General features: G+C 66.7%; 54 protein-coding genes and 1 tRNA gene (2 of these 55 cut by a window edge). 41 read left to right on the top strand and 14 right to left on the bottom strand.

The window, feature by feature from the left end; translation table 11 throughout:
• Window positions 1-38 carry the final stretch of a preprotein translocase subunit SecA gene (gene secA / locus ACILRJ_RS16460; RefSeq protein WP_395684294.1) on the top strand. Its footprint begins 2,710 nt before the window's first position, so only the last 38 of its 2,748 coding nucleotides appear in the window; its start codon lies off the left edge, out of view; its stop codon occupies window positions 36-38.
• A gap of 16 nt (window positions 39-54) precedes the next feature.
• Window positions 55-999 (top strand): Nudix family hydrolase, encoded by a 945-nt coding sequence (locus tag ACILRJ_RS16465; RefSeq protein ID WP_395684295.1) that lies wholly within the window; start codon window positions 55-57, stop codon window positions 997-999.
• Window positions 1,000-1,017: 18 nt separating this feature from the next.
• On the opposite strand, the gene coaE is transcribed toward ACILRJ_RS16465, so the two are convergent.
• The 4 genes from coaE to pilB all read right to left on the bottom strand — a co-directional run bounded on the left by coaE (window position 1,018) and on the right by pilB (window position 5,796).
• Window positions 1,018-1,641 carry a dephospho-CoA kinase gene (gene coaE / locus ACILRJ_RS16470; protein WP_395684296.1) on the bottom strand — a complete coding sequence of 208 codons (624 nt, stop codon included), beginning with the start codon at window positions 1,639-1,641 and terminating at the stop codon, window positions 1,018-1,020.
• Window positions 1,642-1,656: 15 nt separating this feature from the next.
• Entirely contained in the window at window positions 1,657-2,550 is an 894-nt protein-coding gene (locus ACILRJ_RS16475; protein ID WP_395684297.1) for a prepilin peptidase, read from the bottom strand.
• 96 nt (window positions 2,551-2,646) lie between these two features.
• Window positions 2,647-3,930 carry a type II secretion system F family protein gene (locus ACILRJ_RS16480; RefSeq protein WP_395684298.1) on the bottom strand — a complete coding sequence of 428 codons (1,284 nt, stop codon included), beginning with the start codon at window positions 3,928-3,930 and terminating at the stop codon, window positions 2,647-2,649.
• A 3-nt stretch (window positions 3,931-3,933) separates the two neighbouring features.
• Entirely contained in the window at window positions 3,934-5,796 is a 1,863-nt protein-coding gene (pilB, locus tag ACILRJ_RS16485; protein ID WP_407065743.1) for a type IV-A pilus assembly ATPase PilB, read from the bottom strand.
• On the opposite strand from pilB, the gene ACILRJ_RS16490 reads away from it, so the two are divergent.
• From ACILRJ_RS16490 to ACILRJ_RS16505, 4 genes are read left to right on the top strand one after another with little or no spacing between them, the layout of a single operon-like run.
• Window positions 5,783-6,637 carry a glycosyltransferase family 2 protein gene (locus ACILRJ_RS16490; protein ID WP_395684300.1) on the top strand — a complete coding sequence of 285 codons (855 nt, stop codon included), beginning with the start codon at window positions 5,783-5,785 and terminating at the stop codon, window positions 6,635-6,637. The two genes, pilB and ACILRJ_RS16490, sit on opposite strands and share 14 nt — an antisense overlap.
• A 33-nt stretch (window positions 6,638-6,670) precedes the next feature.
• Window positions 6,671-7,384, top strand: a complete 714-nt coding sequence (locus ACILRJ_RS16495) for a class I SAM-dependent methyltransferase (protein ID WP_395684301.1) — start codon at window positions 6,671-6,673, stop codon at window positions 7,382-7,384.
• A gap of 60 nt (window positions 7,385-7,444) precedes the next feature.
• Window positions 7,445-8,161, top strand: coding sequence for a class I SAM-dependent methyltransferase (locus ACILRJ_RS16500; protein ID WP_395684302.1), 717 nt, complete (start codon window positions 7,445-7,447; stop codon window positions 8,159-8,161).
• The gene (locus ACILRJ_RS16505; RefSeq protein WP_395684303.1) at window positions 8,158-9,132 is read left to right on the top strand and encodes a hypothetical protein; all 975 of its coding nucleotides are present in this window, start codon (window positions 8,158-8,160) and stop codon (window positions 9,130-9,132) included. Before ACILRJ_RS16500 ends, ACILRJ_RS16505 begins: the two co-directional genes overlap by 4 nt.
• Here ACILRJ_RS16505 and ACILRJ_RS16510 read toward each other — a convergent pair.
• The 9 genes from ACILRJ_RS16510 to ACILRJ_RS16550 all read right to left on the bottom strand — a co-directional run bounded on the left by ACILRJ_RS16510 (window position 9,127) and on the right by ACILRJ_RS16550 (window position 22,184).
• Window positions 9,127-10,077 carry a class I SAM-dependent methyltransferase gene (locus tag ACILRJ_RS16510; protein WP_395684304.1) on the bottom strand — a complete coding sequence of 317 codons (951 nt, stop codon included), beginning with the start codon at window positions 10,075-10,077 and terminating at the stop codon, window positions 9,127-9,129. The genes ACILRJ_RS16505 and ACILRJ_RS16510 overlap by 6 nt on opposite strands.
• Window positions 10,059-10,985, bottom strand: coding sequence for an NAD-dependent epimerase/dehydratase family protein (locus ACILRJ_RS16515; RefSeq protein WP_395684305.1), 927 nt, complete (start codon window positions 10,983-10,985; stop codon window positions 10,059-10,061). The genes ACILRJ_RS16510 and ACILRJ_RS16515 overlap by 19 nt, the downstream gene beginning before the upstream one ends.
• A complete protein-coding gene (locus tag ACILRJ_RS16520; RefSeq protein WP_395684306.1) occupies window positions 10,982-11,863 on the bottom strand; it encodes a glycosyltransferase family 4 protein in 882 nt (293 codons plus the stop codon). Before ACILRJ_RS16520 ends, ACILRJ_RS16515 begins: the two co-directional genes overlap by 4 nt.
• A 280-nt stretch (window positions 11,864-12,143) precedes the next feature.
• A complete protein-coding gene (locus ACILRJ_RS16525) occupies window positions 12,144-14,210 on the bottom strand; it encodes a hypothetical protein (protein WP_395684307.1) in 2,067 nt (688 codons plus the stop codon).
• Window positions 14,155-14,604, bottom strand: coding sequence for a pilin (locus tag ACILRJ_RS16530; protein ID WP_395684308.1), 450 nt, complete (start codon window positions 14,602-14,604; stop codon window positions 14,155-14,157). The genes ACILRJ_RS16525 and ACILRJ_RS16530 overlap by 56 nt, the downstream gene beginning before the upstream one ends.
• 232 nt (window positions 14,605-14,836) lie before the next feature.
• Window positions 14,837-17,869, bottom strand: a complete 3,033-nt coding sequence (locus tag ACILRJ_RS16535; RefSeq protein WP_395684309.1) for a spermine synthase — start codon at window positions 17,867-17,869, stop codon at window positions 14,837-14,839.
• 78 nt (window positions 17,870-17,947) lie between these two features.
• Window positions 17,948-18,691, bottom strand: coding sequence for a TfpX/TfpZ family type IV pilin accessory protein (gene tfpZ / locus ACILRJ_RS16540; protein WP_395684310.1), 744 nt, complete (start codon window positions 18,689-18,691; stop codon window positions 17,948-17,950).
• Window positions 18,692-19,013: 322 nt separating this feature from the next.
• Window positions 19,014-20,453 (bottom strand): sigma-54-dependent transcriptional regulator, encoded by a 1,440-nt coding sequence (locus ACILRJ_RS16545; RefSeq protein ID WP_395684311.1) that lies wholly within the window; start codon window positions 20,451-20,453, stop codon window positions 19,014-19,016.
• A gap of 96 nt (window positions 20,454-20,549) precedes the next feature.
• Window positions 20,550-22,184: a sensor histidine kinase gene (locus ACILRJ_RS16550; RefSeq protein ID WP_395684312.1), complete on the bottom strand. Its 1,635-nt coding sequence runs from the start codon at window positions 22,182-22,184 to the stop codon at window positions 20,550-20,552.
• 265 nt (window positions 22,185-22,449) lie between these two features.
• On the opposite strand from ACILRJ_RS16550, the gene sucC reads away from it, so the two are divergent.
• The 4 genes from sucC to ACILRJ_RS16570 all read left to right on the top strand — a co-directional run bounded on the left by sucC (window position 22,450) and on the right by ACILRJ_RS16570 (window position 29,324).
• Window positions 22,450-23,619, top strand: coding sequence for an ADP-forming succinate--CoA ligase subunit beta (gene sucC / locus ACILRJ_RS16555; protein WP_395684313.1), 1,170 nt, complete (start codon window positions 22,450-22,452; stop codon window positions 23,617-23,619).
• Between the two features lie 73 nt (window positions 23,620-23,692).
• Window positions 23,693-24,565 (top strand): succinate--CoA ligase subunit alpha, encoded by an 873-nt coding sequence (sucD, locus tag ACILRJ_RS16560; protein ID WP_395684314.1) that lies wholly within the window; start codon window positions 23,693-23,695, stop codon window positions 24,563-24,565.
• A gap of 349 nt (window positions 24,566-24,914) precedes the next feature.
• Complete coding sequence (locus ACILRJ_RS16565) at window positions 24,915-27,590, top strand: cadherin-like domain-containing protein (protein WP_395684315.1); 2,676 nt, start codon at window positions 24,915-24,917, stop codon at window positions 27,588-27,590.
• A 66-nt stretch (window positions 27,591-27,656) separates the two neighbouring features.
• Entirely contained in the window at window positions 27,657-29,324 is a 1,668-nt protein-coding gene (locus tag ACILRJ_RS16570; RefSeq protein WP_395684316.1) for an NAD+ synthase, read from the top strand.
• 49 nt (window positions 29,325-29,373) lie between these two features.
• Here ACILRJ_RS16570 and ACILRJ_RS16575 read toward each other — a convergent pair whose 3' ends face one another.
• Entirely contained in the window at window positions 29,374-30,216 is an 843-nt protein-coding gene (locus ACILRJ_RS16575; protein ID WP_395684317.1) for an outer membrane protein assembly factor BamD, read from the bottom strand.
• Between the two features lie 172 nt (window positions 30,217-30,388).
• Between ACILRJ_RS16575 and rluD the strand changes: the two genes are divergently transcribed.
• The 31 genes from rluD to ACILRJ_RS16730 all read left to right on the top strand — a co-directional run.
• Window positions 30,389-31,372 (top strand): 23S rRNA pseudouridine(1911/1915/1917) synthase RluD, encoded by a 984-nt coding sequence (gene rluD / locus ACILRJ_RS16580; RefSeq protein ID WP_395684318.1) that lies wholly within the window; start codon window positions 30,389-30,391, stop codon window positions 31,370-31,372.
• The gene (gene pgeF / locus ACILRJ_RS16585; protein WP_395684319.1) at window positions 31,362-32,123 is read left to right on the top strand and encodes a peptidoglycan editing factor PgeF; all 762 of its coding nucleotides are present in this window, start codon (window positions 31,362-31,364) and stop codon (window positions 32,121-32,123) included. The genes rluD and pgeF overlap by 11 nt, the downstream gene beginning before the upstream one ends.
• Complete coding sequence (locus ACILRJ_RS16590; RefSeq protein WP_395684320.1) at window positions 32,120-32,641, top strand: DUF4166 domain-containing protein; 522 nt, start codon at window positions 32,120-32,122, stop codon at window positions 32,639-32,641. Before pgeF ends, ACILRJ_RS16590 begins: the two co-directional genes overlap by 4 nt.
• The gene (locus ACILRJ_RS16595) at window positions 32,631-33,041 is read left to right on the top strand and encodes a thiol-disulfide oxidoreductase DCC family protein (protein WP_395684321.1); all 411 of its coding nucleotides are present in this window, start codon (window positions 32,631-32,633) and stop codon (window positions 33,039-33,041) included. The genes ACILRJ_RS16590 and ACILRJ_RS16595 overlap by 11 nt, the downstream gene beginning before the upstream one ends.
• Before the next feature lie 141 nt (window positions 33,042-33,182).
• Entirely contained in the window at window positions 33,183-35,768 is a 2,586-nt protein-coding gene (clpB, locus tag ACILRJ_RS16600) for an ATP-dependent chaperone ClpB (protein ID WP_395684322.1), read from the top strand.
• Between the two features lie 119 nt (window positions 35,769-35,887).
• Complete coding sequence (locus ACILRJ_RS16605) at window positions 35,888-36,523, top strand: CDGSH iron-sulfur domain-containing protein (RefSeq protein WP_395684323.1); 636 nt, start codon at window positions 35,888-35,890, stop codon at window positions 36,521-36,523.
• Window positions 36,524-36,595: 72 nt separating this feature from the next.
• Complete coding sequence (locus ACILRJ_RS16610) at window positions 36,596-36,913, top strand: FmdB family zinc ribbon protein (protein ID WP_395684324.1); 318 nt, start codon at window positions 36,596-36,598, stop codon at window positions 36,911-36,913.
• 78 nt (window positions 36,914-36,991) lie between these two features.
• Window positions 36,992-37,651, top strand: coding sequence for a DUF3011 domain-containing protein (locus ACILRJ_RS16615; RefSeq protein ID WP_395684325.1), 660 nt, complete (start codon window positions 36,992-36,994; stop codon window positions 37,649-37,651).
• A 263-nt stretch (window positions 37,652-37,914) separates the two neighbouring features.
• Window positions 37,915-39,681: an aspartate--tRNA ligase gene (gene aspS / locus ACILRJ_RS16620; protein ID WP_395684326.1), complete on the top strand. Its 1,767-nt coding sequence runs from the start codon at window positions 37,915-37,917 to the stop codon at window positions 39,679-39,681.
• Window positions 39,678-40,388: an esterase/lipase family protein gene (locus ACILRJ_RS16625; protein WP_395684327.1), complete on the top strand. Its 711-nt coding sequence runs from the start codon at window positions 39,678-39,680 to the stop codon at window positions 40,386-40,388. The genes aspS and ACILRJ_RS16625 overlap by 4 nt, the downstream gene beginning before the upstream one ends.
• A 123-nt stretch (window positions 40,389-40,511) precedes the next feature.
• Entirely contained in the window at window positions 40,512-41,030 is a 519-nt protein-coding gene (gene ruvC / locus ACILRJ_RS16630; protein WP_395684390.1) for a crossover junction endodeoxyribonuclease RuvC, read from the top strand.
• Window positions 41,027-41,620: a Holliday junction branch migration protein RuvA gene (ruvA, locus tag ACILRJ_RS16635; protein WP_395684328.1), complete on the top strand. Its 594-nt coding sequence runs from the start codon at window positions 41,027-41,029 to the stop codon at window positions 41,618-41,620. Before ruvC ends, ruvA begins: the two co-directional genes overlap by 4 nt.
• A 15-nt stretch (window positions 41,621-41,635) precedes the next feature.
• Complete coding sequence (locus ACILRJ_RS16640) at window positions 41,636-43,519, top strand: potassium transporter Kup (protein ID WP_395684329.1); 1,884 nt, start codon at window positions 41,636-41,638, stop codon at window positions 43,517-43,519.
• Between the two features lie 213 nt (window positions 43,520-43,732).
• Window positions 43,733-44,779 carry a Holliday junction branch migration DNA helicase RuvB gene (gene ruvB, locus ACILRJ_RS16645; RefSeq protein ID WP_395684330.1) on the top strand — a complete coding sequence of 349 codons (1,047 nt, stop codon included), beginning with the start codon at window positions 43,733-43,735 and terminating at the stop codon, window positions 44,777-44,779.
• A 4-nt stretch (window positions 44,780-44,783) separates the two neighbouring features.
• Window positions 44,784-45,224: a tol-pal system-associated acyl-CoA thioesterase gene (gene ybgC, locus ACILRJ_RS16650; RefSeq protein ID WP_395684331.1), complete on the top strand. Its 441-nt coding sequence runs from the start codon at window positions 44,784-44,786 to the stop codon at window positions 45,222-45,224.
• A complete protein-coding gene (tolQ, locus tag ACILRJ_RS16655; protein WP_395684332.1) occupies window positions 45,221-45,904 on the top strand; it encodes a protein TolQ in 684 nt (227 codons plus the stop codon). Before ybgC ends, tolQ begins: the two co-directional genes overlap by 4 nt.
• Before the next feature lie 37 nt (window positions 45,905-45,941).
• Entirely contained in the window at window positions 45,942-46,382 is a 441-nt protein-coding gene (gene tolR / locus ACILRJ_RS16660) for a protein TolR (protein WP_395684333.1), read from the top strand.
• A gap of 4 nt (window positions 46,383-46,386) precedes the next feature.
• Complete coding sequence (tolA, locus tag ACILRJ_RS16665) at window positions 46,387-47,292, top strand: cell envelope integrity protein TolA (RefSeq protein WP_395684334.1); 906 nt, start codon at window positions 46,387-46,389, stop codon at window positions 47,290-47,292.
• A 44-nt stretch (window positions 47,293-47,336) separates the two neighbouring features.
• Window positions 47,337-47,672, top strand: coding sequence for a cell envelope integrity protein TolA (locus ACILRJ_RS16670; protein WP_395684335.1), 336 nt, complete (start codon window positions 47,337-47,339; stop codon window positions 47,670-47,672).
• Between the two features lie 17 nt (window positions 47,673-47,689).
• Complete coding sequence (tolB, locus tag ACILRJ_RS16675; protein WP_395684391.1) at window positions 47,690-48,988, top strand: Tol-Pal system beta propeller repeat protein TolB; 1,299 nt, start codon at window positions 47,690-47,692, stop codon at window positions 48,986-48,988.
• A 99-nt stretch (window positions 48,989-49,087) separates the two neighbouring features.
• Window positions 49,088-49,594 (top strand): peptidoglycan-associated lipoprotein Pal, encoded by a 507-nt coding sequence (pal, locus tag ACILRJ_RS16680; RefSeq protein ID WP_395684336.1) that lies wholly within the window; start codon window positions 49,088-49,090, stop codon window positions 49,592-49,594.
• A gap of 5 nt (window positions 49,595-49,599) precedes the next feature.
• Window positions 49,600-50,511 (top strand): tol-pal system protein YbgF, encoded by a 912-nt coding sequence (gene ybgF / locus ACILRJ_RS16685; protein WP_395684337.1) that lies wholly within the window; start codon window positions 49,600-49,602, stop codon window positions 50,509-50,511.
• Between the two features lie 7 nt (window positions 50,512-50,518).
• A complete protein-coding gene (gene queE / locus ACILRJ_RS16690) occupies window positions 50,519-51,223 on the top strand; it encodes a 7-carboxy-7-deazaguanine synthase QueE (RefSeq protein WP_395684338.1) in 705 nt (234 codons plus the stop codon).
• Window positions 51,224-52,232: 1,009 nt separating this feature from the next.
• Window positions 52,233-52,913, top strand: a complete 681-nt coding sequence (queC, locus tag ACILRJ_RS16695) for a 7-cyano-7-deazaguanine synthase QueC (RefSeq protein WP_395684339.1) — start codon at window positions 52,233-52,235, stop codon at window positions 52,911-52,913.
• A 66-nt stretch (window positions 52,914-52,979) separates the two neighbouring features.
• A tRNA-Lys gene (locus ACILRJ_RS16700) sits at window positions 52,980-53,054 on the top strand.
• Between the two features lie 102 nt (window positions 53,055-53,156).
• Window positions 53,157-54,218, top strand: coding sequence for a tyrosine-type recombinase/integrase (locus ACILRJ_RS16705; protein ID WP_395684340.1), 1,062 nt, complete (start codon window positions 53,157-53,159; stop codon window positions 54,216-54,218).
• On the top strand, window positions 54,215-54,595 hold the full coding sequence (locus ACILRJ_RS16710; protein ID WP_395684341.1) for a hypothetical protein: 381 nt from the start codon (window positions 54,215-54,217) through the stop codon (window positions 54,593-54,595). The genes ACILRJ_RS16705 and ACILRJ_RS16710 overlap by 4 nt, the downstream gene beginning before the upstream one ends.
• 168 nt (window positions 54,596-54,763) lie before the next feature.
• Entirely contained in the window at window positions 54,764-54,895 is a 132-nt protein-coding gene (locus ACILRJ_RS16715; RefSeq protein ID WP_395684342.1) for a hypothetical protein, read from the top strand.
• Complete coding sequence (locus tag ACILRJ_RS16720; RefSeq protein WP_395684343.1) at window positions 54,892-55,251, top strand: hypothetical protein; 360 nt, start codon at window positions 54,892-54,894, stop codon at window positions 55,249-55,251. Before ACILRJ_RS16715 ends, ACILRJ_RS16720 begins: the two co-directional genes overlap by 4 nt.
• Window positions 55,248-55,685, top strand: a complete 438-nt coding sequence (locus tag ACILRJ_RS16725; protein ID WP_395684344.1) for a hypothetical protein — start codon at window positions 55,248-55,250, stop codon at window positions 55,683-55,685. Before ACILRJ_RS16720 ends, ACILRJ_RS16725 begins: the two co-directional genes overlap by 4 nt.
• Window positions 55,682-56,575, top strand: the 5' portion of a protein-coding gene (locus ACILRJ_RS16730) for an AAA family ATPase (RefSeq protein WP_395684345.1). It continues 462 nt past the right edge of the window; the window shows 894 of its 1,356 coding nt (coding positions 1-894); it begins with the start codon at window positions 55,682-55,684; the stop codon falls past the right edge of the window. The genes ACILRJ_RS16725 and ACILRJ_RS16730 overlap by 4 nt, the downstream gene beginning before the upstream one ends.

Here is a 56,575-nt window from a genome sequence, read left to right on the forward strand (position 1 = left end):
GCAAGAAATTCAAGCAATGCCACGGCAAGCTCGCCTGAACTGAGGGCCGCCAGCATGCCGGCATCGATCCACGTCGTCGCCGGCGTGCTGCATGACGCAGCGGGTCGCGTGCTCGTCGCGCAGCGCCCGCCCGGCAAGCACCTTGCCGGCCTGTGGGAATTCCCCGGCGGCAAGTGCGAGGCCGGCGAGGCGGCGGTCGACGCGCTCGCGCGCGAGCTGCGCGAGGAACTCGGGATCGTGGTCGAGTCGGCGCGTCCCCTGATCGCTATTCCGCATCGTTATCCCGACCAGGACATCCTGCTCGACGTCTGGCAGGTCTCGACATGGTCCGGCACCCTGCATCCACACGAAGGGCAGGCGTTCGCCTGGGTTGACCTCGCCGCACTCGACCAGGTGCCGATGCCGCCCGCGGATCGCCCGGTGATCGCTGCATTGCGCCTGCCGGAGCGTTTTCTGATCACCCCGGACCTGCCCCAGGGCAGCTCCGCAGAACTGCTCGCCGGCATCGAGCGCGCCTGCCGGCGTGGCGTGCGCATGGTCCAGTTGCGCTTGCCGCACTGGCCACGCGCGGCATTGGCCGCGTTCGCACGCGAGGCCCGCACCCTCTGCACGGCGCATGCGACCCGCCTGCTGCTGAACGGCGATACCCAGCTCGCGATGGTGCTCGGCCTCGATGGCGTGCATCTGCCGGCGCGCATCGCCGCGACGCTGTCGCAGCGGCCGCTGCCCGCCGACCGCTGGCTCGGCGTCTCCTGCCACGACGCCGCCGAACTGCTCCACGCGGTGCGCATCGGTGCCGACTTCGCGACCCTGTCCCCGGTTTTCCCGACCCCGGGCCACGCCGATTCGACCGCGCTCGGCTGGGACCGCTTCGCCGACCTGGTGGCGCACGTGCCGATCCCGGTCTACGCCCTCGGCGGCCTCGAACGCGAGGACATCGACGCCGCCTGGATGGCCGGCGCGCAAGGCATCGCGGCGATCCGCGGGTTTTGGGGCTGACCCGGCCGGAGCCGGACTTCAGCCCTCGAGAGCATCGCCGGCCAGCGCGAGGTATTTTGCATGCAGTGCTGCAACGCGCTGGTCGAGGTCGGCCAGCGTGCCGTCGTTCACGATGACGTCGTCAGCGATCGCGAGTCGTTGTTTACGACTGGCCTGTGCGTCAAGCATTGAATCGGCAAGTGCGTCGGTGATGCCATCGCGCGCAATCAGGCGTGCATGCTGCACCTCGCGCGGCACATCGACGACCAGCACGCGATCGACCCAGCGGTAGTCACCGCCGCTCTCGACCAGTAGCGGGATCGCCAGCATCACGTAGAGTCCTCGCGCCGCCGAGGCGCGCTCACGCAGCACCGCGCGTACTCGCGGATGCAGGATCGCTTCGAGCCTGCGGCGAGCGTTCGTATCCGCGAATACCCGCTCGCGCATCGCGGCGCGATCGAGTCCGCCGCGCGAATCGAGGATGGCGGCGCCGAACGTCGAGACGACCTCGCGCAACGCTGGCATCCCCGGGGCAACCAGATCGCGCGCGACGACGTCGGCGTCGATCACCTCGACGCCGTGGGTTGCGAAGCGGACGCAAACCGCCGACTTGCCGCTTGCGATGCCGCCGGTCAGGGCCACGCAGAACGGAGTGTCACGCATCGGGCGTGACCACGCTCAGGCCAGTCCGAACAGGCGCGAATACAGCCCGCCGAGCTCCGGGCCGAACACGAACCATGACCAGCCGGCCGCAGCGATGAACGGACCAAACGGGATCGGCGTGCTGCGGTCGCGCCCCTGCAGCGCGAGCGCCGACCCGCCGACGATCGCGCCGATCAACGACGACAACAGGATGATAGGCAGCAGGCTCATCGCCCCCATCCACGCACCGAGCGCGGCGAGCAACTTGAAATCGCCGTAGCCCATGCCTTCCTTGCCGGTGGAAAGCTTGAACAGCCAGAACACCGACCACAGGCTGAGATAGCCGAGCGCGGCGCCGATGATCGCCGCAGGTGGCGCCACGAACAGTGGCACGAGCGAAACCAGCAAGCCGAGCCAGAGCAGGGGAAGCGTGAGCTGGTCGGGCAAGAGCTGCGTGCGCACGTCGATGCCGGAAGCGGCAATCAGCGTCCATGTGAACGGCAACGCCGCGGCCAGTTGCCAGCCGTACCCGAATCGCCAGGCGACCAGGGCGGATGCGAGCGCCGTCAGCAGTTCGACCAGCGGGTACTGCCACGAAATCGGCGTCCTGCAATAGCGGCAGCGCCCGCGCAGCGCGAGCCAGCTCAGCAGCGGGATGTTGTCGAGCGGTGACAGCGGATGCTTGCAGTGCGGGCAATGCGACCCGGTGAACACGAGATCCGGCGGTGCGGCCTCCGATTCCGACGCCTCGTGCGGCGGTTCGTTGATGGCGACATCCTGCAGCAGCTCGCGCGCCTGCTGGCGCCAGTCATGCTCGAGCCGGCGCGGCAGGCGCAGGATCACGACGTTGAGAAAACTGCCGACGAGCAGGCCAAGCACGCTGACGAGCGGAATCAGCAACGAGCCTTGCAACCACTCGAACTCGGTCATCGGCAATCCATGGATATCCGGGTCTGGAAAACAAGCAGGCCGGGACGCGTCCGATGCGCTCCCGGCCCGAGATGGTACGAGCAACGGCGGATTGCGTCAGCCGACGACCGAACCAAGCTTGAAGATCGGCAGGTACATGCCGATGACCATGCCGCCCACGACAGTACCGATGACGACCATGATCATCGGCTCGAGCAGGCTCGACAGTGCGTCGACCGCATTGTTCACCTCGGTCTCGTAGAACTCGGCGATCTTGAACAGCATCGCGTCGAGCGCACCGGCTTCTTCGCCGATCGCGACCATCTGCGTGACCATGTTCGGGAACAGGTTGGTCTGCTTCATCGCGAGCTGCAACTGGTGGCCGACCGCGACGTCTTCGCGGATTCGCTTTACCGCATCGTTGTAGACCACGCTGCCGGTGGCGTTGCCGACCGAGTCGAGTGCCTCGACCAGCGGCACGCCGGCGCGGAAGGTCACACCGAGCGTGCGCGCGAAGCGCGCGATCGCCGACTGGCGCAGGATCTGGCCGACGACGGGAATCTTCAGCAGCATGCGCCCGACGAAATGCGCGAAACGCTCGGACCGCTTGTACAACGTAATGATGCCGAAAATGCTGCCGACGAAGATCAGCAACATGAGCCACCAGTACGACGTCATGAAGCGCGACATGTTGATGAGCATCTGCGTAAATGCAGGCAGATCCGCGCCCATGCCCTTGAACACGGTCTCGAACTGGGGGATAACGAAGATCAACAGGATGCACGAGACAATCACCGCAACAGACAACACTGCGGCTGGATAGAACATCGCCTTCTTGATCTTGCCCTTGATGTTCTCGATGTTTTCCTTGTAGGTTGCAATCGTATCGAGCACGGTGTCGAGCACGCCGGCCGACTCGCCCGCCTTGACCAGGTTGACGAACAGTTCGTCGAAGTGCACCGGGTACTTGTTGAGCGCTTCGTGCAGGGCCGAGCCGCCCTCGATCTCCGTCTTCACGTCGACCAGCATGTCCTTCATGCGCGGATTGCTCTGGCCGCCCGCGACGATGTCGAAGCCTTGCACCATCGGCACGCCGGCGGCCATCATCGTCGCCAATTGGCGGCTGAATACCGCGATGTCGCGTCCCTTGATGGCCTTGCCGGTCTTGCCGAACAGCGGCTTGGCCTTGGCCTTTACCACCTGCGGATTGATGCCCTGCTTGCGCAGGTCGGCCTTGACCAGGTTCGCATTCTTGCTGACTGACTCGCCCTTGATCTTGATGCCGCGCTTGTCCAGACCGACCCAGGTGTAGGTCTGCATCTCGCTGACTTGCGCGCGGGACTTGCCGCGCTGAGTGGCGGCGGCTTTCGCCTTGAGTGCTGCGGCGGTTGCGGTAGCCATGGCTTAGTCCTTGGTGACGCGGTTGATTTCGGCGAGGCTGACGACGCCTTGCTTGCACTTCATGAGCGCCGATTGGCGCAGGTCGCGGATACCGACGCGGCGCGCCTCCTCGGCAATCTGCAGCGCGCTGCCGCCGGCGAGGATGATCTTCTGGATCTCCTCGCTCATCGGCATGACCTGATAGATGCCGGTACGGCCCTTGTAGCCTTCGTTGCAGCCGGAACAGCCGCCGGCATCGAACAACTGCATGCCGGAATCGATGTCGGCCTGGCTGAAGCCTTCGGCCAGCAATGCCGCCGGTGGAAGCACGAGCGGCTTCTTGCAGTCGTGCAGTCGGCGCGCGAGGCGTTGCGCGATGACCAGCGATACCGACGAGGTGATGTTGTACGGCGCGATGCCCATGTTCATCAGGCGCGAGATCGTCTGCGCCGCGTCATTCGTGTGCAGGGTGGACAGCACCATGTGGCCGGTCTGCGCGGCCTTGATCGCGATCTCGGCGGTCTCGAGGTCGCGGATTTCGCCGACCATGATCACGTCCGGATCCTGGCGCAGGAACGAACGCAGCGCAGCGGCGAACGTCATGCCGCGCTTGGTGTTCTGCTGCACCTGGTTCACGCCGGGCAGGCGGATTTCGACCGGATCCTCGACCGTCGAGATGTTGCGGCCTTCGGTGTTGAGGATGTTCAGCGCGGTATAGAGCGACACGGTCTTGCCGGAGCCGGTCGGGCCGGTCACCAGCACCATGCCGTAGGGTTTTTCGATCGCATCGAGGAACAGCTTCTTCTGGTCTTCCTCATAGCCGAGCTTCTCGATGCCCATCTTCGCCGCCGAGGCGTCGAGGATGCGCAGCACGATCTTCTCGCCGAACAGGGTCGGGCAGGTGCTGACGCGAAAGTCGATCGCCTTGGTCTTGGAAAGGTTGAGCTTGATGCGACCGTCCTGCGGCACGCGTTTCTCGGCGATGTCGAGCCCGCTCATGACCTTGAGGCGCGAGGAGATGCGCGGGCTGAGCTTGATCGGTGGGGAGGCGACCGCGCGCAGCATGCCATCCATGCGATATCGCACGCGATAGGCGGATTCATACGGCTCGAAATGGATGTCGGAGGCGCCGCGCTTGATCGCGTCTACCAGTACCTTGTTGACGAACTTCACGACCGGCGCGTCTTCGCCGCCCGTGGCGTCGACGCCGGTCTGTTCCTCGTCGTCGACCGCGCCGAGTTCGAGGTTCTCCAGTCCTTCGGAGTCGCCCATGTCGGTGATGTTCTGGCTCGATGCCGACTGCGCGAGCTCGATCGCGCGTTCGAGCTTGCCTTCCTCGACCAGGATCGGTTCGATCAGGTGGTTCGACTGGAACTTGATCTCGTCCAGCGCGCGAAGGTTGGTCGGGTCGGACACGCCCACGAAGAGGCGGTTGCCGCGTTTGAACAGCGGCAGGACCTTGTGCTTGGCTATCAGATCCTCGCGCACGATGCTGATCGGCAGCTGTGCGTAGTCAAGGGACTCGACATCCAGCAGGGGCATGCCGAACTCGGCCGAAGACGCCATCGCCACTTGGCGGCCCTGCGCCAGGCTGTTGTCGATCAGCCACGTCGCGAGCGGAATCTTCGCCTTGGACGCGTCGTCGACGGCCTTGCGCGCGTCCGCTTCAGCCAACACGCCGTCGGAGACAAGGCGCCTGGCGATGCCGGAAAGGCCCGCCAACGGCGGCGTATTCATCTGGGTTGCCATAGGAATGCCGTGCAAGTCCCCGTATCTATAGCTGAATCTACCCCAAATACATTGCCGAATGTACTCCCTGCGGGCAGTATAGGGAGACAGCTCACAGAATACATGCCTTGCGGCCGGGGAACCCATGCTGAGCATCATCCTGCCGGCGAAGAACGAGGCGGCCGCCCTGGTCGACCTGCTGCCGAAACTGCGCCGCAGCAGGCCGGACGCCGAGATCCTTGTGGTCGACGACGGTTCGACCGACGAAACCGCGAGAATCTGCCGGGAGGCCGGGGTGCGCTCGGTGCGCCAGCCGTATTCGATGGGCAACGGCGCGGCGATAAAGCGTGGCGCGCGCGAGGCCGGCGGAGACATTCTCGTGTTCATGGATGCCGATGGCCAGCACGACCCGGTCCTGATCGAACGCCTGCTGCTGCGACTGGATGAGGGTTTCGACATGGTCGTCGGTGCGCGCGACTGGTCCGGCCAGGCCGGCGTCAGCCGCGGCCTCGCCAACACGCTGTACAACTGGCTCGCCACGCGCATGACCGGCTTCGCCGTGAAGGACCTCACCTCGGGATTCCGCGCGGTGCGCGCCGGCAAGTTCCGCGAATTCCTGCACCTGCTGCCGAACGGGTTCTCCTACCCCACCACCTGCACAATGGCGTTCTTCCGCAGCGCCTATGCGGTCGCCTACGAGCCGATTCCGGTCGCGAAGCGCATCGGCAAGAGCCATATCCGACCGCTGCGCGACGGCGTGCGCTTCCTGCTGATCATCTTCAAGATCGCGACGCTGTATTCGCCCTTGAAGCTGTTCGCGCCAGCGAGCGCGCTGTTCTTCCTGCTCGGCCTTGGCCATTACGCGTACACGTTCGTGACCGCGCACCGGCTGACGAACATGAGCGTGCTGCTGTTCAGTGCATCAGTGATCGTGTTCTTGATTGGCCTGATTTCGGAGCAGATCACCGCATTGACCTACCGGCGGGACGATCGTGGCTGATGCTGGCGTGCCAACCGCCGCAGGGCCGCGTCGATGAACGTGCGCAAGCTGGCTGCGAAGGTTCGCCGCACGCCCTTGCATCCGCAGTGGCTGCTCGGCGGTGAGGCGATCGCGGGAGGCTGGGTGCGCGATCAGGCGCACGGTCGCGTACTCGACGTCGGCTGCGCGAGCCGCTGGATCGAGCGTTGGCTGGAACCGGGCTGCAGTTATGTTGGACTGGATTACCCGGCGACGGGACGCGACTTGTACAGGGCGCGCCCCGACCTGTTCGCCGACGCCAGCGAGCTGCCGCTGCAGGACGCGACGTTCGACACGGTCGTGCTGCTCGAGGTGCTGGAGCACCTGCGGCGGCCGTGCGAAGCCCTGCGCGAGGCCGCGCGCGTGGTGCGCCCGCAAGGCACGGTTTTGCTTAGCCTCCCGTTTCTCTATCCGGTGCACGACGCGCCGCACGACTACCAGCGTCTGACGATCCATGGTTTGATCCGCGACGTCGAGGCGGCGGGCCTCCGGGTCGAGCGCGTGACGCCTACGCTCGGCTCGGCGGATACCGCGGGTTTGATGACAAGCCTGGCACTGGGCGGCGCCGTTGCGAAGATCATCGAGCAGGGTGATCTGCGCCTCGTGCTGTTGCCCTTGTTGGCGCTCGCCATACCGCTCGTCAACTGTACGGCGTGGATCGCTGCTCGCGTGCTGCCGTCGTGGGACGCCATGACCGCCGGCTATCGCCTGTCGGCCACACGCCCCTGATCGCACGAGCGCACGACGACGGCAGCCATGAACCGCGGATATCAACCCGATTTCTCCACGATGTACGAGTCGATGCACTCGCTGGACGAGCGCCGCCGCAAGGCCGCGACCATGGTCGCGGTCCTCCGAGAAGCCCTTGGCCCGGCCCTCGCTCAGGCGCACGCGCTCAACCTTGGATGCTCCACCGGGATCATCGACGAGTACATCGCCGGCCACGTCCGCACGATGACCGGCGTGGACATCGACGAGCCCGCGATCGCGCTGGCGACGTCGCGGATTACCGCTCAAAACCTGCGATTCCAGCTTGGCGACGCAATGAATCTCGCGTTCGACGACGGGACGTTCGACATCGTCGTCTGCTCCCAGGTCTACGAACACGTGCCCGACGCGCGGCGAATGATGATGGAGATCCGTCGCGTGCTCCGTCCCGGCGGCGTGTGCTACTTCGCGGCGACGAATCGCTGGGCCCTGATCGAGAAGCACCACCGTCTGCCCTTTCTTTCCTGGCTGCCTGCGCGCGTGGCGGACCGCTACATGCGATGGGCAGGCAAGGGCGAGGCCTATTACGAACGCCACCTCGGGTATGGGGCGTTGCGTGATCTCGCCTCCGCATTTCGGATCGAGGACTACACCGGCAAGGTGCTGTCCGATCCCGAGCGCTACGAGGCCGCGTATCTGTTCCGCACGCGTTTCGCGCGCGTTGCCGCCCGGTCCATGTACGGCCTCCTGCGCAGGATGTTCCCTGGATACATCTGGCTGTTGTGGAAAGAGACTTGAGCCGTGGCGCTTCCGGCGACGGCGGCGCGCCCGTTGCGCCGCCGATGACCGGCCGTTCGCGCTGGTGGCGCGTCGTCGCAGCGATGCTCACCCTGCTGGCCGTCGCATGGGTGGTGCGCCTCCTCATGCAGGCGATGCCCGACATCGCCGCGCATTATCGCGAAATCGATCCGCAGCTCCTGCTCCTGGCGCTGTTGCTCGCGGGCGTGGCGTCCTGGTTCACGTTCCTCGCCTTCGCGAGACTGTTGCCGGCATTCCGCGTCGAGGGATATCGCCTGCGCGAACTCGCCCACCTGTATTTCACCGCGCAGCTGTTCAAGCATCTCCCGGGCCGCGTCTGGGGAATCGGTTACCAATGGATGGCGGGAGGACGAACCGCGTCCCTGGGCAGTTGGGTCCAGGCGAACCTGCTGCACACGTTGCTCGCCACCTACTTCGCACTCTGGAGTTCGGCGATAACGATCGCCTTCTTCGTTCGTCCCCCGGTCGGCGGCTTGGTGATTGTTGCTGGAATACTCGGCTGCGTACCGCTGTGGAGCGCCCCGAGCCTGCTCACGGCGCTGCCATGGATCGGTCCGAAGGTGAGGCGTCGCTTTGGAGACGACTCGCTGCGTGCATCCACGCTCGTCGCGCCGGCTGACAAGCTGCGCATCCTGCTTCTGTTCGCTGCGAGCTGGCTCGTCTGCTATGCGAGCTGGTACGTCATCGGCATGGCGTACGCTCCGCTTGGCGGCGCAGGCGGCATGCGCATGTGCGCCTACTACATGATTGCCTGGTTCGTCGGCTATGTTTCGCTGCTGACGCCTTCTGGTCTCGGGGTCCGTGAACTGGTCTTCGCGTGGTTCGCGCAGGACTTCCCGAGCGATGCGATCGTGCTGATGGCGATCGTCGGTCGCGTCAGTCTGTTGTTCGTCGACCTGCTGCTGGGATTGCTGTTCGCTCCGTTCGCTCCGCGAAAACCAGCTTCATGATGGTTTGGTGGCGGGTGCCGTGCATCGGAAGAACAGGTGCGAGGGCGCGAGGCGCATTCCGATCCACGGCACGACCGCAAGGGCGGGTGCAAGTACCTTGCATGGCAGGACGAGCCAGCGCAGCGACGCCACGCGGCGCAGTCTTCGTTCGAACAGCGCAGCGAGCTTGGCCACGATCTGCCGATAGGGCAGGGCGCCGGTCGTCGTGACGTCCACGTTCGTAAAGCCGGCACGCTCGAACAGGCGGACCAGCGCCGCGCGCGAAAACCACAGGAAGTGATGTGGTGGAAGGTCACCGTCGCCGAGTCTGCGATCGAATCGGGCGAGGAATCGATCCCGGTTCGGCACGCTGCCCGCAACGATTCCGCCGGGGCGGCACAACCGCTGCACCTGGGCGAGAAAGGCAAGCGGCGCGTCCTGGTGTTCGAGTACCTCGAAGAACGTCACCAGGTCGAATTGCTCGCCGCGCAGTCCGGACGCGTGCTCGAACGCATCCAGGGTCGATACGCTGACGTTCGCCAGGTGAAACTTTTCCCGGGCGACGGCGATGCTCTTTTCATCGAGGTCGATGCCGTGCGGTTCGTATCCGATTTGCGCAAGGCGATGCAGTACGGCGCCATCGCCGCAACCGATGTCCAGTGCGCGACCGCGATGTGGCGGCAACGCCGCGAACAATGGTTCCGCCCAACGCGGGAACGGTCGTTTTCCGGTGTGGTAATCGACGTAGGCTTCGAAGCCTTCGCCTTCGTACACGCTTGGATCCGCCTGCAAGGGCCACCAGAACTGCAGTTCGCAGTTCGGACATCGCTGCAGCGTGTAGGTGCGCTGGTTGTGCGGCGCCCGATGCACGTGCGCGGGAACATCGGCGCGGGCCTTGGCCGCGCAGCCCGCGCACGTCACTGAATCGTCGCTTTCCCGAATCTCGTTCATTGTCCGCTCAACCATTGCCAGGTGTGGACCACGCCGGCTTCCAACGGCGTGGCGGCCGTCCAGCCACAGCGTTCCCGGATCGCCCGCGTGTCGAGCACGATACGCTGGACGTCGATGCCGCGCGCGGCTTCATGACGTACGCACAGCCGCCGGCCGCTGGCGCGTTCGACGACGGAGACGAGATCGTTGAGGCTGTGGCCGACTCCGGCGCCGATATTGAACGTGCCGGTCGGCGCGCCGTCCGCAACGAAGCATTCCATGGCCGACACGACATCGTCGATGTAGACGAAATCCCGCACGGTCGACCCGTCACCCCAGATGCTCATGGTCGAGCCATCAAGCGCATGTTGCAGCATCGTGCGGATGACACCGAAGCCCTGGTAGCGCGGCTGCCCGGGTCCGTAGACGTTCGATGGGCGCAGGATCACGAGCGGATTGCCCTGTCGCTGCTGGAAGCAGCGCAGGAACGTTTCCACCGCGACCTTGCCGGCGCCGTAGAACGAAAGCGGCTTGAGCTCCGAGGATTCATCGGCCGTACCGCTGCCCGGATCGCCGTAGACGGTTCCGCCGGAGGAAACGTAGACGAGCCGAATGTGCGGATGTGCGATCAACTCGCCAAGCAGACCAAGTGTCGGGGCGATGTTCAGATCCGCCTCGAGCGAAGGCGTGACGGCGGACAGGCCCGGGGTCGTTGCCGAGGCGAGATGGACGATCGTCCCCATGCGTGGCAGCAATCGCCGCAGCAGTTCGGTGTTTTCCATCCCGCCACCATGGACCGTGCAGCCTTCGGCGATATCGAGCGTGGTGCCTCGCGCAAGCACATGCACTTCGTAGCCACGCGCGCCCAGGCGTGCGCACAGCGCCCGACCCATGAAGCCGGCGCCTCCGAGCAGCAGGACGTTCTTGTTGCCTGGTTCGGTCACGACGCGGCGAGCTCCCGGTGGATGTGGGCATAGCGTGCCGCGCAATCATCCCATGTGCCAACCCGGGACCTGACGAATTCACGCGCGCGCAAACCAGTCTCGTGGTTGCGCACGTCGTCTTCCAACTCGCCGAGCGCCGCTGCAAACCCGTCGCGGCTGTCGCACAGCCAGCCGGTTGATCCATGCTGGAGCAGGTCGACGTGCGCCGGGATGCGCGAGGCGACGATCGGCAATGTCGCTGCCATGGCTTCGAGCATGACCTGTGGCAATCCCTCCGCATGCGCGCTGAGCGTCACCAGGCCACGTGCCGTCGGAAACCATTCGCTGCAAAGGGCTTCCGGGGTCGCTGGGCCGTGGTAGTGCACCCACTCGGGGACTGCCAATGGTTCCTGCATCGGGCCGAACAGATGCAGTTCGCGATCGGTCCCGGAAAATGCCGCTTCTCCCCAAGAGAACAGCATGCCGATCTTTGCCTTGGTGAGTCGCGACACGCACAGCCATCGCGACGGGTTCGCGGGCGTGCGTTCGACCGCATACCAGCGCGGATCGATTCCGAAAGGAACGTGCCGCACGCGAGCGAGATCACCGAAGCGGCGTTCGAGTTCGGGCACCATCCACGCCGCATTCGGGCAGATGAAGACGCCTCGCCCGCGAAATACGCGGCGGAGCGCCGCCGCCATGCCGGGCAGGCGCAGCATGGCCATGTCGGTGCCGAGCACGGTGACCAGCAGCGGCGTCGCGCTGCGCGGCAGCGCGAGTGCGTTCTGCAACCAGTTGACATGCAGGACATCGATGTCGCGCTCGCGCCGGTACAGCGAACGCAGCATGCGCAAGAGTTGCAGCGGCGTACCCAGGCCGCGAATTCCGCGGGTCCGCATGAGATGGGCGATTCCGCCCGCTTGCATCAACTGCGCGAGCCACCTTTGTTCGTCGGGTGTTGCCGTATATGCGGCGTTGCCTGGCATCTCTCCCGGAGGACACCAGGCCCGCAGTCGGGTGTCATCGCGGCGCGCGAGCGCATCGGTGATGTGGCGGATGAACAAGCCCCTCCAGTCCCCGAGGTCGGCCGGATAGGAGGTGCTGACCATCAGGACCTGGAGCGCGCGGCTCGACAACTCCGCCGTCGTCTGCGGACAAGGTGTCGGCTGCGGTTGCAGATCAGTTCCCGATCTGCCGCTTGAGCTCGTCGATGTCCTTGTCATGCAGACCTATCTTGTCGAGGCGTTGCGCGGCCTTCAGGTGATCGGTGGCAGTCATCCGGTCGCCAGTGGCAAGGGCGATCTTGGCCAGATTGAGCTCGAAGTACGCGTTGGTGGGATCGGTGGCGGCCGCCTTCGTCGTGAGGCGGACTGCCTCCTGGTGATCGTGCACGACATTGAAAATGTACGCGCCATAGTCATTGAACATCATCGCCCGCACCTGCGGTCGCCAGCGCGGGTTGGCCAGCGCCGCGTCGAACAAGGTTGCCACGTCCGATGGGGTCAGTGCGAGTTGGCTGTCGGATGCGGCGACGAGCAGTTGAAGGAACGGATTGGCCTGCTCGTTCGAGGCTGCGTTTCGCAGGCGAACGGCGAGGTCGGCGACCTCCTCTGGTGGCACCGGGCCGGCGGTGCCACGCAACAGGATCATCGACACGCCCGGAAACACCTGGCGTGGATCCAGCTCCGCAGCGCGTTTCAGATAGGCGATGGCCGCGGGAGTGGCTGTCTTGAGTGTTCCGTCACGCGCAGCGGCCGCCGCTATTGCCCTTCCGGCTTCATATTGCGAGCGCGAGGACAGTGGGTGGTGCGCCACGTCGGCGAGCGCCAGCGAAAGAGCGCTCCCCCAACTGTCCGCGCGAACGGCCGTGATGCCGCCAAGCAGGACGATGGCGAATGCGGCAAATGCAGCGAGGCCCTTGCGCGAGGGCCAGAAGGGCGCGCGCGCCGACGCAAGCAGGCAAACCGCCGTCAGCAACGGGCCCGCCATGGGCAGGTAGTTGCGGTGCTCGAACACGAGCTCGAGCGGGAAGATCGTCGATTCGAGCGAATGGCCGATAAAGAACCAGGCGACGCCGAAGGCGAACACGGGAAGGCGCGTGCGCAGCAGCCACGCGCTTGCGCACAGTGCGGCGAGGAACGCGATCGACAGCGCGGTGGTGATGGGGGAGAACAGGCTCGCCGACACCGCAATGTCATCGTGATACATGCCCATGAACGACGGCATTGGCACGAAGATCCAGACGAGGTAGTCGCACAGCACGCGCGCTTCCGACAGCAGGCGCGTGTAAAGCGTGAAGCCGTTGCGTGCGTATGCGAGGGATTCCGGATGCATGGCGACGTAGGCCGCATACAGCACGAGTGGCAGCGCGACGCTCAGGCCGAAGAATGCGAGCAAGATCCTGCGCTTGCCGGCAGAAGCCGCGAAACGGAAGGCCAGGCATTCGATTGCGAACGCATACATCGCGATCAGGGCCCCGTTCTCCTTGCTGAAGACTGCGAGCAGGCCGAATACGCACAGGCCCGCGATCCCGACCAGCAGGCCCGGCTCGCCACGCAGCATGCGCAACCTGCCTTCGGCATAGCACAGCAGGCCCATCAGCGTGAACATCGTCGCGAGCAGGTTCATGCGCTGCACGATGTAGAGCACGCTGCTGACCTGTAGCGGATGCAACAGCCATGCACCAATCGCAATTGTTGCGAGCACTTCAGGACGAAAGGCGCCATCCTGCGGGAGTACCCGGTTTGCGATACGGTGGAATATCGCGTACAGCAGCACGCCGTTGAGCAGATGGATCGCGAGATTCACCAGCTTGAACGCGAACGGGTCCATGCCGAACCCATACACGTTGAGGCCGAACGACAGCATGCTGATCGGGCGGCGCAGCAAGCCGGAGCCGGTCAGGAGCATGACCGCGAACCAGTCCGGCTTGTCGCCATTCTGGATCGACTGCAGTGCAGGATTGGTGACGATGTTCGGGAAATCATCGAACAGGAAGTCGCCGCCAAGTCCGCGCACGTAGATGCACGCACAGGCGGCGCACAGGGCGGCGAGCCAGAAACGGGTATCGGAGAGCACCCGGTACACGTGTCTATCCATCGGGCCTCCGAGGATTACAGATTGGCGATGATAGCGGGCACAAAAAAACGCCGCCCGAAGGCGGCGTCGTTTCGAAGCAATTACTTGCGAATCAACGGCAAAGCGACGGCACGTACTTGGCCGGGATCGTCGTGCCGGCGGCCGCATTGCAGCTCCACTCGAGCACGTCGGTCGTACCGGCGCTGGGTGCCGACTTCAGGACGTAGGCCTTGCCGCCCGCGGTGTAGAGGTCAGCAACGCCCGTCGTCGTGATCGTGATGACGCCGACATTGGTAGCACCGGTAACCTTCGTGCTGGCGATGTACTTGGTCGTGTTGTTGTTGCAGCCCGCGCTCGAAATGTTCGGCGGAACGTGGCCCTGGCCCTCGTAGAACTCCACGATGGAGTTCTTGCAGGCATCGCCGGCGACGACGACTTCGCTGAGCTTGGCGCGGACCATGTAGTCCTGGTACGCCGGCAGCGCGATCGCGGCCAAGATCGCGATGATCGCGACCACGATCATCAACTCGATGAGCGTGAAGCCTTTCTGGATCTTGTTCATGGTGAATCCTCTGGTATGGATGTAACGGTTTGCCCCTAGAGCCGCCAACCTTGCCAGGCGGGCCCGCTTCCGCGATCGCTTCATCTGACTGGCGATCGACGGCTCGCAGGGTAGGAGATAGCAGCTTCCATGCCAAGCTCCTGAAGAGCGACCAGCTCACAAAAAAAAAAAGACCGGTCCCGATCCTGAGATGCACGTCTCAGCTTGCCGGACAGGGCATGCAGGAATTGTCCTAATCTGACAATTTATGGCCGCCGATCTTGTCCGACGCCGCTTCGTGCCGCGCCCGATCGGCCAGCGCCAGCATGTACGCGCGATACGCGAGCGTCATGCCGTTGCCCGACACCGTCCGACCCAGTGAGCGATCAATCGACTCCACAGCGGCGGCATCGCCGTTGGCGAGTGCGCCGAGCATCGCCGCGCGCAGCAACCAGTCTCTTGCCGTCAGCGACCAATTGCGGCTGCGGATCGGCAGGATGTCTGCCGCCGAGTGCTGCACGGTTGGCCAGTCCTGCCGAGCGAGCGCCGAGATGATCGTGAGCAAGGATCGCAGACCTTCGCTCTCGTGGTCACAGGAAATCCATGTCGGGCTTGTCCAGAGCGCTTGCGCACGTTCGCGTGGAAGGTACGGGATCGTGCGCGCAGCAAGGTCAACGAGCGTATCAGCCAGTGGCCCTTCCATCGATTCGGGCGCGTTGCACGCACCGGCCAACGTTCTGGCGAGCGCGATCTTCGAAGAAATGGACAGGTCCTCGATGCGGGTGGAAAGTTTGCCGCTTTCCAGTGCATCGGCAAGGCGGACGGCGGCGTGGCTGTTCTTGCTGAAGTCGAAAATGGGGTTCTCGACGGTCGCCGTCGCTGGCGGGAGTCTTCCGACCACGGCGCGGTAGGGCAGGTCGGCAACGGGAAGGTGCAGCAGAGCGTCTGCCGATGTGACGGTGAAGCGCGTCTTCGGAGCCTCAAGCGAGAGCGTCGGGTGGAAGTCCGACGTCATGCGAGACGACAGCGCCTCGAACAGTGGTTCGAGCGAACGGCGATCGCCGATCTGGTGTGCGAGCACGTCCTGTTTCGTGCCAATGCCGACTCGCTCCAGTTCCTCTTTCAGCACCGGCGTCTGCAGCAGGCCTTCGTCCAGATCGCCGACCATGCCATCGGCGCGAGCGACGATCAGCATGTCGGTGTTGTTCGAGAGGTAGATCCGGTAGTCCTGGAACGAGGCCGACAGCGCATTGGCCACGGAGGCGACGAGTTCTTCGTTGATCTCGTACAACTGCAGCCACTGCACGAACAGTCCGCCACTCTCGAGGTGGCGCGGCACGAAATGGTAGAACTCGCGGCTGAAGAGGCCCGCGACACCGGACACCCAGGGGTTGGATGGTTCCGCGACGATGATGTCGTAGCGCGCGCGATGCGCGGCGAAATACGTCTTGGCGTCCTCGATGTGCAGGTGCGAACGCGGGTCAGTGAATGCTCGCGCCACGCGCTGGCCGAAGACGTGCGCGCCTTCGATCATCGCCGGCTCGATCTCGATCGTGTCGACGCTCGCAAGCCGCGGGTCGCCGAGCAGCGTATGTGTGGTCAGCCCGGAGCCGAAGCCGATGACGGCCGCCGTGCGCGCGTCGGTCTTGTGCATGAGGGGCAGGACGCCGGCGAGGATCATCGTGCTCTCGTCGGCCGTTGGTTCGGCGTCGGCCGCCATCTGGATGCCGGCGTCGACCTTGCCATTGGTGCTGATCGTGACCAGCCCGTTCGGATAGACGCGCGTGCTGACGCTCGCGGTCTTGCCGTCCCGGTAGGAGAGCACCTTCACGCCTTGCGGTGCCATCCTTGCGAAACCTGAGCGGTAGACTCCCGAGCTCATCGCATCCGCGTCGAAACGGGCCAGCGTCAGCGTCGCAACCAGAGCCGCCGCGCAGCCGGCGAGCGCCCACAGGTAGCGCGCATCCGGGACACGGGCGGACGCGCCGGTCCGGCGCAACAGCACCAATCCGAGCGCGAGATCACCCGCGGCGCCAATGCACATCGCGAGCTTCAGGCCGAGCACGGGCACGAGGAAATGCACCGCAGCGAATACACCGACGATCGCGCCGACCGTATTGGCCGCGTAGATGCGCCCGACGCTGGCTTCGCCACCGCCGTTGTGCAGCAGCGCGAACGTGAACAGGGGCAGCGTCATGCCGGCAAAGAAGGCGGCAGGCGCCATCAGGAGCATTGAGACCGATGCGGTGACGAAGTTGTACAGCGTATAGCCGCCGTCGCTGCGCGACAGCGCCTTCATGAACCAGGCGACCCAATCGAACGAGCGGTCGTACAGCATCAGGCTCGCCAGCGCCGCGATCCCCATGCCGATCTGTACCCAGCCACCGACGCGGATCGGCTGCGCGTAGCCGTCGATGCGCTTGCGGATCCACAGGCCGCCGAAGGCGAGCCCGCCAATGAACGCGGCGAGCATCAGCTCGAATGCGTGCACGGTGCTGCCGAACGCGAGGCTGAGCATGCGCACCCAGCCGATCTCGTAGACGAACGACGTTGCGCCGGTGATGAAGGCGGCGACCAGCAGCAGGCGAGCGATTCCGCTGCGATCCTGCGGCGTATCGGTTGTTGCCATCGGCGCCTGTGGCTGTTCCGGCGAACGCGCGAGCAGCCATGCGGCGATGGCGACGACGAGGTTCAATGCGGCGCCGAAGCGCATCGCGCCGGGCAGACCGACAGCCGGCAACAGCACAAATGTTGCGAACAGGGCGCCGATCGCGGCGCCCATGCTGTTGGTGAAATAGAGCCCGCCGAGAATCGCGCCGTCCCCCTTGCGCAGGCGACGCATCAGGCCGTTGCTCATCAACGGAAACGTGGTGCCAAGCAGGATTGCCTGCGGCAGGATCAACAGGGCACCGCTGGTCCATTTGAACAGTTGTACCGCCGAGCTTCCCGGCATCGCCGGGAACGCGCTGTCATAGGCGAATCCGGTCACGCCAAGGTAGATTGGGTGAAATAGTGCTGCGGCGACGCCGATGACCAGTTCGATGGCCGCATACGCACGCAACAGGTTGCGCCATTGCAGGCTGCGCCGGCTCGCCCACCAGGCACCGATCGCCATGCCGCCCATGAAGATCGCGAGCACGAGGCTCTGCGCATAGGCCGCGTGACCGAGGTAGAGGCCAAGGTACTGCGACCAGATCGACTGGTAGATCAGCCCGGCGCAACCTGATAGTGCAAAGACGAATAGCGCAGCCGGTCCGAGCCAGCGTGACCCGCGATCTTCAGACATTTTGCATTCCCCAGCCCTGGACCTCGCGGAGCATACGCGACGCGCCGCGGATTTCGTATCGGGCGCGCTGCCCGCTGGTCACCAGGGATCGATCTGCAAGGCATCCAGTGGCTGGCCGCTGGTTCCGTCGAGCAACATCGTGAGGCTGACCCGTGGCGCCTGCAGCGGCAGCCAGACCACATCGGCGGTTGTTCGGTGGTGGTCGCGCAACCATGACTCGATGATGGGCGCAGCTTCCGCATGCTGTTTTGTCAGCGCATCGAGCGGCTTGGCCTTGTGCAGAAGTGCAGCGGCGACATCGGCGTAGTCGACGTAATACTGCGGGAGAACATCGATGTCCTTGCCGCCAGGGCCGGCGAGGACGAGCTTGTTGCGTTCGTGCACGTCGGTCGGCGGCAGCGCTCCGATCAGGCGTGGTCCGGTCCAGGGTGGTCCGCGGAATTCCGGTTTGACCGCCTTCGCATAGTCTTCATCGTCGATGTCATTCGCCACCACCAGGTTGAAGCGATCTACATTTCCAACCACGAAGGCCGGCCGTGCGCGTACGACAACGGACGTGCCATAGAGAAATGCGCATGCCTGCGCGATCGCAATGACGGTGAGGTCGAATCGCATGCCCCATTTGCCGGCGCGGAACACGATCAGGGTGAGCAAGGGGCCCAGCACGACGTCGACGCCGAGCAGGAGCACGACCAGCTTGTCGGCGCCCGCGGCATGGCTGTAGGGGCGCGGATACCAGACGCCGAAGATCAGCGTCGCGGCGATCAGTCCGATCAAGGCGCTGATCGAGACGTGGATTCCGGCGGCCTTCCAGCGTGACATGGATGCATCTCTGGGCGAGGTCTGCCAAATATAGGCGAATGAACCGGCACGGAAAACCCGGCACGCGCGCGCGACTCGCAGGACCTGCAATTGAGGGCGGGGCATCCGTTTCAGTCCGCGTCCTCAACGATATCCAATCACGTGCTGCCAATCCGGCGGCCCGGGGCGCGAAGATGGCAAGGTGTCGGATCGCGGTCGGTGGTCGCCGCGGGCGCGCGAGCCGTGCAGGACGATCGCATCGGCTAAAGGCGGGTCGGCAATGCGGGCGATGAATGCGTCTGCGGAGATCCGGCAACGGCCGGACGGCATCGATCGCAGGAGCCTACTCGATGCCGAGCTTCTCGAGCCGATAGCGCAATTGCCGCAGCGTCAACCCGAGCTGCTTGGCGGCCGCCGTGCGGTTCCAGCGCGTGGCCTCGAGCGCCTTCATGATCGCGGCGCGTTCGGTTTCGGCGACCGCTGCGGCGAGGTCGCTCGGGAAGCCTTCATCTTCCGGCGGTTCGGGGGTGAACGGCACTGCCGCGCCGCGGGAAGGCGCTTCGAAGGATGCGCTCGTCTGCGGGGCACCGGTCGGCGTGTTCGACCATGCGTCCGCGTAGGCTGCCGCCGAGCGCTCGCCCGCGACGAGGCGCAGGTCGCTGGCGCCGATGCTGTTGTTCTCGCACAGCGCGACCGCGCGTTCGAGCACGTTCTCGAGTTCGCGCACGTTGCCGGGGAAATCGTAGGCGAGCAGCGACTTCAGCGCTTCCGGCTCGAGTCGCGCCGGTGCGCCGCCACCGTCCTTGGCGAGGCGTTCGAGCACGCGTCCGGCGAGCTTGGGGATGTCCTCGCGGCGGTCGCGCAGCGGCGGAACCTTCAGCTCGATCACGTTGATGCGGTAGAACAGGTCCTGTCTGAACGAGCCGAGCTCGACCAGTCGCGCGAGGTTCTTGTGCGTCGCCGAGAGGATGCGCACGTCGACGCCGACTTCGGCGCGCGCGCCGATCGGGCGCACGGCTTTTTCCTGGATCACGCGCAGCAGCTTCACCTGCATGTGCATCGGCAGTTCCGCGACTTCGTCGAGGAACAGGGTGCCGCCCTGGGCGGCATGGAACAGGCCGTCCTTGTCGGCCTGAGCGCCGGTGAAGCTGCCGCGCTTGTGGCCGAAGAATTCGCTTTCCATGAGTTCCGACGGGATCGCGCCGCAGTTGACCGGCACGAACGGTGCGGCCGCACGCGGGCCGAGCTCGTGGATCAGGCGCGCGACGAGTTCCTTGCCGGTGCCCGATTCGCCGGCGATGTAGACCGGCGCCTGGCTGCGCGCGACCTTGGCGATCGTCGCGCGCAATTCGTTCATCGGCGCCGAGTCGCCGATCAGCTTGTTGCCGCTGCTCGACTGCTCGGCGCGCTTTTCCTCGGACAGCTTCAGCGCGGTCTGGACCAGCCGGCGCAGCACGCTGATGTCGACCGGCTTGGACACGAAGTCGAACGCGCCGGCCTTCAGCGCGTCGACTGCGGCGTCGACGTTGCCGTACGCGGTGATCATCGCGATCGGCGTTTCCGGGTACTGCGCGGCGACCAGCGCGATGATCTCCTGGCCGGAGCCGTCGGGCAGGCGCATGTCGGTAAAGCACAATGCGTACCGGCGGTCGGCGAGGCGCTGGCGCGCTTCGGCGACAGTCGCGGCTGTCTCGACGATCAGGTCCATCCGGCCGAGCGTCAGCGTCAGCAGCTCGCGGATGTCGCGTTCGTCGTCGATGACCAGTGCGTAGTGCTTGCTCATGCCGTCAGGGTCGGTCGCGCGGGGGCAGGATATCGCGCAAGAGTAATTGGCGTGGCGCGCCAAGGCAAAGGCCGTGCGTTCGCGTCGCGCGGTCCATCAGGCGGACTGCGGCGTGATGCGCGAGGCCAACAGGGTACCGGCCGGCGTGAGGGTGATGCGGAAACAGGCGCCGCCGCCTGCGACCGGCACGTATTCGAGCGAAGCCTGACTCGCCTCGCTCATCTGCTTGGCGAGGTACAGGCCAAGGCCGGTGCCGTATTCGTGCGTGGTGTAGAACGGCTCGAAGATCTGCGCGGCGACTTTCGGCGGAATGCCGGGGCCGCGATCGATGACCTCGAGCAGCGGCGGGCCTTTGTCGACCGCTAGGCGCGCGACCACGGTCACCCGCGCCGGCTGGTTGGGTTGCCGGCCGTAGCGCAGGGCGTTCTGCACGAGGTTCCACATCACCTGCTGCAGGTGTTGCGGATCGACCATCGCTTCCAGCCTGCGGTTGTGGGTCACCGCGCGCAGCTGATCCTGGCCGAGGTCGTTGGACTGCTTGTAGTCCTCGACGAACGCGAGCACCCAGGCGTTCAGGTCGATCGTCTCCGGGCGCGAGCGCTCGCGCCGCGAGAGCTGCAGGATGTTCTCGACGACGTCGTTCGCGCGCGTGCAGTGGTTGTTGATGATGTCGACGAGGCGCTTGTCCTCGGCGTTGAGTTCGGGCGACTCGGCCAGCAACTGCGCCGAATAGCGGATCGCCGCGAGCGGGTTGCGGATCTCGTGCGCGATCGACGCCGACAGGCGACCCAGCGAGGACAGGGTCAGTTCCTCGGCGCGCCGCGACAGCAGCGAGGTGTCGTCGAGGAAGATCAGCACGTTGGTGTCGTCGTTCGGCGCGAGACGGGTGAAACGCGGGATCACCTCGGGCACGTCGTGCGCGAGCGCGACCGCGGTCTGGTCGGACTTGCCGGTATGGCGCCAGTGGTACAGCCGCCGCGACAGTTCTGCCGCGACTGAGCCGAGCTCGCGCTGCCCCGGGGGCGGGTTGCCGATCAGGTGCCAGGCGGATTCGTTGATGCGCAGGATGTGGTTGGCGCGGTCGACCAGCAGGACGCCGGTCTTCATGCGCTGGATGATGAGGTCGTTGATCTGCTCCAGGTTGAGCAGGTCGACACCGCGCTGGGCGGCGAGGTCCTCGGCCGCGCGCATGTGGCCGCCGAGGTAGCGCAGCAGGGCCGCGACGATGAAGTAGGCCACCACGATGACGATGACCTCGACTCCGCTCGATGCGGGTCCGCCGGCCATCGAGTCGAACAGATAGGGAACCGTCACGCCGATCGCGGCGATCATCGCGAAGACGTAGGCCCGGTGCGGCAGCAGCAGGGCAGCGATGCCGACGTTCACCAGCAACATCATCGGCACCAGGCTGTGCCCGGACAGTGCGATCAGCACGAGCGAGGCGGCGACGATATCGATCAGCAGGGACGAGCTGATCGTGCCGGCGAGGCGCGCGCGCAGGCGTTCCGTGCCGACCAGCAGGGCGATCGCGATGACGATGTAGATGACCGCCGCGACCTGGCCCAGCATCGGCCGCGTCACGCGCACCCATTCGACCGCAAACGGGCTGAACACGAGGCCGGCATAGACCACGGCTTCGAGGCAGCGGTAGAGATTGAAAAAATAGAGCTCGCGCCGGGTGATGTCGCCCGGAGAGGCAGCCGTGCTTTGCACGTTCGGTCCCGCGGTCACGTCTGTTCCATGTGGCCGGAGTATAGCCTGATGAGGGCTGGGCGCTGGGGGCTTGGGGGCTGGGGGTTCGCCGCGCGTCTCGACTGCGCTCGCTACCGCTCGCTGCGCTCAACGCGAACGGATTGGGGTGCGTTTTGATTTCCCCGTCCCCATCCCCGAGAATAGGCGACCCCGTTTCGCCGGCCTCGCGCCGGCGCGCTCCCCGGATCGTGCTGCCGCGGTGTCCTTCGCGCCGCGCACGCGTCCCTCCGCACAAGGTGCCTGCATGAATTTCCACGAATACCAAGCCAAGGAACTGTTCGCCGAGTACGGCATCCCGGTACCGCCGGGCAAGGTCGCGTCGACCCCCGAGCAGGCGGTCGAAGCCGCCCAGGCGCTCGGTGGCGGGCAGTGGATGGTCAAGGCGCAGATCCACGCCGGTGGCCGCGGCAAGGCGGGCGGCGTGAAGTTCTGCAAGTCGGTCGACGAGGTCAAGGCCGCGGCGGCGGGCATGCTCGGCCGCAAGATGGAAACCTACCAGTCCGGTGGCCGCGCATTGCCGGTCAATCTGGTGCTGGTCACCGACGCGACCGACATCGCCAAGGAGCTGTACCTGTCGATCCTGGTCGATCGCGGCAGCAAGACGGTCTCGTTCATCGCCTCCGCGCAGGGTGGCGTCGACATCGAGCAGGTCGCGCGCGACACCCCGGAAGACATCCACACGATCGAGGTGAACTTCGTCGAGGGCCTGCAGCCGTACCAGTGTCGCAAGCTCGGCTTCGACATGGGCCTCAATGCGAAGCAGGCGAACCAGCTGACCAAGATCATGCTCGGCCTGTACAAGCTGTTCAACGAGAAGGACCTCGCGCTGGTCGAGCTCAACCCGCTCGCGATCGTCGCCTCGGGCGACCTCATGGCGCTCGACGGCAAGGTCAATTCCGACGACAACGCCGAGTTCCGCCATCCGAAGCTGGCCGCGATGCGCGACGAGTCGCAGGAAGACGCAGCCGAAGCGGCGGCGATCCGCAACAACCTCAACTACGTCACGATGGACGGCGACATCGGCTGCATGGTCAACGGCGCCGGCCTTGCGATGGCGACGATGGACGTGATCAAGCTCGCCGGCGGCGAGCCGGCGAACTTCCTCGACGTTGGTGGTGGCGCGACCAAGGAGCGCGTGACCGAGGCGTTCAAGCTGATCCTGTCGTCGGACAAGGTGCAGGCGATCCTCGTCAACATCTTCGGCGGCATCGTGCGCTGCGACCTGATCGCGGAAGGCATCATCGCCGCGGTCAAGGAAGTCGGCCTGAAGATTCCGGTCGTCGTGCGCCTGCAGGGCACGAACGTCGAGAAGGGGCGCGAGCTGCTGGCCAATTCCGGCCTCGCGATCACGCCCGCCGACGATCTCAACGACGCCGCGCAGAAGGCCGTCGCTTCGGTCAAGAAAGCGGCATAACAGCGGTGGGCCCAAGCCCACCCTACCCATTCTTACAGGGTGGGCCCCGGCCCGCCGTCCTCAAAGGCTTCCCATGAGCGTTTTGGTCAACAAGAACACCAAGGTCATCACCCAGGGCTTCACCGGCCAGCAGGGCACGTTCCATTCCGAGCAGGCGCTCGACTACGGCACCAAGCTGGTCGGAGGCGTGACCCCGGGCAAGGGCGGCAGCACCCACATCGGCCTGCCGGTCTACGACACCGTGCAGGGCGCGGTCGACGACACCGGCGCGGATGCATCGATGATCTTCGTGCCGCCTCCGTTCGCGGCCGATGCGATCCTCGAAGCGGCCGACGCCGGCATCAAGGTCATCGTCGCGATCACCGAGGGCATCCCGGTGCTCGACATGCTGCGCGTGAAGAACGTGCTGCAACAGTACCCGGATACGGTGCTGGTCGGCCCGAACTGTCCCGGCATCATCACGCCGGGCGAATGCAAGATCGGCATCATGCCCGGCCACATCCACAAGCCGGGCAAGGTCGGCATCGTGTCGCGTTCCGGCACGCTGACCTACGAGGCGGTGTTCCAGACCACCAACGTCGGACTCGGCCAGTCGACCTGCATCGGCATCGGCGGCGATCCGATCAACGGCCTCAACTTCATCGATTGCCTCAAGCTGTTCCAGGACGATCCGCAGACCGAAGGCATCATCATGGTCGGCGAGATCGGCGGCAGCGCCGAAGAGGAAGCCGCCGACTTCATCGCCGAGTACGTGACCAAGCCGGTTGTCGCGTTCATCGCCGGCGCCTCCGCCCCGGCCGGCAAGCGCATGGGCCATGCCGGCGCGATCATCTCCGGCGGCAAGGGCACGGCGGCCGCGAAGTTCGAAGCGCTCGAAAAGGCCGGCGTGACAACCGTGAAATCGCCGGCCGACCTCGGCAAGACGCTCGCGGCGAAGATGAAGTGATCCACCGCTTGCCCGGCTGACACGACGAGGCCGCGGAGCGATCCGCGGCCTTTCTTTTGTGATGTCCAGGGACCGGACGACAAATGCTCCGGGCATTTGCTGCCCCGTCCGACATTCCTTTGTCCCGGTGCGCTGGTATCGCGGGCATCGGCGCAAGGAGCATCGCGGCTTCCGCCGCTCGCACCGGGCCGCTGCTGCGCTTGTGGGAGCGGCGGAAGCCGCGATGCTCTTCGCCCGGCCCGGCGCCATCACCGCCCCCCCTCCAGGCAACGGCGTTTGCCGGGCGATGTAATCGCCGGCACGAAACGACGTAGGATGCACCCAGCGTCGCCATGCCAGGGGAGAGAACATGCGCCGTCGCCTCGTTTTGCTGTTCGCTGTCGCGTGTTGCGCGGTCGCTTCCGCGCAGATCCTGCCGCAGGACCCGAACGACGACGGCGTGCCGTCGGTCACCGATCCGTCCGTGCCGCTCAGCTACGTCGGCAACGACGGCAGCGTGTCGATCGGCGTCAATCGAGAAGGACAAACCGAAGGCCAGCTGCTCGGGGTTTTCGCGCGCAACAACGCCCGCGCCCTCGTGGGCCAGATCTGGTGGGATCGCGCCGGCGCCGGCGGCGCGCAGGCCGACTTCAACTGGCTCTGGGGCGGTGACCCGATCGCTGCGCGCGAGCATCCCGACCGGGCGACGGTCAGTCGCCTCAGCTTCGCGCTCGACCAGAATGCCCAACACGACCGCAAGGCGACGCTCGGCTTCGGCGTCGAGCGGCGCGACTACTCGATCGAGGCCTGGCTCGCGCACGGGGTCAGCGGCGCGCGCGCGGCCGGCCACGCCTTGCATGACGATCTCGCCCAACTGGGTGGCAGCGACGACATCGGCGCCTACACCCAGGTCGAGACCACAACCACCGACACGCTGTTCGAGAGCAAGGCGTACGGCACCGAAATCGGGGTGCAGTTCGGCCATGTGTTCGAGCCCATGGCGATGCGCGTGCACGGCGGTGCCAGCACGGCCGATGGTGACGGCGCGCGCGCAACGACGTTCTCGCTCGGCCTCGACACGCCGCTCGGCACGCGTGGCTGGGGCCTGTCCGCTCTCGCGGAGCATGTCGCGCGCAGCGGCGGCGCCGGCAGTGGCAGTGATGATCGCCTGTCGGTTTTCCTGCGTTACGAATTCGGTCGCAGCAGTTCGTTCGCACCGACCGCGCAGTTGCAGGATCCGGCCTGGATCACGCGCTCGCTTGCGCGACCATCGAGCGCGCACCCGCGCACGGTCGAAAGCTATCGCCGCACCCGCTCGCAGACGGTATCGGTGACGCGTGGTCCGCGCCAGTACACCAACCATTTCCCGATTGCGCAGGCCGACGGCGCGAGCACGCCCCCCGGCGTCGCCGTGACGATCAACGTGGTCGCGAATGACACCGATGCCGACGGCGATGCGCTCAGCGTGAGCGCGGTGACGCCGCCGGCGCACGGCAGCGCGGTCGCGTCCGGCGGGAACATCGTCTACACGCCGGTAGCCGGCTTCAGCGGCGCCGACGCATTCGCCTACACGGTCAGCGACGGTCGCGGCGGCAGCGCGAGCGCCAACGTGGCGGTGAGCGTCGGTGGGGGGCCTTCGAACCAGCCGCCGGTCGCGCGCGACGACAGCGCCGCGACTTCATTCGGCCAGACGGTGAGGATCAACGTGCTGGCGAACGACGGCGATCCGGACGGCGATCCGCTCGTGATCGCGAGCGTCGGCGCGCCGGCGCACGGCACCGCGAGCATTTCCGGGCAGAGCATCCTCTACGTGCCGACGCCCGGCTACATCGGCCCGGACCTCTTCACCTACACCATCGAGGACGGCCAGGGCGGCAGCGCGACCGCGACGGTGACGATCACGGTCGCCGCGCAGCCGAACCGCAACCCGGTTGCGCGCCCGGACGCGGCCACCGTCACGACCGGCCAGATCGTCACCATCGACGTGCTCGCGAACGACAACGACGTCGACGGTGACGCGCTGACCGTGATCGCACTGGGCGCGCCCCAGCACGGCGCGGTCGCGATCTTCGGCAACCAGGTCCAGTACGCGAGCGTGGCCGGTTACGCTGGCCCGGACTCCTTCACGTACACGATCAGCGACGGCCGTGGCGGCAATGCCAGCGCGACCGTCACGATCAACGTGGTGCCACTGCCGAACCGGCCACCGGTCGCCGTCAACGACAATGCGTCCACCACGTTTGCCGCATCGGTCGCGATCGCGGTGCTGGCGAACGACAGCGATCCGGACGGTGATCCACTGACGATCACCGCGACGACGCCGCCGACGTTCGGCACGATCGTGGTGGCGGGTGGGTCGATCACCTATACCGCGAACGCGGCCGGCACCGTCGGCGTCGACACGTTCACCTACACGATTTCGGACGGTCGTGGCGGCACCGCGACGGCGACTGTCTCGGTGACCGTCACCGCGGTCACGAACCAGCCGCCGACCGCGGTCGATGACAACGCGACGACGCCCTTCGGCCAGCCGGTCACCATCGCAGTGCTCGCGAACGATTCCGACCCCGACGGCGACCCGCTCGTGATCGCGAGCGTGACGCCGGCGTCGAACGGCACGGCGACGATTGCCGGCAACGCGATCGTCTACACGCCCGGCCCGGGCTTCAACGGCCTCGACCGCTTCGCCTACACGATAAGCGACGGGCGCGGCGGCGTTGCGACGGCCTTCGTCACCGTGGTCGTGTCGCCGGCGCCGAACCAGCCGCCGGTCGCGGTCGCCGACACCGGCGGACTCAACCAGACCGTGATTCCGGTGCTCGCCAACGACTCCGACCCGGACGGCGATCCGCTGACGATCATCGGCGTCACCATGCCGGTGGACCCCAACGGTGCGCCGGCCGGCACGGTCGCGATCACCGGCAACACGGTGACGTGGATACCGCCCGCGGGTTTCCTCAACTCGGCGACCTTCACCTACACCATCAGCGACGGCCGCGGCGGCACCGCGACCGCGATCGTCAACGTCGTCACGGGCATTCCGTGACGGCATCGGTTTGCGAGGGCGGCGCGGCCTTACAATCCGCGTCGCCTCCGTGAACCGTCGCCGCACATGTCCAGGCTCCGCATCGCCCTCGCCCAGTTCGATTTTCCGGTCGGTGCCGTCGCGCACAACGAGCAACGCATCGCCGCGTTGATTGCACAGGCGCGCGAGGTCCACGCCGCCGACGTCGTGCTGTTCCCGGAACTTGCGCTGAGCGGCTATCCGCCGGAAGACCTGTTGCTCCGACCGAGCTTCCTTGCCGAATGCGAAGCCGCGCTTGGGCGGATCGCATCCGGCGTGCGCGGCATCGTCGCGATCGTTGGCTGGCCGCAGGCCGCCGGCGCGGTCGTCTACAACGCGGCCAGCGTGCTGCGCGATGGTACGGTCGCCGCGACCTACCGCAAGCGCGAGTTGCCGAACTACGCCGTGTTCGACGAGCGACGCTACTTCGACGTCGACCCGGATCGCGACGACTGCGTGTTCGAGATCGATGGCGTCCGGGTCGGCCTGATCATCTGCGAGGACGTCTGGTTCGCCGAACCACTGGCGAGCACGCTGGCTGCCGGCGCCGAGCTGGTGCTGGTGCCGAACGCGTCGCCGTTCGAGCGCGACAAGCACGGCCAGCGCGATGCCCTGCTGGCGCAGCGCGTGCGCGAGTCGCAGCAGGGTGGGGTCGGCGTAGGCATCGCCTATCTCAACGCGGTCGGTGGCCAGGACGCGGTGGTGTTCGACGGCGCCTCGGTGCTTGCCGACGGCGACGGCCACGTGCATGCGGCCGCGCGCGCGTTCGAGGACCACTGGCTGGTCACCGACTACGACGCGTCGACGCGCCGCTTCTCGCCAGTCGCCTGGCCGGCCGAGGAGGACGAAAGTCGCGACGCGCTCGCGTGGCGCGCAATCGTGCGTGGCACCCGCGACTATTGCGCGAAGAACGGTTTCGACAAGGTCTGGATCGGGTTGTCCGGCGGCATCGATTCGGCGCTCGTGCTCAGCGTGGCGGTCGACGCGCTCGGCGCCGGCAACGTGACCGGCGTGCGGATGCCGTCGCGCTACACCTCCGATCTCAGCAACGACCTCGCCGACGAGCAGGCGAAAGCGCTCGGCGTGAAGATCATCACCGTTCCGATCGAAACTCCGTTCCAGGGCTTCCTCGACGCGCTCGCTCCCGCCTTTTCGGCCCACGCGCCTCCGCCCGCAGGATCCAACTCCGACGTAGCCGCCGAAAACCTCCAGTCGCGTTGCCGAGGTGCGATCCTGATGGCGCTGTCGAACAAGTTCGGCGGCCTCGTGCTCACGACCGGCAACAAGAGCGAGTATGCGGTCGGCTACGCGACCATCTACGGCGACATGTGCGGCGGCTACGCGCCGATCAAGGACCTCTACAAGACCGAGGTGTTCGCGCTCGCGCGCTGGCGCAACGCGATCGCCGGCGCTCCGGTGATTCCGCCGGAGGTGATCGCGCGACCGCCGTCGGCGGAGCTGCGCGAAAACCAGACCGACCAGGATTCGCTGCCGCCCTACGACGTGCTCGATGCGATCCTGTTGCGCCACGTCGACGGCGAACAGTCGCGCGAGGAGATCGTGCGCGCCGGTTTCGATCCCGCCGTGGTCGAGCGCGTGCTGCGCCTGGTGCGCATCAGCGAGTGGAAACGCCAGCAGGCCGCACCAGGCCCGAAGGTGTCGCGCCGCGCGTTCGGTCGCGAGCGCCGTTATCCCATTACGTCAGGCTGGCGGTAAGGGCGTCTCGGCGGCAGGGCGGTACGCGCGCAGCGCGTGCCGCCGAAGATCATCCGCGGTTCGACAGCGGAATCAGCTTCCACCAGTTCGAGCGGTAGTGCGGCCAGTTGCCGTGCAACGAGGCATGGTCGGGGTAGTTGAGCTTGAGCACGCGCTCGGCGTCGTCGGCGAGCTTGTCCTGGCCGAGCTTGCGGTAGCTGCGCACCATGACCGCGAGCGCATCGCCGGCCTGGGGCGTCTGCGGGTACGTCTCGATGACGGCCTTCGCGCGGTTCGAGGCGGCGACGTAGGCTTCACGCTTGAGGTAGAACAGCGCGATGTTGAGATCGGCCTGCGCCATCATGTTGCGCAGGGCCACCATGCGCTGGCGCGCATCCGCGCTGTAGATGCTTTGCGGATAACGGCTGAGCAGCGCGCCGAAATCGTCGAACGACTGGCGCAGGTTGGCCTGGTCGCGCTTGGTCATGTCCTGGCCGACGTAGCGCTCGAGGAACCCGCCCGAGCGGTTGAAGTTGATCAGCCCGCGCAGGTAGTACGCGTAGTCGACATGGCGATGGGTCGGGTAGGTCTTGATGAAGCGGTTGATGGTCGAATACGCGTCGTCCGGCTTGTCGTCCTTGTACTGCGCGTAGGCGAGGTTGAGCTGCGCCTGCTCGGTGTACGGGCCGAACGGGAAGCGCGAGTTCAGGCGCGTGAACGACCGGATCGCCAGGTCGTTGTTGCCGGCATCGAGGCCGTCGACGCCCTTTCGATACAGTTCCTCGACCGTCATCGTGTCCATCGGGTCGCCCTTCCTGGCGCCGCGATGGAACAGGGAACAGCCGGCCAGCGCGACGATCAGCACGAGCATCACGGTGCGCAGGATGAAGCGGAAGCTTGGGGAGACTCGCATGCGGATGGCAGGCTCTGCGATGATGGACGGGATGGGGTAGGCCGCACGGCCGTGGCCGCCGGAGCGCGCCGGATCGGCCGGCCCGCGGTGCCTCGGGGCACCTCGCGAAGCGCCGATCATAACCTGAAACGTCGCCGGCGCTGGTAGCGCGCGGCGGCAGGACCCGCCTGCAATGACCGAAACCGAATCGCACCTGAACACGCAACGCCTCGACACGACCATTCCCGAGCATCTCGCCGGGCGCCGTTTCGACCAGGCGCTGGCCGAGCTGTTCCCGGATTTCTCGCGTTCGCGCCTGACCGCGTGGATCAAGGCCGGGGCCGCGCGCCTGGATGGCGAAGCAGCCGCGCCGCGGCAGATCGTCCGCGGCGGCGAGGCGGTCGCGCTCGACGTGCTGATGGAGCGCGAGATCGGTGCGCAGGCCGAGGACATCCCGCTCGACATCCGCTACGAGGACGCCGACCTCATCGTCGTCAACAAGCCGCCCGGCCTGGTCGTGCATCCGGGCGCCGGCAATCCGGCCGGCACCCTGCAGAACGCGCTGCTGCATCACGATCCCAAACTCGCCGAGATCCCGCGCGGCGGCATCGTGCACCGCCTCGACAAGGACACCTCCGGCCTGATGGTCGTCGCGCGCACGCTGCGCGCGCACACCTCGCTGGTCGAGCAGTTGTCCGAACGCGACGTGCATCGCCAGTACGCCGCGATCGTGTATGGCGCGATGGTCGCCGGTGGCCGCGTCGACGAGCCGATCGGCCGCCATTCGCACGACCGCCTGAAGCAGGCGGTGCGCGAGGACGGACGCGAGGCGATCACGCATTACCGCGTGCGCGAGCGGTTCCGCACCATGACCCTGGTCGAATGCCGCCTCGAAACCGGGCGCACCCACCAGATCCGCGTGCACATGGCGCACGTCAAGCATCCGCTGGTCGGCGATGCGCAATACGGCGGCCTGCTGAAGCTGCCGAAGGGTGCCTCGGTGGAGCTCGTCGATGCCTTGCGCGCATTCAAGCGCCAGGCGTTGCACGCCGAGAAGCTCGAATTCGTCCATCCGAAGACCGGCAAGCCACTCACGATCGAAGCAGAGCGACCGGCCGACATGGAGCGCCTGCTCGCCGCGCTGCGGGTCGACGTCAAGGAGCACGGTGAACGCTGATGCGGCGCTGGCCGACGGTGCGTTGATCCTCCCGGACTGGCCCGCGCCGTCCAACGTGCGTGCCTGCGTGACGACGCGCGCGATGCCCGGCCATTCACTGGCGCCGTTCGATCGATTCAATCTCGGCACGCGCTGCGGCGACGTGCCGCAGGCGGTTGCGGCGAATCGCGCGGCGCTGATCGCGCGCGCAGGCCTGCCGGCGCCACCGCGCTGGCTGCGCCAGGTGCACGGGACTGCGGTGCACGAAGCGCACGCGATGCCGATCGAGGCGGAACCCGAAGCCGATGCGGCCGTGACGATGCAGGCGGGCGTGGTGCTCGCCGTGCTCACCGCCGACTGCCTGCCGGTGCTGTTCTGCACCGACGACGGCAGCGCGGTCGGCGTCGCGCACGCCGGCTGGCGCGGCCTCGCTGCGGGCGTGCTCGAGGCGACGATCGCCTCGTTGCGCGTGGCGCCGGCGCGGCTGCTTGCGTGGATCGGTCCGGCGATCGGCGCCGCGTCATACGAAGTCGGCGACGAGGTGCGTGGTGCCTTCGTCGACGCCGAAGCCGGCAGCGCCGCTGCGTTCGTCGCAACCCGACCGGGCCACTGGCGCTGCGACCTGCCGGCACTCGCGCGCCGGCGTCTCGCCGGCGCCGGGGTCGCGCGCGTGGAGGGTGGCGGTTTCGACACGTTCCGCGACGAACGCCTCTATTCGTATCGGCGCGAACGCGACACAGGCCGCTTCGCGACGCTGGTCTGGATCGCGTGACGGCGCTGTTCGAACGCCTGCTCGGCGGCGCGTTCGAGACGCTGCCCGCATGCGTGCGCAGGCTGCATCGTGCGGCCGGCACGCACCGCTATCGCGGCGAGGTCGAGGTCGAGCGCGGGCATCATCCGCTGGCGCGGCTGTGCGCCTGGGCCACGCGCCTGCCGCCGGAAGGACAAGTGCCGATCGAGGTCGCCATCGCCGCCGATGCCGATGGCGAGCACTGGTCGCGCCACGTCGGCGGCCACGTCATGCCATCGCACCTGCGCGAGCGCGGCGGCTTGCTGCACGAACGCCTTGGCCTGGCCACGTTCGTGTTCCGCCTGAGCGCGCGCGAAGGCGGCCTCGAATGGTCGGTCGTGCAGGCACGCGCGCTCGGCGTGCCGTTGCCGGCGCGCTGGTTCGTCGGCGTCACCGCACGCGAGAGCGAGGTGGATGGCCACTACCATTTCGAGGTGCGCGCAGCGCTGCCGCTCGCGGGCCTGCTCGTGCACTACCGGGGCTGGCTCGATGTCGGCTGAGCAGCGCGACGCGGCGATCATCGTCTTCGACGGCGATTGCGCGCTGTGCAGCGGCTGGGTGCGTTTCCTGCTGCGCCACGACCGCGACGCGCGCTACCGCTTCGCCGCGATGCAGACCACCGCCGGCCGCGCGTTGCTCGCCGCGCATGGCCTCGATCCGGACGATCCGAGTTCGTTGCTGTTGCTCGAAGGCGACGCGGCATGGACGGACACCGATGCCATTCGCCGCGTGGTGGGCAGTCTCGGCGGTGCCTTCAGGGCGGCGCACGCGCTCGCCTGGATACCGAAGCCGCTGCGCGACCGCATCTACCGCTTCGTCGCACGCCACCGCTACCGCTGGTTCGGCCGCAACGCAACCTGCTTCGTGCCGACGCCGGAACAGCGCGCACGCTTCCTGTAGGCCGGTGCCCGCGCCGTGCGTGACGGCGGAGCCTGCCGGCGCAGCACCATGCTCGCTTGAATCGAGGGCGCGTTCACCCCATTTCGTCGCCAGCCGGTCGCCCGCCGCGCGGCCTCCAACTTCGACAGGACATCCGCCACCATGCGAATGGACAAACTCACTTCCCGCTTCCAGCAGGCGCTCGCCGATGCGCAGAGCCTCGCGGTCGGACGCGACCACAACATGCTGGAGCCGGTCCACCTGACGGCGGCACTGCTCGAACAGCAGGGCGGCTCGACCATCCCGCTGCTGGCGCAGGCGGGCGTCAACGTGCCTGCGCTGCGCACGCGCATCGGGCAGATCCTCGACAAGCTGCCGAAGGTCGCCGGGCAGGAAGGCAACATCAATGTCTCGAACGACCTCAACCGCCTGCTCAACCTCACCGACAAGCTCGCCCAGCAGCGTGGCGATGCGTTCATCGCGTCGGAACTGTTCGTGCTCGCCGCGCTCGACGACAAGGGCGAGGTCGGCGCGGCGCTGAAGGCGGTTGGCGCGACCAAGGCGAACATCGAAGCGGCCATCGAGAAGGTGCGCGGTGGCGAAAAAGTGCAGTCGGAAAATGCCGAGGACCAGCGCCAGTCGCTGGAGAAGTACACGATCGACCTGACCGCGCGGTCCGAGAAGGGCAAGCTCGATCCGGTGATCGGGCGCGACGAGGAAATCCGCCGCGTGATCCAGGTGCTGCAGCGGCGCACCAAGAACAACCCCGTGCTGATCGGCGAACCCGGCGTCGGCAAGACCGCGATCGTCGAAGGCCTCGCGCAGCGCATCATCAACGACGAAGTGCCCGAGGGCCTGCGCGGCAAGCGCGTGCTCTCGCTCGACATGGGCGCGCTGATCGCCGGCGCGAAATTCCGCGGCGAGTTCGAGGAGCGCCTCAAGGGCGTCCTCAGCGACCTGTCCAAGCAGGAAGGACAGGTGATCCTGTTCATCGACGAGCTGCACACGATGGTCGGCGCCGGCAAGGCCGAAGGCGCGATGGACGCGGGCAACATGTTGAAGCCCGCGCTCGCGCGCGGCGAGCTGCACTGCATCGGCGCGACCACGCTCGACGAATACCGCAAGTACATCGAGAAGGATGCCGCGCTCGAGCGGCGCTTCCAGAAGGTGTTCGTCGGCGAACCGAGCGTCGAGGACACCATCGCGATCCTGCGCGGCCTGAAGGAAAAATACGCGGTGCACCACGGCGTAGAGATCACCGACCCGGCGATCGTCGCCGCGGCGACGCTGTCGAACCGCTACATCGCGGACCGCCAGCTGCCGGACAAGGCGATCGACCTCATGGACGAAGCGGCGTCGCGCATCCGCATGGAGATCGATTCCAAGCCGGAGGAACTCGACCGCAAGGAGCGCCGGCTGATCCAGCTGAAGATCCAGCGCGAGGCGCTGAAGAAGGAAAAGGATTCCGAGTCGAAGCAGCGCCTGGCCGACCTCGAGAGCGAGATCGGCGTGCTCGAACGCGCGTATTCCGACCTCGACGAAGTGTGGAAGTCGGAGAAGGCGACCCTGCAGGGCGCGACGAAGATCAAGGAGCAGATCGAGGCGGCGCGCCTCGAACTGGAAGCCGCGCAGCGCCGCCAGGACTACGCGAAGATGAGCGAGATCCAGTACGGGCGCCTGCCCGAACTCGACAAGCAGCTCAAGGCCGCGCAGGAAGCCGAGACGAAGGGTTTCACCCTGCTGCAGGACAAGGTCACCGCGGAGGAAATCGCCGAGGTCGTCGCGCGCTGGACCGGCATCCCGGTTTCGAAGATGCTCGAAGGCGAGCGCGAGAAGCTGCTGCGCATGGAAGACGAACTGCATCGCAACGTGGTCGGCCAGGACGAGGCCGTGCGCGCGGTCAGCGACGCGATCCGCCGCTCGCGCGCGGGCCTGTCCGATCCGAACCGCCCGAACGGTTCGTTCCTGTTCCTCGGCCCGACCGGCGTCGGCAAGACCGAGCTGTGCAAGGCGCTCGCGGGTTTCCTGTTCGATTCGACCGAAGCGATGGTGCGCATCGACATGAGCGAGTTCATGGAGAAGCATTCCGTGAGCCGCCTGATCGGCGCGCCTCCCGGTTACGTCGGCTACGAGGAAGGCGGCTATCTCACCGAGGCCGTGCGCCGCCGCCCGTACAGCGTGATCCTGCTCGACGAAGTCGAGAAGGCGCACCACGACGTGTTCAACATCCTGCTGCAGGTACTCGACGACGGTCGCCTCACCGACGGCCAGGGTCGCACCGTCGATTTCCGCAACACGGTGATCGTGATGACCTCGAACCTCGGTTCGCAGTTCATCCAGGAGTACGCCGGCACCGATGACGAGCAGGCGTACACGCAGATGAAGGCATCGGTGATGGGCGTCGTGCAGGCGCACTTCCGGCCCGAGTTCATCAACCGCCTCGACGAGATCGTGGTGTTCCGCGCGCTCGACAAGACGCAGATCCGCGCGATCGCGCGCATCCAGACCGGGTATCTGGCCAAGCGGCTCGCCGAGCGCCAGCTGAAGCTGGAACTGTCCGACAAGTCGCTCGACCTGCTCGGCAACGTCGGCTTCGATCCCGTCTACGGTGCCCGTCCGCTCAAGCGCGCGATCCAGCAGCAGCTCGAGAATCCGCTGGCCAAGGAAATCCTCGAGGGCCGTTTCCAGCCGGGCGACACGATTGCGGTGGACGCCGAAGGCGGCAAGCTCGCTTTCCGCAAGACATAGGGTGGGCCTCGGCCCACCGCTGCGTAGCCCTGGCCGATTGCGGCGGGCCGAGGCCCGCCCTACGATCGGTGCCGACAAGCATCGACCCTGCAGCACGATGCGGAGCGGAGGAAGCGGCGATGGCAACCGAGGTCGTCAAGGGCAAGTCGGTCACGGTGCATTTCGACGGGCAGCGCTGCGTGCATTCGCGCAACTGCGTGCTCGATCACCCGGACGTGTTCGTGCCGAACGTCGAGGGCGACTGGATCCATCCCGACGCGGCGAGCGCGGACGAGCTCATGCGCATCGCGAAGAATTGCCCGTCCGGAGCGATTCGCTGCGAACGCCATGACGGCGGCGAGGGCGAGGCCGCGCCGATCGTCAACACCGTGCGCGTGCGCGAGAACGGTCCGCTCGCATTCAACGCGCCGTTGCGCATGCGCGGTGTCGACGATGGCCTGCGCGCGACCCTGTGCCGCTGCGGTGCCTCCAAACGCAAGCCGTGGTGCGACGGCAGTCATGCCGACCTCGGTTTCAGCGCCACCGGCGAACCGGCGGTCGTCGCCTCGCAGCCGCTGGCGTCGCGCGACGGCGAATTGCGGGCGGAGCCACAGAAGGACGGGCCACTCAAGGTCAGCGGCAACCTGGAAATCGTCAGCGGCACCGGCCATACCCTCAATCGCGTCACGGAAACGTTCCTGTGCCGCTGCGGGCAGTCGCGCAACAAGCCGTATTGCGACGGCAGCCACCGCAAGGCCGGTTTCGTCGCCGAATGAGGTCGGGGGCTTGAATTGGCGCGGCATATCCGCATAGTCGCGAACCCGCGCCATCGTCGTACCGAGGTCCAGATGCCGATCTACGAATTCGAATGCACCGCCTGCAAGGCCGTGTTCGACCGCCTGCAGAAGTTGTCCGATCCGGATCCGCTCGACTGTCCCGAATGCGGCAAGCCGCAGGTGAAGCGACGCCTGAGCGCGCCGCAGTTCCGGCTTGCCGGTGGCGGCTGGTACGAGACCGACTTCAAGAAGGAGGGCGACACCAAGCGCAACCTCGCCGGCAAGGACGAGGCTCCGAAGGTGGACGCGAAGCCGGAAGCGAAAGCGAACGCTGCGGCGACGGAGAGCAAGCCGGCGCCCGCCCCGAAGGCGGACGGCAGCGCCAGCTGACCCTGCTTCGGTCCTGTTCAGTTTCGAGGGCTAGACTGCCTGGGCATCCACAAGCCAACCAAACCCAGGGAGTAGGTCATGCTCAAGCCCGTCCACGGAATCATCGCCCTCACGTTATCCGTCTGCGCGGTATCCGCTGCAGCTGCGCCCGATGCATTGCCACTCGCGTCCGCGCTCCGCGCGACCGCAGCAGCGCAGTACAACAACGACTGGCAGCCGGGACCCGGTTGGGATCGCGACATCGACGTGCGCTGCGCGAGCGAGGGTTACCAGTACAACATGTGCCAGGTCGATACCGGCCGCGGCAGCGATGTGCGACTCGTCAGCCAGATCTCCAAGACCCGTTGCGTCGAAGGCAGCAGCTGGGGCTGGAATCGCGCCGGCATCTGGGTCGACCAGGGTTGCGAAGGCGTGTTCCGCGTGCAGCGCCGCTGGAAAGGCGGCGAAGGCGGGCGGCATGGCGGCCACCATGCCGGCGGCGGCGGATATGCCGGCGGCGATGGCGACTGGCGGCCGGGTCCCGATTGGGATCGCGCCATTCGCGTGCGCTGTGCCAGCAACGGCTTCGAGTACAACATGTGCCAGGTCGACACCGGTCGTGGCAGCGACGTGACGATCGCCAAGCAGATCTCGAAGACGCGCTGCATGGAAGGCCGCAACTGGGGCTGGAACCGCGCCGGCATCTGGGTCGACCAGGGCTGCGAGGCCGAGTTCGTCGTCCAGCGTCGCTGGCGGTGACGTCCATGGAGGGACCGAATGCCGGTCCATAAGCGCTCCCCGCGCTTATGGACACTTCCCACATCCCTGTGGGTCGGAATTGCAGGAGCAAATTCCGGCGGGTAGATGGATCGGAAATGCCCGCTTCGGCGGGCATTTTCGTTTGATGTTGCGGCTCCGCGAGGGCGTCGGATGGGCGCGCCGCTTCGCCGCATTGCGGTGCAGCAGTTTCCTCCGTAGCATTCCGCGCCTTGTTCGCGCCGAACGGCACCCGACGGAATTCCATGCGTACCCATTACTGCGGACTTGTCGACGAGGCCCTGATCGGCCAGGCCATCACCCTGTGCGGTTGGGCCGACGTCGCCCGCAATCTCGGCGGGCTTTGCTTCATCGACCTGCGTGATCACGAAGGCATCGTGCAGGTGGTGGTCGAGCCGTCGGATGCGGCCGGGAATGCGGGCGTGGTCGCCGCGGCCGCCGCGGTCGGCTACGAGGACTGCCTGCGCGTGACCGGCGTCGTGCGCAAGCGCCAGTCGGTCAACGACAAGATCCGGACCGGCCAGGTCGAAGTCGTCGCGACGAAGATCGAGCTGCTCAACAAGGCCGAGGCGCTTCCGTTCCACGCGCACGAGAATCCGGGCGAGGACATCCGCCTCAAGTACCGCTACCTCGACCTGCGCACGCCGGACATGCAGCGCAAGATGCGCACGCGCATCAAGCTCGTCCAGGCGCTGCGCCGCTGGCTCGACGCGCGCGGCTTCCAGGACATCGAGACGCCGATCCTGACCAAGGCGACGCCCGAAGGCGCGCGCGATTTCCTCGTGCCGGCGCGCATGCATCCGGGCGAGTTCTACGCGCTGCCGCAGTCGCCGCAGCTGTTCAAGCAGATCCTCATGATGGCGGGCTTCGACCGCTACTACCAGATCGCGCGCTGCTTCCGCGACGAAGCGTTGCGCGCCGATCGCCAGCTCGAGTTCACCCAGCTCGACATGGAATTCGCGTGGGTGTCCGAGCGCGACGTGCAGGACACGGTCGAGGAAATGATCCGCGTCGTGTTCCGCGAAGTCATCGACGTCGAGCTCGCGGGAGCGTTCCCGCGCATGACGTACGCGGAAGCGATGCGCCGCTACGGTTCGGACAAGCCGGACCTGCGCATCGCGCTGGAACTGGTCGATGTCGCCGAGCAGGTGAAGGGCTGCAAGTTCAAGGTGTTCACCGATGCGGCGAATGACGCCGGCGGCCGCGTCGCCGCGCTGTGCATCCCCGGTGGCGCCGAGCTGTCGCGCAAGCAGATCGACGAATACGCCGCGCATGCCGCCAAGTACGGCGCCAAGGGCCTGGCCTACGCGAAGATCGACGACGCGGGCGCGGTCACCTCGCCGATCGGCAAGTTCTTCGCGGAAGACGCGTTTGCCGCGCTGCTCACGCGCGTCGGCGCCGGCAACGGCGATATCGTGTTCTTCGGTGCCGGTGCCTGGAACAAGGTCAGCGACTTCATGGGCGCGGTGCGCCTGAAGGCCGGCAAGGATTTCAACCTCGTCGCCGCCGGCTGGGCGCCGCTGTGGGTCACCGACTTTCCGATGTTCGAATGGGACGACGAGGAAAAGCGCTACGTCGCCCTGCATCACCCGTTCACCGCGCCCGCGGTCGACGACGAAGCGGACCTGCGCGCGAACGCGAAGATCGCTGTCTCGCGCGGCTACGACATGGTGCTCAACGGCAACGAGATCGGCGGCGGTTCGATCCGCATCCATCGTTCGTCGATGCAGTCGGCGGTGTTCGAGCTGCTCGGCATCGGCGCCGAAGAAGCGCAGGCCAAGTTCGGCTTCCTGCTCGACGCCCTCAAGTACGGCGCGCCGCCGCACGGTGGCATCGCGTTCGGCATCGACCGCATCGCGGCACTGATGGCCGGCACCGAATCGATCCGCGACGTGATCGCGTTCCCGAAGACCACTTCGGCGCAGTGCCTCATGACCGGTGCGCCGTCGCCGGTGCCGGAGGCGCAGCTCGCCGAGGTCCACATCCGCATCGCGGAGCGCAAGGCCGAATGAGTCGCGTCGGCGCGCGCAGCCGCAACGAAGCGCCGCGCCGGCAGCGCTCGCGCGACGACGGCGGGCGCGCGCCCGTGCGCGACCACGTGATCCTGCTGCACGGCATCTGGATGCGCGGCATCACGTTGTTGCCGCTGGCACGCCGCCTGCGCCAATCCGGTTGCACGGTCGAGACGATCGACTACGCCAGCGTGTTCCGCGGCATCGACCCGGCGGTCGAAAAGCTGCGCGCGCGCATGCGTTCGTACGACGGTGGCAACGTGCACCTGGTCGGCCACAGCCTCGGCTCGCTGGTCGCGCTGGAGGCCACGCGTGGCATGCGCGACCTGCCCAAGGGCCGCATCGTCTGCATCGGTCCGCCGCTGCGCGGCAGTGCGGTGGCGCGCGCGCTGACCTCGTTTCCCGGCGGTCGCCTGCTGCTCGGCCACAGCGCCGAGCCGCTCGTCACCGGCGTCGACCCGTGGAAGGGCTCGCGCGGCGTCGGCGTCATCGCCGGGCGCCTGCCGTTCGGCCTCGGCGTCACGCTCGGGCCGTTGCAGGCCCCGCATGACGGTACCGTTTCGGTGGAGGAGACGCAGTTGCCCGGCATCGCCGATCATCGAACGGTGGCCGCCTCGCACACCGGCCTGCTGTTCTCCTCCGAAGTCGCCGAACTCACGATCGCATTCCTGCGCGACGGCCGCTTCGTGCCGCCCGCGCGCGGCTGATTGCCGACCACCATGGCGCGACCCATCGCGAACATCGCTGCCGCTGCGCGTACCATCGGGAACGCGACGACGGGCACGCCTGTGACGAATCACCCATCAACCATCCCCGATCGCGGCTCCGCGGTGCGCATCATCGGCATCGATCCCGGCAGCCGCTGCACCGGCGTCGGCATCATCGACGTCGATGCCGCCGGCCGCTCCACGCACGTGTTCCACGCTGCGCTGAAGGTGGTCGAGGACGATCAGTTCGCCGATCGCCTGAAGCGCATCTTCGACGGCATCGGCGTGATCGTCGCCGACTACGCGCCGCAGGAAGCCGCGATCGAACGCGTGTTCATGGCGCGCAATCCCGATTCGGCACTCAAGCTCGGCCAGGCGCGTGGCGCGGCGATCTGCGCGCTGGTCAGTCGTGGCGTCGGCGTGCACGAATACGCCGCGCGCGAGGTCAAGCAGGCGGTCGTCGGCACGGGTTCGGGCGACAAGAACCAGGTCCAGCACATGATCGGGCTGCTGTTGCAGTTGACCGGAAAGCTGCAGGCGGACGCCGCCGATGCGCTCGCGATCGCGCTCGCACACGCGCATACGCGCTCGAGCCTGCAACGCGTCGGGATCGCGCGTGGCGCGTGGAGGCGGCGGCGATGATCGGTCGTCTCCGCGGCGCCCTCGTCGCCAAGCAGCCGCCGTGGATCGTGCTCGACGTCGGCGGGGTCGGCTACGAGCTGGAAGTGCCGATGTCGACCTTCTACGACCTGCCCGAACTCGGCCGCGAGGTCGCGCTGTGCACGCACTATGCAGTCAAGGAAGACACCGTCGCGCTGTACGGATTCCTGCGCGAGGGCGAGCGCGCGCTGTTCCGCGCGCTGCAGAAGGTCAGCGGCGTCGGCGCGAAGATTTCGCTGGCGGTGCTGTCCGGCGTCAGCGTCGACGAATTCGCGCGCCTCATCCAGGGCGGCGACCTCGCCGCCCTGACGCGCATTCCCGGCATCGGCAAGAAGACCGCCGAGCGCATGCTGGTGGAATTGCGCGACCGCGTCGACGGACTCGGCAGCGGCGTTCCGGCGGCGATCGGTGGCGCTGCCGGCCCGGTGGATCCGGTGGCCGAGGCGGGCATCGCGCTGCAGACACTCGGTTACAAGCCCGCTGAAGTTTCGCGCCTCGTGCGCGAGGCGGCCGCGCCCGGCGATCGTGCCGAAGAGATCATCCGCAAGGCGCTCAAGGCAGCGCTGCGCTGAGGAGAGAATCGAGTGATGAGCCAGGACAGCGGCGGCGACACGAAGGCGCGCATGCGCGCGATGGTGCTCGGCGCGATCGGGGTCGTCTACGGCGACATCGGCACCAGCCCGCTGTACACGATCAAGCAGACGTTCGGCGAGCACGGCGCGCCGCCGACGGTGGCGAACGTGCTCGGCGTGCTGTCGTGCATCTTCTGGTCGCTGGTGCTGGTGGTGTCGGTCAAGTACGCCGGCTTCATCATGCGCGCCGACAACAAGGGCGAGGGCGGCATCATGGCGCTGACCGCGCTGGCCCAGCGCAGCGTGCGTTCGAGCCAGCGTGCGCGCTGGTGGATCGTCGTGCTCGGCCTGTTCGGCGCGGCGCTGTTCTTCGGCGACGGCGTGATCACGCCGGCGATCTCCGTGCTCGGTGCGGTCGAGGGCATGGAGGTGCTCGCGCCCGGTCTCGCGCACTGGGTGGTGCCGCTGTCGGCACTGATCATCGTCGGCCTGTTCGCATTCCAGAACCGCGGCACCGGCAAGGTCGGCGCGGTGTTCGCGCCGATCATGATCGTCTGGTTCCTCACGCTCGCCGTGCTCGGCGTGTGGCACGTTGCGCAGAATCCCGGCGTGCTGCGCGCGCTGTCGCCGTACTACGCGATCGACTTCTTCGTGCATGCGCGCTGGACCGCGTTCTTCGCGCTCGGCTCGGTCATCCTCGCGATCACCGGTGCCGAGGCGCTGTACGCGGACATGGGGCACTTCGGCAAGAAGCCGATCCGCTGGTCGTGGTTCGGCTTCGTGCTGCCGGCGCTCGTGCTCAACTACTTCGGCCAGGGCGCGCTGCTGATCGCCGATCCGAAGGCCGCCGAGAACCCGTTGTTCCTGATGGTGCCGCCGATGCTGCTGGTGCCGATGCTGCTGCTCGCGACGATGGCCGCGGTGATCGCCTCGCAGGCGGTGATTTCCGGCGCGTTTTCGGTCACGCGCGAGGCGATCCAGCTCGGCTTCCTGCCGCGCATGCAGGTCAAGCACACCTCGCACGAGCAGATGGGGCAGATCTACCTGCCGTGGATCAACCGCATGCTGCTCGTGCTGACCCTCGCGGTCGTGGTCGGCTTCCGCTCCTCCGACAACCTCGGCGCGGCGTACGGCATCGCGGTGGTCGGCACGATGACGATCGACTCGATCCTCGTGATGATCGTGTTCCGTCGCATGTGGAACTGGAGCCGCGTGAAGGTGGGCGTGGTCGGCGCACTGTTCCTGTTCGTCGATCTCGCGTTCCTCACCGCCAACGCGGACAAGGTCGAGCACGGCGGCTGGTTCCCGCTCGTGCTCGGCAGCGTGATCTTCATCCTGATGGCGACCTGGCGGCGCGGACGCGAACTGGTCCTGCGCGAGATCCGCCATGGGGGTCTGGCGCTGGAGCCGTTCATTTCCTCGATCGTCGCGCATCCGCCGCTGCGCGTGCCGGGAACCGCCGTGTTCCTGACTGCCAGCCAGGAAGGCGTGCCGCACGCACTGCTGCACAACCTCAAGCACAACAAGGTGCTGCACGAGCGCAACGTGATGCTCACGGTGGAGACGGTGGATACGCCGATCGCCGAGAACGACGAGCGGGTCGAGGTCGAACCGCTCGGCGACGAGTTCTACCGCGTGACCCTGCGGTTCGGCTTCGCCGAGGATCCGGACGTGCCGAACATGCTCGAAACCGTCACCGTCTGCGGCACGCCGTTCGACATGATGGACACCACGTTCTTCCTCAGCCGCGAGAGCATCGTCGCCACCGACCGTCCCGGCATGGCGCTTTGGCGCGACAAGCTGTTCGCCTTCATGTCGCGCAACGCGATCCCGGCGACCGCGTTCTTCCAGATCCCGGGCAATCGCCTGATCGAGCTGGGTACGCAGGTGGAGATCTAGGGACGGGGGGCTAGGGGCTAGGGGCCAGGGGCCAGGGGCTCGCGCGGCCGGCGGCGATTAATCCTGTTCGTTCATGCGCTGTATGGATTTGTGCGCCTTCACGAGTGCATAACCCCTCATAATCGCGCCCCAGCGCTAGCCTCCACAGCCCCTATCCCCTAGCCCTCGCCCCTCGCCCCTAGCCCCTATCCCCTAGCCCCTAGCCCCCCAAGCATGACCGACCGCATCACCTCCGCCAGCGCCAGCCGCGAAGACGATCTCGTCGAGGCGACGATCCGTCCGCAGCGGCTCGCCGAATACCTCGGCCAGCCGGTCGTGCGCGAGCAGCTTGGCATCTACATCGAGGCGGCGAAGCGGCGCAGCGAGGCGCTCGACCACGTGCTGATCTTCGGGCCGCCGGGACTGGGCAAGACCACCCTGTCGCACGTGATCGCGAACGAGCTCGGCGTGAACCTGCGCTCGACCTCGGGCCCGGTGCTCGAGCGCCCCGGCGATCTCGCCGCGCTGCTGACCAACCTGCAACCTCGCGACGTGCTGTTCGTCGACGAGATCCACCGCCTCTCGCCGATCGTCGAGGAAGTGCTGTATCCGGCGCTCGAGGATTTCCAGATCGACATCATGATCGGCGAAGGCCCGGCCGCGCGCTCGATCAAGCTCGACCTGCCGCCGTTCACGCTGATCGGCGCGACCACCCGTGCGGGCCTGCTCACCGCGCCGCTGCGCGACCGCTTCGGCATCGTGCAGCGGCTGGAGTTCTACAGCCCGCTGGAACTGACCGCGATCGTGCGCCGCGCCGCGAAGATCCTCGGCATCGCCTGCGACCCGGACGGTGCCGCCGAAATCGCCTGCCGCGCGCGCGGCACGCCGCGCATCGCGAACCGCCTGCTGCGGCGCGTGCGCGACTACGCCGAAGTGAAGGCGAACGGCACCATCACGCGCGAAATCGCCAGCGCCGCGCTGGAGATGCTGAAGGTCGATGCCGAAGGCTTCGACGCGCTCGACCGCCGCCTCATGACCACGATCATCGAGAACTTCGACGGCGGCCCGGTCGGGGTCGAATCGCTGGCCGCGGCGATCAGCGAGGAACGCGGCACCATCGAGGACGTGCTCGAACCGTTCCTGATCCAGCAGGGTTTCCTGGTGCGGACCGCGCGCGGGCGCATGATCACGTCGAAATGCTGGCGCCATTTCGGCCTCGCGCCGCCGCGCCGCGTCGTGCCGGCCGACTTGTTCGAAGGCGATCCGGAGCCGAAGGCGTGATGTCGTGACGGCCGCCCGGATACCGACCACCGGGCTCCAACCCGCATTTGCGTGGCCCTGCCGCGTGTACTGGGAGGACACGGACGCGGGCGGAGTCGTTTATCATGCGCGCTACCTGCACTTCCTCGAGCGCGCACGGAGCGAGTGGTTCCGCTCCCTCGGCATCGTCCAGCAGCACCTGCGCGAGGTCGACGGCATCGTCTTCGTCGTGCATCGCATGCAGCTCGCGTTCAACGCGCCGGCGCGCCTGGATGACCTGCTGAGCGCGACGGTGGCGATCGAAAACCTGCGCAGTGCGAGTTTCAGCGTGCGCCAGCAACTGCTGCGCGAACCCGAACCGGCCGCGCTGGTCGAAGCACACGTGCGGATCGCCTGTGTCGACGCGGCGCGTTTCCGGCCCTGTCCCATCCCGAATCACCTGCTCCAGGAAATCACCCCTGCATGAACTCGGAACTCAATGTCCTCGGCCTGATCCTCGGTGCCAGCCTGCCGGTCAAGCTCGTACTCGGCATCCTGATCGGCTTCTCGATCGCATCGTGGTTCATCATCTTCCGCAAGAAGGCGCTGATCGACCGCGCCAACGCGAGCGCCGACGAGTTCGAGGAGCGCTTCTGGTCCGGCGCCGACCTCGCCGGCCTGTTCAAGGACATCACCGGCGCCGGCGAGCGCATCACCGGCAGCGGCGCGATCTTCGAAGCCGGCTTCCGCGAATTCGCACGCCTGCGCCAGCGTCGCGGCGTCGATTCGCGCGCGCTGCTCGAAGGTGCGCAGCGCGCGATGCGGGTCGCCTCCACGCGCGAAGTCGACCGCCTCGAACACAACCTCGAATTCCTCGCCAACGTCGGCTCGATCAGCCCCTACGTCGGCCTGTTCGGCACCGTGTGGGGCATCATGATCGCGTTCCAGGGCCTCGCCAACGTCAAGGAAGCGACCATTGCGATGGTCGCGCCCGGCATCTCCGAGGCGCTCATCGCGACCGCGATGGGCCTGTTCGCGGCGATCCCGGCGGTGTGGGCCTACAACCGCTACTCGACCCGCCTCGAGCGCATCAGCATGCGCTACGACACCTTCGTCGAGGAGTTCTCCTCAATCCTCGCGCGCCAGGCGCACGTGGACGACGCCTGAACCCCGCGGACGCCCGCATTGCGTTGGAACCCCCTGCATGCAGAACCTGAAATCCCGCAAGCGCCGCAAGCTCAAGGCCGAGATCAACGTCGTGCCGTACATCGACGTCATGCTCGTGCTGCTGATCATCTTCATGGTGACGGCACCGCTGCTCAATCTCGGTGTCGACATCCAGTTGCCGCAATCGGCGGCGAAGGCGATCCAGAACGACAAGGAGCCGGCGGTCGTCAGCGTCGACGAGCAGGGGCAGTTGTCCCTGACCCTCGGCGCTTCGCAGCGCGAGCCGATCGACGCCGACACGCTGGTCAAGAAGATTTCAGCGTTCGTCCGGGAAAATCCGCAGGTACCGGTGCTGGTGGCGGGTGACCAGCGGGCGGACTACGGCAAGATCTACCAGGCGATGGTGTTGTTGCAGTCGGCGGGCGTACCGAAGGTCGGTTTGATGAGCCAGCCGGTGCAGGCGGACAAGGTCCACTGACCGGATGGAAAAGTTCAGCGACAAGCTGCGTGCATTCGCGCTGGCGATGGCGCTGCACGTGGCATGCATCCTCGCCCTGCTGGTCGGCTTGTGGTGGACGCACGAATCGCGGCCGGTGAGCATGCCGGGGCCGGTGATCGAGGCGACCCTGATCGGGCCGACGGCCGCGCCGAAGGCGCGTGCGGGAGCGCAGAAGCCGACGCCGGCGAAACCGGAGCCACCCAAGCCCGAGCCGCCAAAGCCCGAGCCTCCCAAGCCGCAGTCGCAGCCGGAACCGCCCAAGCCCGAAACGCAGACGCCGAACGAACTGCAACGCCAGAACCAGGTCGACCAGGAACGCGTCGCCGCGCTCGCGCAGGAAAAGGCCGAGCAGGAAAAGCGCGAGCAGGAAGAGAAGGTCCGCCAGAAGCAGGTCGAACTCGACGAAAAGCAGCGCAAGCTGCGCGAGGAGCAGCAGAAGCAGCTCGCCGACATCAGGAAGCAGCGCGAGGACGCCGAGAAGAAGGTGAAGCAGGCAAGCGACGCGCTGGCGCAGATGGAAGACCGCAACCAGAAGGCTGCCGCGCAGGCGCAGCCGGAAGCCGAGCACGAAGCGGAACAGGCGACCACCGGCGCCGGCGGCCAGGACAACGACCTCACCGCGCGATACGCGGCGGCGATCCAGGCCGCGGTGACGAACAACTGGAACCGGCCGGACAATGCGTCAGCGGGGCTGCGCTGCGTGCTGAACATCGCGCAGATCCCCGGTGGCGACGTGATCAGCGTGACGATCGGCTCGCCGTGCAATGCCGATCCGGTCACCCGCACCTCGATCGAGCAGGCGGTGATGAAAGCCGCGCCGCTGCCGTACCAGAGCTACGAGAAGGTGTTCCAGCGCAATATCAAGTTCACCTTCAGGTTCGATGGGTAGGATGTGCATGTCGCAGGGAAGCGTGATCGATTCGCGCAGTTGGCGTGGCCGCACTCGCCGCGGCGATGGCTGCGCGCGCAGCGACCGATGATGCCTTGTTCGCGCGCTACGCCGCGGCGATCCAGGCGGCGGTGATGCAAAACTGGAGCCGACCGGACGGCGCGGCGCCAGGCTTGTCCTGCGTGCTGCAGGTCGAGCAGATCCCGGGCGGCGAGGTGATCAAGGTGCAGAACGGTTCGCCGTGCAATGCCGATCCGGCCACGCGCACCTCGATCGAACAGGCGGTGATGAAGGCATCTCCGCTGCCGTACCAGGGCTACGAAAAAGTGTTCCAGCGCACCATCCAGTTCAATTTCCGATACGACGGGCAGGGCCGATGACGAATTTCGCGGGATTCATGGGTAGGGTGGCGTTGCTCCTCGCCGGCGTCTGCGGACTCGGCACGGCGCACGCCCAGCTGGACATCGACATCGTCAACGGCAACGCCTCGGCACTGCCGATCGCGGTCGTGCCGTTCGGCTTCGACGGCGCCAGCGTGCCGCCCGAATCCAATCCCGGCGAGATCGTGCGCGCCGACCTCGCGCGCTCCGGCCAGTTCCGCACCCTGCCGAAGAACGACATCGTCGAGTTCCCGACCCGCCAGAACGAGGTCAAGTTCGCGACCTGGCGCCTGCTCAAGCAGGACTGGCTCGTGGTCGGGCGCATGAGCGACGTCGATGGCGGCGCATTGCGCGTCGAGTGGGAACTGTTCGACGTGGCCAGCCAGAAGGTGCACGCGAGCGGCAGCATCAGCGGCCAGCGCAGCGGCCTGCGCGACATCGCGCACCAGGTCGCCGACGCGGTCTACGAGAAGATCCTCGGCGTGCGCGGCGCGTTCTGGACGCGCATCGCCTACATCACGGCGACCGGCACGCCGCCGAAGAACATGTCGTACGCACTCATGGTCGCCGACTCCGACGGCTACAACCCGCAGGTCGTGGTGCGCTCGCGCGAGGCGCTGCTGTCGCCGGCGTGGTCGCAGGACGGCAAGCGCCTCGCCTACGTGTCGTTCGAAAGCGGCAACTCGGCGATCTACGTTCAGGACCTCGGCACCGGCGCGCGCCAGGTCGTGTCGAGCAGCCGCGGCATCAACAGTGCGCCGGCGTTCTCGCCGGACGGCAACCGCCTCGCGGTCAGCCTGTCCAAGGGCGGCAATCCGGACATCTACATCCTCGACCTCGCCAGCCGCCAGACCACCCAGGTCACGCGCCATTTCGCGATCGACACCGAGCCGCGCTGGGCGCCCGACGGCCAGACCCTGTATTTCACCTCCGACCGCTCCGGCAAGCCGCAGATCTACCAGGTCTCGCCGAGCGGCGGCGAACCGTCGCGGGTGACGTTCGCCGGCCAGTACAACGCCACGCCGAGCGTCGTCGATGCGAAGGGCATCAAGCTTGCAATGGTGCAGGGCAGCGGAAACGTGTATCGTATTGCCGTCCTCGACCGAGCGACCAGTCAAAACACCCTGGTTTCGCCCGGCAGCCAGGATGAAGCCCCGAGTTTCGCTCCGAACGGAAGCATGCTGCTGTACGCCGCCAGCGAAGGCATCCGCGGCGTGCTGTATGCAGCGTCGGCCGATGGAAGGGTACGTCAGCGTCTGGGTCTTGCCGAAGGGGATGTGCGCGAACCCGCCTGGGGACCCTACCGGCAACGTTGATGCCGGCGGCAGTGGGCAGTCCGCGCAGCCGCTTTTCGAGTCAGCCAGTCTTCAACATAAACCGCGTTCAATCTATTGCCCGTTCAGAAGGGAAACATCATGAACAACACCATCCGTATCGTATTCTCGATCCTTCTCGTTGCCGGCGTTGCGGCCTGCAAGAAGAAGCAGGTGAAGCAGACGCCGCCGGTCGAAACCACGTCGACCGAAACGCGCGCGACCGACACCACCGGCCGCTACACGCGTGACAGCCTCGACACCGATTCGTGCCTGCGCCAGCGCGTCGTGTACTTCGACCTCGACAAGACCGAGATCAAGTCGGAGTTCCAGGCGCAGATCGCCTGCCACGCCGAGTACCTCAAGCAGTTCCCGGATGCGCGCGTGACGCTGGAAGGCAATGCCGACGAGCGCGGTTCGCGCGAGTACAACCTCGGCCTCGGCGAGCGTCGTGGCAACGCGGTGCAGGGCGCGCTCAGCGGCGCCGGCGCTTCGTCCAGCCAGCTCAACGTGACCAGCTACGGCGAAGAGCGCCCGGTTTGCCGTCAGCACGACGAGTCGTGCTGGTCGAAGAACCGTCGCGTCGAGATCGTCTACACCGCGAAGTAAGAAGAATGGCGCACTGGAAGTCGAGTGCGATCGCAACGGCGGCCTTCACGGCCGCCGTTGTCGTGTTCGCAGGACCCGTCCGGGCGCAGCAGCGCCTGTCGCTGGCCGAGCGCATCGAGCGCCTCGAACAGCAGGCGAACGGGCAGGGCAACGGCGCCGTCGATCTGGTCAACCAGAACCAGGCGCTGCAGTCGCAGGTGCAGGCGTTGCAGGGCCAGGTCGAGGAGCTCAAGCATGCGCTCGACGAGGCGAGGCAGCGCAGCAAGGATCAGTACACCGATCTCGATTCGCGCATCGGCCGTCTTGAAGGCCATGGCGCGGGTACCGCGCCGCCGCCACCCGCAAGCCGTCCCGCGCCGACGGAGCAGCCGCCCGACGTCGATCTCGGCAATCCGGCCGCCACTCCCGCGCCGCCGCCCGCACGCAATGTCGGTGCATTGACGCCTGAGGATCGCGCCGCGATCGTCGCCGGCGATGTCGCGCCGCCCGTGCCGGTGAAGGAAGCCGCGCCTGCGCAGATTGACCCGGCCGCGGAAGGCTCGACCTACAACGATGCGTTCGCCGCGCTCAAGGATGGCCGCTACGCCGAATCGGCCAAGCGCTTCCAGACCTTCATCGAGCAGTACCCGAACAGCGACCTCACCGGCAACGCGTACTACTGGCTCGGCGAGTCGTACTACGTGACGCAGAACTACAAGATCGCGCAGCAATCGTTCCAGACCCTGCTGCAGCGCTACCCGAACAGCCAGAAGGCGCCGGACGCGCTGCTCAAGGTCGGCTACAGCCAGTACGAGCAGAAGCAGTGGGACCAGGCCGAAGCGACGCTCAACGAAGTCGTGCAGAAATATCCCGACACGACCGTCGCGCGCCTAGCGCAAGGGCGCCTGCGCGCCCTGCAGACGGAAACCCGTCACTGAGCACGTCATGACGACCGTCGCCGCCCGCGGCGTCGCGGCCGGCGACGCCGCCATCGATCCCGCGCAGTCGCCCGAGCGCCTGCGCATCACCGAGATCTTCCATTCGCTGCAGGGCGAAGCCGACGCCGTCGGCTGGCCGACCGTGTTCGTGCGCCTCACCGGCTGCCCGCTGCGCTGCACCTGGTGCGACACGACGTATTCGTTCCACGGCGGCGAATGGCGCACGATCGACGCCGTGCTCGAAGAAGTCGCCAGTCACGGCGCGCGCCATGTCTGCGTCACCGGCGGCGAGCCGCTGTCGCAGAAGCGCTGCCTCGCGCTGCTCGCGCGCCTGTGCGACGCCGGTTACGAAGTCTCGCTCGAGACCTCCGGCGCGATCGACGTCGGCGACGTCGACCTGCGCGTGCGCAAGGTGGTCGACCTCAAGGCCCCCGGTTCCGGCGAAGTCGAACGCAATCTCTGGTCCAACGTCGAACACCTGTTGCCGCACGACCAGGTCAAGGCGGTCATCGCCGACCGCGCCGACTACGACTGGGCCGTCGCGCGCGTGCGCGAACACGCACTCGACACGCGCTGCCAGGTGCTGTTCTCGCCGGTCCACGGCCAGCTCGCGCCGCGCGAACTCGCCGAATGGATCCTCGCCGACCGCCTGCCGGTGCGCATGCAGATGCAACTGCACAAGCTGCTGTGGGGCGAGGAGCCGGGGCATTGAATGTGTCACCTCTCCCGCTTGCGGGAGAGGTCGCGCCGAAGGCGCGGGTGAGGGGTTCGGAGCAGGCACGCAATTGTCGGAGCGGCGCAAGCCGCGACGCTTTGAAGCCCTCCCCTTCAAGGGGAGGGTTGGATGGGGATCGTGGTGCTTGGGTGTGACGCACTGACGCCACACCATCCCCACGGTTCGACCACTCCGTTCGCTCTGAGCGCAGCGCCGAAGGCGCGAAGTCGAAGAGCACAGGATGCGAGGGATTGCGGTGTTTCGACCACTCCGTTCGCTCTGAGCGCAGGGAAGGCGGGGAGCCGAGAAAATTCCGTTCGCTCTGAGCGCAGCGCCGAAGGCGCGAAGTCGAAGAGCACAGGATGCGAGGGATTGCGGTGTTTCGACCACTCCGTTCGCTCTGAGCGCAGCGCCGAAGGCGCGAAGTCGAAGAGCACAGGATGCGAGGGATCGCGGTGTTTCGACCACTCCGTTCGCTCTGAGCGCAGCGCCGAAGGCGCGAAGTCGAAGAGCACAGGATGCGAGAGAATCCGGTGTTTCGACTTCGCGGAACTTCATTCCGCTGCGCTCAACACGAACGGTTCGACCACAGGATGCGAGAGAATCCGGTGTTTCGACTCCGCGGAACTGCGTTCCGCTACGCTCAACACGAACGGTTCGACCACTCCGTTCGCTCTGAGCAGCGCCGAAGGCGCGAAGTCGAAGAGCACAGGATGCGAGGGATTGCGGTGTTTCGACTCCGCGGAACTTCGTTCTGCTGCGCTCAACACGAACGGTTCGACCACAGGATGCGAGAGAATCCGGTGTTTCGACTCCGCGGAACTTCGTTCTGCTGCGCTCAACACGAACGGTTCGACCACAGGATGCGAGAGAATCCGGTGTTTCGACTCCGCGGAACTTCGTTCTACTGCGCTCAACACGAACGGCTTGACGGCAGGAGCGACTTCAGTCGTGATGCCTGGCGACAGCGATACGGGCATGAAGCCCGGCAATGAGGGAATCAGTGATGGGCAATGAACACAACCGCGCCGTCGTGCTCGTCTCCGGCGGCATGGATTCGGCGGTGACGCTCGCGATGGCCCGCGCACGCGGCCACGACTGCTATGCGCTCAGCGTCGACTACGGGCAGCGCCATTCCTCGGAGCTGGCCGCCGCGCGCAACGTCGCGCTCGCGCTTGGCGCCATCGAACACAAGACCGTGCACGTCGACCTGCGCAGCATCGGCGGATCCGCGCTCACCGCCGACGACATCGCCGTCCCCGACGACGGCGGCAGCGGCATCCCGGTCACCTACGTGCCCGCGCGCAACACCATCATGCTGTCGGTCGCGCTCGGCTGGGCCGAAGTGCTCGGCGCGCGCGACATCTGGTGCGGCGTCAACGCGGTCGACTACTCCGGCTATCCCGATTGCCGACCCGCGTTCATCGAAGCCTTCGGCAAGCTCGCCAACGTCGCCACCAAGGCCGGCGTCGAAGGCGCGCACCTCACCGTCCACGCGCCGCTGCTCGACATGGGCAAGGCCGACATCGTGCGCGCCGGCATCGCGCTCGGTATCGACTTCGGCAGCACCGTGTCCTGCTACCAGGCCGACCCCGAGGGCCGCGCCTGCGGCCACTGCGACGCCTGCCGCCTGCGCGCCGACGGCTTCCGCAACGCCGGCGTGCCCGACCCCACGCGCTACCGCTGAGGCGCCGGGGCAGGTAGAATTCGCGGCCCTTCGCGTGTCGCGTCTGTGGCGCGACAGCAGCTTTCCGGGCCGTTAGCTCAGCGGTAGAGCAGTGGACTTTTAATCCATTGGTCGATGGTTCGATCCCATCACGGCCCACCAATTAAATCAACGATTTGGGCCCTATCCGCCTGCGCTGATTTGCTTCGCAGGGACACTACAGGGACAATCCTCCTCCACAATCGGCAATTGTTGGGGTGGACCGTGGCGACTATCGAGAAACGGACCCGCGACAGTGGGACCATGTACCGGGTCAAGATTCGCCTGCGCGGGTACCCGCCTGCCGACGCGACGTTCGACCGCATCACCGATGCGAAGCGATGGGCAGCCGAGACTGAGACCGCCATCCGCGCCGGTCGCTGGTTTCAGCACGTCGAGGCGAAGCGCAACACGCTTGCCGACCTGATCGACCGATACATTGCCGAGTACCTGCCAACTGCAGGCCTGCGGTCGACTGCACCCCGCATCGCGCACCTGAATGTCTGGCGTGCCGAGTTGGGCAAGCTCACGCTTGCCGAGGTGACACCCGCGCGCATCGTCGCGGCGCGCAGCAAGCTCTTGAACACGACGACCAAGCGGCGCCGGGCCATGACGCCCGCCACGGCGAACCGTTACATCGCCAGCTTGCGGCATTGCCTCAACATCGGTGTGCGCGAGTTCCAATTGATCGACGACAACCCTACGCGCAAGGTGCGCCAGTTCACCGAGCCGCGCGGCCGCGTCCGCTTCCTTTCGGATGCCGAGCGCGACGCGCTGCTGCGCGAGTGCAAGGCGCACAGCGAGGCGCTGCATACCGTGATAGTGCTCGCGCTCGCTACGGGCGCTCGTCGAGGTGAATTGCTCGGGCTGCGCTGGCCGGACGTTGACCTACAACGCGACCGCCTGACCTTCCATGCCACGAAGAATGGCGAGCGTCGCAGCGTGCCGTTGGCTGCATTCGCTGCGGAGCGCGTGCGCGCGTTCGCCAAGGTGCGCCGCTTGGATTGCGACCTTGTGTTCCCCGGCAACAACGCGCACCCGCTGGTTATCGACAAGATGTTCAACGACGCGACGGCGCGCGCACGGATCGAGGGCTTTCGCTTCCATGACCTTCGCCACACGGCGGCGTCGTGGCTGGCAATGAGCGGGGCGACGCTTGCCGAGATTGCCGAAGTGCTCGGGCACAAGACGCTGGCGATGGTGAAGCGGTACGCGCACCTGACCGAAGGGCACACGCGCGGCGTGGTCGAGCGGATGAATCAGGCGAAGCTCGGAGGAGGAGTATGACGACCGGCAAGCTCGCGGGCGACGACGCGCGGCGCATGCTTCGGGCGGTCGCGCAGGCGCTTGTGGATGGGGACGTGCGCGCACTCCGCGGCAATGATCGAAACTTGGCGGTATGCGTCTTGCGCGCGCTTGCGGATGGCGACGACCCAACAGTGTTTTGGGACCGTGGTGCGCTTGCGGACACGCAGCGCAGGGCGGTCAGAGCCGTCCTGCGGCATGCCGCCGCAGCGACCTCATGGAGTCAGGCCTACAAGCTCGCCGCCGACGAGTTGCGAATGGACAGCCGCCCGGTCAAGGAGCATTGGCTCGCATGGCGCAAGGACTCTTGGCCGACTGGCATGCCGCTGCCGATCCTGAAAAGCAAGACGCCCAAGTAGGGAAGTTGCGCGTCCTGACCGCCACCGGATAGCTGCATAGATTGACGACCCACAGGCCCGCACAACGCGTGGCAAAAGAGGGTCGCAATCGTGGAGAGTGGACAATTCTCGACCGTCGAGCAGTTCGCGCAAAAGTTCCCTGCATTCACGCCGGCAAGCCTGCGATGGATGCTGTTCAACCGCGAAACAAACGGGCTTGATACCGCCGTCGTCCAGATTGGGCGGCGCATCCTGATCGACGAGCAAGCATTCGTGGCGTGGCTGCGCGAGCATCGCGGCAGCGCAAAGGCCGCCGCATGACCGACCACAAACGACAACGCCCGCACGAGGCGGGCGTCGAAGCTGCTGGCAGGCAGTGCGAGCACGGTGGCAACGGGTCGCGGGCGAATTATACCTCGTGCCGGTCCGGATGGCTAGAAGGCCATATCATGCCAACGCCGCGGCACAGCGCAGACGAGTATCAGCACGCCGTGTGCAGCGCGGTTCGGCTGGCGCGCTTCGGCGGCACGGATGCGGGCCTGACCCGCGCCCGTATCGCCATCCTGCGCCTTCGCCGCGCCTACGATGTGATCCCCGGCTGGGCGGACGCCTGCGACGAGCTGCTGCGGTTGCTCGCCGAGCGGCGCCGGGTCGCGGTCAGGAAGCGCGTGGCATGAACGCCGTTGACACTCTGCTGTGCCGGCTCAACAACGCGCGGGCACACGGTCCGAACGGCTGGCGTGCCGACTGTCCGAACGGCCATTCCTCACGCGGCACGCTATCGATCGGCGAGGGCGACGACGGCCGCGTGCTGCTCCGTTGCTTCGCAGGATGCAGTGCTGCCGAGGTAATGGGCGCGGTCGGACTGACCCTGGCCGACCTGTTCCCTGAACCCGTGCGCGAGTCTGGTCCGTTGGCGCGCGCGCAACGCCGCGAAGCGATGCGGCAAGCCGCATGGGCGGCGGCGCTGGCCGTGCTCGCACGCGAGGCCGTCGTGATCCATGTCGCTGCCGAAGCGATGGCGCGAGGCGAGCCGATCGCGGCCGGAGACGCCGAGCGCGTGCGCATTGCAGCCGAGCGGATACAGGACGCGCGCGAGGCGCTGGCATGACCTACCTCGACGAACTGCCGCGAAGCATTCGCGAGATCGACGAGGCGAGCGACCGCGACCTGGAGCGGCTGAATCGTTCGCTTACGCGCAGGCGCGGCGAGCGTGCCGAAGCGAGTCCGACGCCGCTTGTGCCCGTCGAGGTCGGCGACCTTGCGACCGCCGCGGTCGAGCCGCCGCAATTCGTCGTCGCGTCAGTCATCCCGCGCGGTCATGTGACCCTGCTTGGCGGGCACGGTGGAACTGGCAAGAGTTCGCTTGCACTCGCGATTGCGGCGAGCATTGCGGCCGGAGTGACGTGGGCGGGCCTGAGCGTCGCGCAGGGGCGCGCGCTGTTCGTGACGCTTGAAGACCCCGGCGCGCTGGTGCGTTGGCGCCTGCGCGCGATCTGCGAAGCCTACGAGCTGGACGTCGGCACGGTCGCACGGAATCTGCTGATCTTCGATGGCACCGAGGCCGACGCCTGCGCGCTCGCGCACGAGGCATTCGTCGACGGCCGCACCGTGCTGGAACCCAGCGCGAGCATGCGCCAGCTACGCGATGCAGCGTCCGGCGCCGCGTTGGTCGTTGTCGACAACGCAAGCGACGCCTTCGACGGCAACGAGAACGATCGCCGGCAAGTGCGCACGTTCGTCCGCGCGCTCGCGAAGATCGGACGCGACAACGGGGCAGCTGTCCTGCTGCTCGCGCATATCGACAAGCAAGCGGCACGGCATGGATCGCACGGGAACACGTTCAGCGGCTCGACCGCATGGCACAACTCGGCGCGCAGTCGCTTGGCGCTGGTCGAAGCGGATGGCGCGATCGAGCTGCGACACGAAAAGGCGAATCTGTGCCGAAAAGCGGACCCGATCGGTTTCCGCTTCAACGATGCCGGCGTGCTACTCCCGTTC

The sequence above is a fragment of the Dokdonella sp. genome, assembly GCF_044227025.1.
In the GTDB taxonomy this organism is placed as follows: domain Bacteria; phylum Pseudomonadota; class Gammaproteobacteria; order Xanthomonadales; family Rhodanobacteraceae; genus Dokdonella_A.

Bases quoted from the DNA above. Each gene is read 5' to 3' on its own strand.
- ACILRJ_RS16465 (WP_395684295.1), top strand. From the start codon at position 55: ATGCCGGCATCGATCCACGTCGTCGCCGGCGTGCTGCATGACGCAGCG.
- coaE (WP_395684296.1), bottom strand. From the start codon at position 1,641: ATGCGTGACACTCCGTTCTGCGTGGCCCTGACCGGCGGCATCGCAAGC.
- ACILRJ_RS16475 (WP_395684297.1), bottom strand. From the start codon at position 2,550: ATGACCGAGTTCGAGTGGTTGCAAGGCTCGTTGCTGATTCCGCTCGTC.
- ACILRJ_RS16480 (WP_395684298.1), bottom strand. From the start codon at position 3,930: ATGGCTACCGCAACCGCCGCAGCACTCAAGGCGAAAGCCGCCGCCACT.
- ACILRJ_RS16490 (WP_395684300.1), top strand. From the start codon at position 5,783: ATGCTGAGCATCATCCTGCCGGCGAAGAACGAGGCGGCCGCCCTGGTC.
- pilB (WP_407065743.1), bottom strand. From the start codon at position 5,796: ATGATGCTCAGCATGGGTTCCCCGGCCGCAAGGCATGTATTCTGTGAG.
- ACILRJ_RS16495 (WP_395684301.1), top strand. From the start codon at position 6,671: ATGAACGTGCGCAAGCTGGCTGCGAAGGTTCGCCGCACGCCCTTGCAT.
- ACILRJ_RS16500 (WP_395684302.1), top strand. From the start codon at position 7,445: ATGTACGAGTCGATGCACTCGCTGGACGAGCGCCGCCGCAAGGCCGCG.
- ACILRJ_RS16510 (WP_395684304.1), bottom strand. From the start codon at position 10,077: ATGGTTGAGCGGACAATGAACGAGATTCGGGAAAGCGACGATTCAGTG.
- ACILRJ_RS16520 (WP_395684306.1), bottom strand. From the start codon at position 11,863: ATGCGGACCCGCGGAATTCGCGGCCTGGGTACGCCGCTGCAACTCTTG.
- ACILRJ_RS16525 (WP_395684307.1), bottom strand. From the start codon at position 14,210: ATGCGGCCGCCGGCACGACGATCCCGGCCAAGTACGTGCCGTCGCTTT.
- ACILRJ_RS16530 (WP_395684308.1), bottom strand. From the start codon at position 14,604: ATGAACAAGATCCAGAAAGGCTTCACGCTCATCGAGTTGATGATCGTG.
- ACILRJ_RS16535 (WP_395684309.1), bottom strand. From the start codon at position 17,869: ATGTCTGAAGATCGCGGGTCACGCTGGCTCGGACCGGCTGCGCTATTC.
- tfpZ (WP_395684310.1), bottom strand. From the start codon at position 18,691: ATGTCACGCTGGAAGGCCGCCGGAATCCACGTCTCGATCAGCGCCTTG.
- ACILRJ_RS16545 (WP_395684311.1), bottom strand. From the start codon at position 20,453: ATGAGCAAGCACTACGCACTGGTCATCGACGACGAACGCGACATCCGC.
- sucC (WP_395684313.1), top strand. From the start codon at position 22,450: ATGAATTTCCACGAATACCAAGCCAAGGAACTGTTCGCCGAGTACGGC.
- sucD (WP_395684314.1), top strand. From the start codon at position 23,693: ATGAGCGTTTTGGTCAACAAGAACACCAAGGTCATCACCCAGGGCTTC.
- ACILRJ_RS16565 (WP_395684315.1), top strand. From the start codon at position 24,915: ATGCGCCGTCGCCTCGTTTTGCTGTTCGCTGTCGCGTGTTGCGCGGTC.
- ACILRJ_RS16570 (WP_395684316.1), top strand. From the start codon at position 27,657: ATGTCCAGGCTCCGCATCGCCCTCGCCCAGTTCGATTTTCCGGTCGGT.
- ACILRJ_RS16575 (WP_395684317.1), bottom strand. From the start codon at position 30,216: ATGCGAGTCTCCCCAAGCTTCCGCTTCATCCTGCGCACCGTGATGCTC.
- rluD (WP_395684318.1), top strand. From the start codon at position 30,389: ATGACCGAAACCGAATCGCACCTGAACACGCAACGCCTCGACACGACC.
- ACILRJ_RS16595 (WP_395684321.1), top strand. From the start codon at position 32,631: ATGTCGGCTGAGCAGCGCGACGCGGCGATCATCGTCTTCGACGGCGAT.
- clpB (WP_395684322.1), top strand. From the start codon at position 33,183: ATGCGAATGGACAAACTCACTTCCCGCTTCCAGCAGGCGCTCGCCGAT.
- ACILRJ_RS16605 (WP_395684323.1), top strand. From the start codon at position 35,888: ATGGCAACCGAGGTCGTCAAGGGCAAGTCGGTCACGGTGCATTTCGAC.
- ACILRJ_RS16610 (WP_395684324.1), top strand. From the start codon at position 36,596: ATGCCGATCTACGAATTCGAATGCACCGCCTGCAAGGCCGTGTTCGAC.
- ACILRJ_RS16615 (WP_395684325.1), top strand. From the start codon at position 36,992: ATGCTCAAGCCCGTCCACGGAATCATCGCCCTCACGTTATCCGTCTGC.
- aspS (WP_395684326.1), top strand. From the start codon at position 37,915: ATGCGTACCCATTACTGCGGACTTGTCGACGAGGCCCTGATCGGCCAG.
- ACILRJ_RS16625 (WP_395684327.1), top strand. From the start codon at position 39,678: ATGAGTCGCGTCGGCGCGCGCAGCCGCAACGAAGCGCCGCGCCGGCAG.
- ruvA (WP_395684328.1), top strand. From the start codon at position 41,027: ATGATCGGTCGTCTCCGCGGCGCCCTCGTCGCCAAGCAGCCGCCGTGG.
- ACILRJ_RS16640 (WP_395684329.1), top strand. From the start codon at position 41,636: ATGAGCCAGGACAGCGGCGGCGACACGAAGGCGCGCATGCGCGCGATG.
- ruvB (WP_395684330.1), top strand. From the start codon at position 43,733: ATGACCGACCGCATCACCTCCGCCAGCGCCAGCCGCGAAGACGATCTC.
- tolQ (WP_395684332.1), top strand. From the start codon at position 45,221: ATGAACTCGGAACTCAATGTCCTCGGCCTGATCCTCGGTGCCAGCCTG.
- tolR (WP_395684333.1), top strand. From the start codon at position 45,942: ATGCAGAACCTGAAATCCCGCAAGCGCCGCAAGCTCAAGGCCGAGATC.
- tolA (WP_395684334.1), top strand. From the start codon at position 46,387: ATGGAAAAGTTCAGCGACAAGCTGCGTGCATTCGCGCTGGCGATGGCG.
- tolB (WP_395684391.1), top strand. From the start codon at position 47,690: ATGGGTAGGGTGGCGTTGCTCCTCGCCGGCGTCTGCGGACTCGGCACG.
- pal (WP_395684336.1), top strand. From the start codon at position 49,088: ATGAACAACACCATCCGTATCGTATTCTCGATCCTTCTCGTTGCCGGC.
- ybgF (WP_395684337.1), top strand. From the start codon at position 49,600: ATGGCGCACTGGAAGTCGAGTGCGATCGCAACGGCGGCCTTCACGGCC.
- queE (WP_395684338.1), top strand. From the start codon at position 50,519: ATGACGACCGTCGCCGCCCGCGGCGTCGCGGCCGGCGACGCCGCCATC.
- queC (WP_395684339.1), top strand. From the start codon at position 52,233: ATGGGCAATGAACACAACCGCGCCGTCGTGCTCGTCTCCGGCGGCATG.
- ACILRJ_RS16710 (WP_395684341.1), top strand. From the start codon at position 54,215: ATGACGACCGGCAAGCTCGCGGGCGACGACGCGCGGCGCATGCTTCGG.
- ACILRJ_RS16715 (WP_395684342.1), top strand. From the start codon at position 54,764: ATGCTGTTCAACCGCGAAACAAACGGGCTTGATACCGCCGTCGTCCAG.
- ACILRJ_RS16720 (WP_395684343.1), top strand. From the start codon at position 54,892: ATGACCGACCACAAACGACAACGCCCGCACGAGGCGGGCGTCGAAGCT.
- ACILRJ_RS16725 (WP_395684344.1), top strand. From the start codon at position 55,248: ATGAACGCCGTTGACACTCTGCTGTGCCGGCTCAACAACGCGCGGGCA.